The sequence below is a fragment of the Kitasatospora sp. NPDC096077 genome (genome assembly GCF_040303245.1).
Taxonomy (GTDB): domain Bacteria; phylum Actinomycetota; class Actinomycetes; order Streptomycetales; family Streptomycetaceae; genus Kitasatospora.
In genome coordinates this window covers 228,185-285,025 of sequence record NZ_JBEOSV010000005.1, presented here as the reverse complement: position 1 = coordinate 285,025, position 56,841 = coordinate 228,185, and the positions used below count along the sequence as shown (strand labels likewise).

General features: G+C 72.2%; 53 protein-coding genes and 1 tRNA gene (2 of these 54 only partly in view). 15 read left to right on the top strand and 39 right to left on the bottom strand.

All coding sequences use genetic code 11. The annotated features are described in order from the left end of the window. Positions 1-1,080, top strand: the 3' portion of a protein-coding gene (locus ABTZ03_RS08170; RefSeq protein ID WP_350512030.1) for a M4 family metallopeptidase. It extends 552 nt beyond the left edge of the window; the window shows 1,080 of its 1,632 coding nt (coding positions 553-1,632); the start codon falls outside the window, past its left edge; the stop codon is at positions 1,078-1,080. Positions 1,081-1,472: 392 nt separating this feature from the next. On the opposite strand, the gene ABTZ03_RS08165 is transcribed toward ABTZ03_RS08170, so the two are convergent. Next, entirely contained in the window at positions 1,473-1,790 is a 318-nt protein-coding gene (locus ABTZ03_RS08165) for a DUF3817 domain-containing protein (RefSeq protein WP_350512072.1), read from the bottom strand. A gap of 241 nt (positions 1,791-2,031) precedes the next feature. Here ABTZ03_RS08165 and ABTZ03_RS08160 point away from each other — a divergent pair, with 241 nt between their 5' ends. The 5 genes from ABTZ03_RS08160 (at position 2,032) to ABTZ03_RS08140 (ending at position 5,791) form a co-directional block, all read left to right on the top strand. Beyond that, positions 2,032-2,835, top strand: coding sequence for a DUF2127 domain-containing protein (locus ABTZ03_RS08160; RefSeq protein ID WP_350512029.1), 804 nt, complete (start codon positions 2,032-2,034; stop codon positions 2,833-2,835). Positions 2,836-2,915: 80 nt separating this feature from the next. Then, on the top strand, positions 2,916-3,554 hold the full coding sequence (locus ABTZ03_RS08155) for an AIM24 family protein (RefSeq protein WP_350512028.1): 639 nt from the start codon (positions 2,916-2,918) through the stop codon (positions 3,552-3,554). Further along, positions 3,554-4,204, top strand: coding sequence for an AIM24 family protein (locus tag ABTZ03_RS08150; RefSeq protein WP_350512027.1), 651 nt, complete (start codon positions 3,554-3,556; stop codon positions 4,202-4,204). Before ABTZ03_RS08155 ends, ABTZ03_RS08150 begins: the two co-directional genes overlap by 1 nt. 239 nt (positions 4,205-4,443) lie before the next feature. Then, complete coding sequence (locus ABTZ03_RS08145; RefSeq protein ID WP_350512071.1) at positions 4,444-5,235, top strand: AIM24 family protein; 792 nt, start codon at positions 4,444-4,446, stop codon at positions 5,233-5,235. A 40-nt stretch (positions 5,236-5,275) separates the two neighbouring features. Then, a complete protein-coding gene (locus ABTZ03_RS08140) occupies positions 5,276-5,791 on the top strand; it encodes a MarR family winged helix-turn-helix transcriptional regulator (protein ID WP_350512026.1) in 516 nt (171 codons plus the stop codon). A 48-nt stretch (positions 5,792-5,839) separates the two neighbouring features. On the opposite strand, the gene meaB is transcribed toward ABTZ03_RS08140, so the two are convergent. Together meaB and ABTZ03_RS08130 are read right to left on the bottom strand one after the other, a co-directional pair. Further along, positions 5,840-6,796, bottom strand: a complete 957-nt coding sequence (gene meaB / locus ABTZ03_RS08135; protein WP_350512025.1) for a methylmalonyl Co-A mutase-associated GTPase MeaB — start codon at positions 6,794-6,796, stop codon at positions 5,840-5,842. A 104-nt stretch (positions 6,797-6,900) separates the two neighbouring features. Continuing rightward, positions 6,901-8,109: an acetyl-CoA C-acetyltransferase gene (locus ABTZ03_RS08130; RefSeq protein WP_350512024.1), complete on the bottom strand. Its 1,209-nt coding sequence runs from the start codon at positions 8,107-8,109 to the stop codon at positions 6,901-6,903. Between the two features lie 254 nt (positions 8,110-8,363). On the opposite strand from ABTZ03_RS08130, the gene mce reads away from it, so the two are divergent. The 3 genes from mce (at position 8,364) to ABTZ03_RS08115 (ending at position 15,211) form a co-directional block, all read left to right on the top strand. After that, entirely contained in the window at positions 8,364-8,807 is a 444-nt protein-coding gene (mce, locus tag ABTZ03_RS08125; RefSeq protein WP_350512023.1) for a methylmalonyl-CoA epimerase, read from the top strand. A 497-nt stretch (positions 8,808-9,304) separates the two neighbouring features. Beyond that, positions 9,305-14,164 carry a polarized growth protein Scy-related protein gene (locus ABTZ03_RS08120; protein WP_350512022.1) on the top strand — a complete coding sequence of 1,620 codons (4,860 nt, stop codon included), beginning with the start codon at positions 9,305-9,307 and terminating at the stop codon, positions 14,162-14,164. A gap of 117 nt (positions 14,165-14,281) precedes the next feature. Beyond that, a complete protein-coding gene (locus ABTZ03_RS08115; protein ID WP_350512021.1) occupies positions 14,282-15,211 on the top strand; it encodes a coiled-coil domain-containing protein in 930 nt (309 codons plus the stop codon). Between the two features lie 73 nt (positions 15,212-15,284). Here ABTZ03_RS08115 and ABTZ03_RS08110 read toward each other — a convergent pair whose 3' ends face one another. Then, a complete protein-coding gene (locus tag ABTZ03_RS08110; protein WP_350512020.1) occupies positions 15,285-15,596 on the bottom strand; it encodes a hypothetical protein in 312 nt (103 codons plus the stop codon). Next, positions 15,593-16,390 carry an alpha/beta fold hydrolase gene (locus ABTZ03_RS08105; RefSeq protein WP_350512019.1) on the bottom strand — a complete coding sequence of 266 codons (798 nt, stop codon included), beginning with the start codon at positions 16,388-16,390 and terminating at the stop codon, positions 15,593-15,595. The genes ABTZ03_RS08110 and ABTZ03_RS08105 overlap by 4 nt, the downstream gene beginning before the upstream one ends. A gap of 105 nt (positions 16,391-16,495) precedes the next feature. Here ABTZ03_RS08105 and ABTZ03_RS08100 point away from each other — a divergent pair, with 105 nt between their 5' ends. Beyond that, positions 16,496-17,500 (top strand): ABC transporter ATP-binding protein, encoded by a 1,005-nt coding sequence (locus ABTZ03_RS08100; protein WP_350512018.1) that lies wholly within the window; start codon positions 16,496-16,498, stop codon positions 17,498-17,500. A 1-nt stretch (position 17,501) separates the two neighbouring features. Continuing rightward, a complete protein-coding gene (locus ABTZ03_RS08095; RefSeq protein ID WP_350512017.1) occupies positions 17,502-18,269 on the top strand; it encodes an ABC transporter permease in 768 nt (255 codons plus the stop codon). Between the two features lie 13 nt (positions 18,270-18,282). Here ABTZ03_RS08095 and ABTZ03_RS08090 read toward each other — a convergent pair whose 3' ends face one another. Then, positions 18,283-18,606: an Rv1322 family protein gene (locus ABTZ03_RS08090; RefSeq protein WP_350512016.1), complete on the bottom strand. Its 324-nt coding sequence runs from the start codon at positions 18,604-18,606 to the stop codon at positions 18,283-18,285. A 253-nt stretch (positions 18,607-18,859) separates the two neighbouring features. Here ABTZ03_RS08090 and ABTZ03_RS08085 point away from each other — a divergent pair, with 253 nt between their 5' ends. Then, positions 18,860-20,170, top strand: coding sequence for an LLM class flavin-dependent oxidoreductase (locus ABTZ03_RS08085; protein ID WP_350512015.1), 1,311 nt, complete (start codon positions 18,860-18,862; stop codon positions 20,168-20,170). Positions 20,171-20,243: 73 nt separating this feature from the next. On the opposite strand, the gene ABTZ03_RS08080 is transcribed toward ABTZ03_RS08085, so the two are convergent. Continuing rightward, the gene (locus ABTZ03_RS08080) at positions 20,244-20,636 is read right to left on the bottom strand and encodes an SCO5389 family protein (protein ID WP_350512014.1); all 393 of its coding nucleotides are present in this window, start codon (positions 20,634-20,636) and stop codon (positions 20,244-20,246) included. Positions 20,637-21,118: 482 nt separating this feature from the next. On the opposite strand from ABTZ03_RS08080, the gene nucS reads away from it, so the two are divergent. Then, positions 21,119-21,778, top strand: a complete 660-nt coding sequence (gene nucS / locus ABTZ03_RS08075) for an endonuclease NucS (RefSeq protein ID WP_350512013.1) — start codon at positions 21,119-21,121, stop codon at positions 21,776-21,778. Between the two features lie 4 nt (positions 21,779-21,782). Here the strand turns inward: nucS and ABTZ03_RS08070 are convergent, their stop codons facing one another. From ABTZ03_RS08070 to ABTZ03_RS08050, 5 genes are all read right to left on the bottom strand, one after another. Further along, a complete protein-coding gene (locus tag ABTZ03_RS08070; RefSeq protein ID WP_350512012.1) occupies positions 21,783-24,104 on the bottom strand; it encodes an ATP-binding protein in 2,322 nt (773 codons plus the stop codon). A gap of 263 nt (positions 24,105-24,367) precedes the next feature. Continuing rightward, on the bottom strand, positions 24,368-24,685 hold the full coding sequence (locus tag ABTZ03_RS08065) for an STAS domain-containing protein (protein WP_350512011.1): 318 nt from the start codon (positions 24,683-24,685) through the stop codon (positions 24,368-24,370). Between the two features lie 362 nt (positions 24,686-25,047). After that, the gene (locus tag ABTZ03_RS08060; RefSeq protein WP_350512010.1) at positions 25,048-25,917 is read right to left on the bottom strand and encodes a 3-hydroxyacyl-CoA dehydrogenase family protein; all 870 of its coding nucleotides are present in this window, start codon (positions 25,915-25,917) and stop codon (positions 25,048-25,050) included. A gap of 255 nt (positions 25,918-26,172) precedes the next feature. Continuing rightward, on the bottom strand, positions 26,173-26,823 hold the full coding sequence (locus tag ABTZ03_RS08055) for a response regulator (RefSeq protein ID WP_350512009.1): 651 nt from the start codon (positions 26,821-26,823) through the stop codon (positions 26,173-26,175). Next, positions 26,820-28,022 carry a sensor histidine kinase gene (locus ABTZ03_RS08050; RefSeq protein ID WP_350512008.1) on the bottom strand — a complete coding sequence of 401 codons (1,203 nt, stop codon included), beginning with the start codon at positions 28,020-28,022 and terminating at the stop codon, positions 26,820-26,822. Before ABTZ03_RS08050 ends, ABTZ03_RS08055 begins: the two co-directional genes overlap by 4 nt. 132 nt (positions 28,023-28,154) lie before the next feature. Between ABTZ03_RS08050 and ABTZ03_RS08045 the strand changes: the two genes are divergently transcribed. Then, positions 28,155-28,703: a hypothetical protein gene (locus tag ABTZ03_RS08045; RefSeq protein WP_350512007.1), complete on the top strand. Its 549-nt coding sequence runs from the start codon at positions 28,155-28,157 to the stop codon at positions 28,701-28,703. Positions 28,704-28,715: 12 nt separating this feature from the next. Here ABTZ03_RS08045 and ABTZ03_RS08040 read toward each other — a convergent pair whose 3' ends face one another. The 26 genes from ABTZ03_RS08040 to ABTZ03_RS07915 all read right to left on the bottom strand — a co-directional run bounded on the left by ABTZ03_RS08040 (position 28,716) and on the right by ABTZ03_RS07915 (position 56,507). Beyond that, positions 28,716-29,288: a cob(I)yrinic acid a,c-diamide adenosyltransferase gene (locus ABTZ03_RS08040; protein WP_350512006.1), complete on the bottom strand. Its 573-nt coding sequence runs from the start codon at positions 29,286-29,288 to the stop codon at positions 28,716-28,718. Positions 29,289-29,310: 22 nt separating this feature from the next. Further along, positions 29,311-29,811, bottom strand: a complete 501-nt coding sequence (locus ABTZ03_RS08035) for a DUF2550 domain-containing protein (RefSeq protein WP_188302971.1) — start codon at positions 29,809-29,811, stop codon at positions 29,311-29,313. A 147-nt stretch (positions 29,812-29,958) separates the two neighbouring features. After that, positions 29,959-30,342: a F0F1 ATP synthase subunit epsilon gene (locus ABTZ03_RS08030; RefSeq protein ID WP_350512005.1), complete on the bottom strand. Its 384-nt coding sequence runs from the start codon at positions 30,340-30,342 to the stop codon at positions 29,959-29,961. Positions 30,343-30,526: 184 nt separating this feature from the next. Then, positions 30,527-31,972 (bottom strand): F0F1 ATP synthase subunit beta, encoded by a 1,446-nt coding sequence (gene atpD, locus ABTZ03_RS08025; RefSeq protein ID WP_350512004.1) that lies wholly within the window; start codon positions 31,970-31,972, stop codon positions 30,527-30,529. A gap of 2 nt (positions 31,973-31,974) precedes the next feature. Further along, positions 31,975-32,889 carry a F0F1 ATP synthase subunit gamma gene (locus tag ABTZ03_RS08020; protein ID WP_350512003.1) on the bottom strand — a complete coding sequence of 305 codons (915 nt, stop codon included), beginning with the start codon at positions 32,887-32,889 and terminating at the stop codon, positions 31,975-31,977. Positions 32,890-32,921: 32 nt separating this feature from the next. Beyond that, on the bottom strand, positions 32,922-34,496 hold the full coding sequence (gene atpA, locus ABTZ03_RS08015; RefSeq protein WP_350512002.1) for a F0F1 ATP synthase subunit alpha: 1,575 nt from the start codon (positions 34,494-34,496) through the stop codon (positions 32,922-32,924). 157 nt (positions 34,497-34,653) lie between these two features. Continuing rightward, a complete protein-coding gene (locus tag ABTZ03_RS08010) occupies positions 34,654-35,469 on the bottom strand; it encodes a F0F1 ATP synthase subunit delta (RefSeq protein WP_350512001.1) in 816 nt (271 codons plus the stop codon). Continuing rightward, the gene (locus tag ABTZ03_RS08005) at positions 35,466-36,026 is read right to left on the bottom strand and encodes a F0F1 ATP synthase subunit B (RefSeq protein WP_350512000.1); all 561 of its coding nucleotides are present in this window, start codon (positions 36,024-36,026) and stop codon (positions 35,466-35,468) included. The genes ABTZ03_RS08010 and ABTZ03_RS08005 overlap by 4 nt, the downstream gene beginning before the upstream one ends. 38 nt (positions 36,027-36,064) lie before the next feature. Then, the gene (atpE, locus tag ABTZ03_RS08000; protein WP_350511999.1) at positions 36,065-36,298 is read right to left on the bottom strand and encodes an ATP synthase F0 subunit C; all 234 of its coding nucleotides are present in this window, start codon (positions 36,296-36,298) and stop codon (positions 36,065-36,067) included. Positions 36,299-36,382: 84 nt separating this feature from the next. Next, positions 36,383-37,195, bottom strand: a complete 813-nt coding sequence (gene atpB / locus ABTZ03_RS07995) for a F0F1 ATP synthase subunit A (protein ID WP_350511998.1) — start codon at positions 37,193-37,195, stop codon at positions 36,383-36,385. Positions 37,196-37,480: 285 nt separating this feature from the next. Beyond that, positions 37,481-37,924, bottom strand: a complete 444-nt coding sequence (locus tag ABTZ03_RS07990) for a Cg1360 family ATP-synthase-associated protein (protein ID WP_350511997.1) — start codon at positions 37,922-37,924, stop codon at positions 37,481-37,483. Between the two features lie 300 nt (positions 37,925-38,224). Continuing rightward, entirely contained in the window at positions 38,225-39,505 is a 1,281-nt protein-coding gene (locus tag ABTZ03_RS07985; protein ID WP_350511996.1) for an MraY family glycosyltransferase, read from the bottom strand. 198 nt (positions 39,506-39,703) lie between these two features. Continuing rightward, positions 39,704-40,984 (bottom strand): serine hydroxymethyltransferase, encoded by a 1,281-nt coding sequence (glyA, locus tag ABTZ03_RS07980; RefSeq protein WP_350511995.1) that lies wholly within the window; start codon positions 40,982-40,984, stop codon positions 39,704-39,706. A gap of 116 nt (positions 40,985-41,100) precedes the next feature. Further along, positions 41,101-41,742: an arsenate reductase/protein-tyrosine-phosphatase family protein gene (locus tag ABTZ03_RS07975; RefSeq protein WP_350512070.1), complete on the bottom strand. Its 642-nt coding sequence runs from the start codon at positions 41,740-41,742 to the stop codon at positions 41,101-41,103. 32 nt (positions 41,743-41,774) lie between these two features. Beyond that, entirely contained in the window at positions 41,775-42,422 is a 648-nt protein-coding gene (locus ABTZ03_RS07970) for an L-threonylcarbamoyladenylate synthase (protein ID WP_350511994.1), read from the bottom strand. A 46-nt stretch (positions 42,423-42,468) separates the two neighbouring features. Next, on the bottom strand, positions 42,469-43,335 hold the full coding sequence (prmC, locus tag ABTZ03_RS07965; protein ID WP_350511993.1) for a peptide chain release factor N(5)-glutamine methyltransferase: 867 nt from the start codon (positions 43,333-43,335) through the stop codon (positions 42,469-42,471). A 63-nt stretch (positions 43,336-43,398) separates the two neighbouring features. Further along, entirely contained in the window at positions 43,399-44,475 is a 1,077-nt protein-coding gene (gene prfA / locus ABTZ03_RS07960) for a peptide chain release factor 1 (RefSeq protein WP_350511992.1), read from the bottom strand. A gap of 152 nt (positions 44,476-44,627) precedes the next feature. After that, positions 44,628-44,849: a 50S ribosomal protein L31 gene (rpmE, locus tag ABTZ03_RS07955; RefSeq protein WP_316526281.1), complete on the bottom strand. Its 222-nt coding sequence runs from the start codon at positions 44,847-44,849 to the stop codon at positions 44,628-44,630. 173 nt (positions 44,850-45,022) lie between these two features. Beyond that, on the bottom strand, positions 45,023-46,162 hold the full coding sequence (locus tag ABTZ03_RS07950; RefSeq protein WP_350511991.1) for an LCP family protein: 1,140 nt from the start codon (positions 46,160-46,162) through the stop codon (positions 45,023-45,025). 139 nt (positions 46,163-46,301) lie between these two features. Beyond that, the gene (gene rho, locus ABTZ03_RS07945; protein ID WP_350511990.1) at positions 46,302-48,413 is read right to left on the bottom strand and encodes a transcription termination factor Rho; all 2,112 of its coding nucleotides are present in this window, start codon (positions 48,411-48,413) and stop codon (positions 46,302-46,304) included. 581 nt (positions 48,414-48,994) lie between these two features. Continuing rightward, the gene (thrB, locus tag ABTZ03_RS07940; protein ID WP_350511989.1) at positions 48,995-49,933 is read right to left on the bottom strand and encodes a homoserine kinase; all 939 of its coding nucleotides are present in this window, start codon (positions 49,931-49,933) and stop codon (positions 48,995-48,997) included. A gap of 387 nt (positions 49,934-50,320) precedes the next feature. Continuing rightward, entirely contained in the window at positions 50,321-51,418 is a 1,098-nt protein-coding gene (thrC, locus tag ABTZ03_RS07935) for a threonine synthase (protein ID WP_350511988.1), read from the bottom strand. 10 nt (positions 51,419-51,428) lie between these two features. After that, positions 51,429-52,721: a homoserine dehydrogenase gene (locus ABTZ03_RS07930; RefSeq protein WP_350511987.1), complete on the bottom strand. Its 1,293-nt coding sequence runs from the start codon at positions 52,719-52,721 to the stop codon at positions 51,429-51,431. A gap of 138 nt (positions 52,722-52,859) precedes the next feature. Then, positions 52,860-54,251 carry a diaminopimelate decarboxylase gene (gene lysA, locus ABTZ03_RS07925; RefSeq protein ID WP_350511986.1) on the bottom strand — a complete coding sequence of 464 codons (1,392 nt, stop codon included), beginning with the start codon at positions 54,249-54,251 and terminating at the stop codon, positions 52,860-52,862. Between the two features lie 90 nt (positions 54,252-54,341). Further along, positions 54,342-56,003, bottom strand: coding sequence for an arginine--tRNA ligase (argS, locus tag ABTZ03_RS07920; protein ID WP_350511985.1), 1,662 nt, complete (start codon positions 56,001-56,003; stop codon positions 54,342-54,344). 84 nt (positions 56,004-56,087) lie between these two features. Next, complete coding sequence (locus tag ABTZ03_RS07915; RefSeq protein ID WP_350512069.1) at positions 56,088-56,507, bottom strand: response regulator; 420 nt, start codon at positions 56,505-56,507, stop codon at positions 56,088-56,090. Positions 56,508-56,688: 181 nt separating this feature from the next. Here ABTZ03_RS07915 and ABTZ03_RS07910 point away from each other — a divergent pair. Then, positions 56,689-56,760, top strand: a tRNA-Arg gene (locus ABTZ03_RS07910). Positions 56,761-56,839: 79 nt separating this feature from the next. Here the strand turns inward: ABTZ03_RS07910 and ABTZ03_RS07905 are convergent. Next, positions 56,840-56,841 carry a 2-nt sliver of a tyrosine-type recombinase/integrase gene (locus tag ABTZ03_RS07905; RefSeq protein WP_350511984.1) on the bottom strand. The gene runs 1,204 nt beyond the window's last position, so a 2-nt sliver of its 1,206-nt coding sequence is all that appears in the window; its start codon lies beyond the right edge, outside the window; the stop codon is cut by the window's right edge — 2 of its three bases fall inside, at positions 56,840-56,841.

Sequence of the window (56,841 nt, the reverse complement as noted above, 5' to 3'; positions counted from 1 at the left end):
GAGGGCCTGCGCGCCGACGGCACCCCGAGCAGCCAGCTGCTGGTCACCGACGCGGCCACCGGCCAGGTGCTCTCCACCCACGAGCAGGTGCAGACCGCCTCCGGCAGCGGCAAGGGCGTCTTCGTCGGCACCGTCCCGCTGACCACCACCCAGAGCGGCAGCTCGTACCAGCTCAAGGACGCCGGCCGCGGCGGCCAGGCGACCTTCACCCTGAAGAACAAGACCTCCGGCAGCGGCACCCTGGTCGCCAACACCACCAACAGCTTCGGCAACGGCCTGGTCTCCAACCAGGAGTCCGCCGCCGTGGACGCCCAGTACGGCGCCGCCGCCACCTGGGACTTCTACAAGAACACCTTCGGCCGCAACGGCATCCGCAACGACGGCGTCGGCGCGGTCAGCCGGGTCCACTACGGCACCAACTACGTCAACGCGTTCTGGAGCGACACCTGCTTCTGCATGACGTACGGCGACGGCGCGAGCAACACCCACCCGCTCACCGCGCTGGACGTGGCCGGCCACGAGATGACCCACGGCGTCACCTCCGCCACCGCGGGCCTCAACTACTCCGGTGAGTCCGGCGGCCTCAACGAGGCCACCTCGGACATCTTCGGCACCATGGTCGAGTGGTACGCCAACCTGGCCGCCGACAAGCCGGACTACCTGATCGGCGAGCAGATCAACATCAACGGCGACGGCAAGCCGCTGCGCTACATGGACCAGCCCTCCAAGGACGGCCGCTCGGCCGACTACTGGTCCTCCTCGGTCGGCGGCCTGGACGTCCACTACTCGTCCGGCGTGGCCAACCACTTCTTCTACCTGCTCGCCGAGGGCAGCGGCGCCAAGACGATCAACGGCGTCAGCTACAACAGCCCGACGTACAACGGCTCCAGCCTCGCCGGCATCGGCCGGGACAAGGCCGCGGCGATCTGGTACCGCGCGCTGACCACCTACTTCACCTCCACCACCAACTACGCGGCGGCCCGCACCGGCAGCCTGAAGGCCGCGGCGGACCTGTACGGCGCGAGCAGCGCCGAGTACAACGCCGTCGCCGCAACCTGGACCGCCGTCAACGTCAAGTGACGTACGGCGGTAGGTGAGCTGGACGCCCGGGGCCTCGTTGGAGGGCAGGCCCCGGGCGTCCGTCCATGCCCGCCGTCGGTCCGCCCCGTCGGCCGTCCACGCCCGCCGTCCGTCCGCCCCCGCCGTCCGCCCCCGCCGTCCGTCCCCGCCGTCCGTCCACGCCGTCCGCCCCCATCGGCCGTCCCCGCCCGTCGGCAGCGACTCCCGGCCATTCACCGCGGCCGCACTGTCCTTTCCCGGCCCGGATTGTCATGCTTATGACGAGGCCTTGCCGGTCGCCCCGGACCACCCCCGGTAAGAAACGGCGACAGGCTGCCGCGGCCCTTTGGGAGAGGAGGCCGTGGCAGCCTGTCGAGCGCCCCGACGGGCGGGGTCGGGCCGGCGGGACGGGATCAGGCGGTCGCGGGCTGCAGCTCCCCGCGCTCCTCGCGCCCGAGCATCCGCTCCGCGACGAAGCCGCCGAACGGCAGCACCGAGAGCACGAACAGCAGGACGCCGCGCTTGGCGTCCCACTTCTGCGCCTGCCAGGCCTGGATCCAGAAGACCACGTAGAGGATGAACAGGATCCCGTGGACCATGCCCATCACCGGCACCGCGTCGAAGGAGGTGGTCCGCTTCAGCACCGAGCAGATCAGCAGCAGGATGAAGGAGATCCCCTCGGGGGCCGAGATCAGGCGCAGGCGGTGGACGGCGCTGCTGTTCACGTCGATTACCTCAATACGGGGGTCGGAGGCGCGGGCACGCTTGTGAAGCGACTCACAAGCCTTCGGGCCATTATCACCGAGCACATCTCCGGATCATCGGCCGGGGGTGGCCACCGTGCCGGATGTCACAGCCCCGCGCCAGAAGGCGGCCGGACGGGGCGGCGCGTCGCCCGCACCCCCTATCCTGCTGCCCGCGCGCCCTGCGAACCGGGCGTCGCCGGCATCGCACACGGGGGGTAGCCACCACATGTTCAAGCGCGACTGGGACCGCAGGACCTGCGCCAAGCGCGGCCACGTCACCTACCGGCCGACCGAGCCCGAACTGGCCGGCCGGCTGCACGCCGCCACCGCCGTCGGCGACGCCTGGCGCTGCCTGCGCTGCGGCGACTTCGCGCTCGGCGCCCCGCACGGCTCCGGCCCGGCGGCGGACGCCCCGCTGGTGCCGCGCGGCAAGGCGCTGCGGGACCTCTTCATCCTGCGCTTCCTGGCCGTCGAGCGGGTGCTGCGCGGAGTGATCATCATCCTGATGGCCTGGGGCGTCTGGAAGTTCTCCAACAGCCAGGAAGCCGTCCAGCGGATCTTCGAGCAGGACCTCACGGTCTTCAAGCCGGTCACCGACCACTTCCACTGGGACCTCGACCACGCGCCGGTCGTCGAGACCATCCGCAAGACCTTCGGCTACCAGAAGAAGACCCTGCTGATCGTCGCCGGCGCGATGATCGCCTACGCGCTGATCGAGATCGTCGAGGCGGTCGGCCTCTGGTTGGGCAAGCGCTGGGCCGAGTACCTGACCGTGGTCGCCACCGCCGCCTTCCTCCCACTGGAGGGCTACGAACTGCACGAGCACGTCAGCGCGGTGAAGATCTGCACGCTGGCCCTGAACATCGCCGCGGTGCTCTGGATCATGCTCTCCAAGCGGCTGTTCGGCCTGCGCGGCGGCGCGGCCGCCTTCGAGGCGGAGCGCCACTCGGCCTCGCTGCTGGAGGTCGAGGAGGCGGCCGGCACCGTCCCCCACCCCGACCGGACCCACGGGGCGCACGCACGCTCCTGACCCGAACCATTGTCCCGGGCCCGTCACGGTTCGTCCCCGCCCTCTCGCCCGGCCGCCCCCGCGGCGGCTAGATTGCGGCCGTGGCACAGTTCAGACTCCAGGGATCGCGGGTGCTCGCCGTCGAGTTGGGCGGGGACGCCGTCAAGGCCCGGCACGGCTCGATGGTCGCCTACACCGGCCAGATGACCTTCAAGAAGCTGACCGGCGGCGGGGACGGACTGCGGGGCATGGTCGCCCGCAGACTGACCGGCGAGCGGATGACCGTCATGGAGGTGAAGGGGCAGGGCACCTGCTACTTCGCCGACAAGGCCACCGAGATCAACCTGGTCCGCCTCGACGGGGAGACCCTCTACGTCGAGGCGGACAACCTGCTGTGCACCGAGGCCGGACTGCACACCGGCACCAGCTTCACCGGGCTGAACGGCGTCTCCTCGGGCAACGGCTTCTTCACCACCAAGGTGGAGGGCCACGGTTGGGCCGCCGTGACCTCCCACGGCCCGGCCGTGATCCTGCGGGTCGGCAAGGACATGCCGCTGCGGGTCGACCCGGGCGCGTACATCGCGCACACCGGCGATCTGCACCGCAGCGTCCGGTCGGGCGCGGGCTGGACCACGGTGATCGGCGAGGGCGGCGGCGAGGCCGTCCAGGTCGAGTTCACCGGCGAGGGTCTGGTGTACGTCCAGCCCTCCGAGAAGAGCACCGTCGGGGGTGACGTCTGATGGCCTTCACCCGGATCAACGGGAAGCTGGTCGAGGCCCGGGTGGAACCCGGGCAGCGGCTGTTCAGCCAGCGCGGGGCGATGATCGGGTACACCGGCGAGGTCCGGTTCACCCCGAGCATCACCGGCGGGCAGGGCGGGGTGATGTCGATGATCGGCCGACGGGTCGCGAACGAGGACACCCCGCTGATGACCGTCGAGGGCCAGGGCCGGGTGATGTTCGGCCACGGCGGCCACCACGTCCACGTGATCGACCTGACTGGCGACACCCTGTTCGTCGAGGCGGACCGGCTGCTCGCCTTCGAGGGCACGCTGCGGCAGTCCACCGTGTTCCTCGGCTCGCAGGGCGGGGTGATGGGCATGGTCCGCGGCCAGGTCAGCGGGCAGGGCCTGTTCACCACCCGGCTGGAGGGGCACGGCTCGGTCGCGGTGCTGGCCCACGGCGGCGTCTTCGAGCTGCCGATCGTCCCCGGACAGCCGGTGCACGTCGACCCGCAGGCGTACGTGGCGCACCGCGGCGAGGTGCGCAACAAGCTCTCCACCGCGATCGGTTGGCGCGAGATGATCGGCCGCGGCTCGGGCGAGGCGTTCCAGCTGGAGCTGTCCGGACAGGGCACGGCGTACGTCCAGGCGAGCGAGGAGAAGCTCTGATGTCCCACCCGCCGCAGCCGCCGTACGGGGGGCACTCGCCGCACGACCAGCCGACCCAGCCGGGCTTCACGGTGCCGCCGGTGCCGCCGCACCGCGGCCGCTCCTCGGACTACCCGCCGCCCCCGCCCCCGCCGCCGCCCGGGTACGCCCCGCAGTCCGGGTACGCCCCGCAGTCCGAGTACCCCACGCCGCCTCAACAGCCGTACGCCCAGGAGCAGTTCGGAGGCACCCAGGCCCCGCTGCCGACGACCCACGGCAGCGCCGGCCCGGTGGTGCACGACGCGTACACCCTGCCGGCCGGCGACAACGTCAACCCGTACGCCTTCTCCGTCGAGCTGAACGGCTCCTACTTCCTGCAGAAGGGCAAGATGGTCGCCTACTACGGCGACATCACCTTCCGCGGCGTCGGCGCGGGCATGGTCGACCGGGTGCTCGGCCAGCACTTCAACTCGCCGCTGCACGCGGCGGACTGGGTGGTCGCCCAGGGCCGCGGCAAGCTGCTGCTGGCCGACCGCGCCTTCGACCTCAACTCCTACGACCTGGACGACGGCAACCTGACCGTCCGCTCCGGCAACCTGCTCGCCTTCGACCCGACGCTGCGGCTCAAGCAGTCGATCATCCCGGGCTTCCTGACCCTGCTCGGCACCGGCCGCTTCGTCGCCGCCTCGAACGGGCCGGTGCACTTCGTGGAGCCGCCGGTCCGGGTGGACCCGCAGGCGCTGGTCGGCTGGGCGGACTGCCCGGCGCCGTGCCACCACTACGACCACGACTACCTGCACGGGGTGGTCGGCGGCCTGCGGCGGCTGACCGGCATCGGCGGGGCGTCCGGCGAGGAGCACCAGTTCGAGTTCATCGGCGCCGGGCAGGTGCTGGTGCAGTCCAGCGAGCTGCTGATGGCCGAGCGCTCGGTCGGCCGGATGGACGCCGAGGCGGGCGTACCGGCCGGCGGGGTGCCGTCCCAGCCCGACCACGACCCGGGCCGGCCCGGCGTCGGTAACCTGGGCGAACTCGGCCGGCGTTTCGGCCTGTAAACTTGTACAAGATTGAACTAAATCAGCTATGCTGGGTGCCATGGATACGCACACGATCGACGCGGCGGACACCCCTGACCCGCAGCCCGAGGAGGAGACTCCCTGGCTGACCGCCAGGGAGCAGCGGATGTGGCGCGCCCATCTGGAGGTCGCCAAGCTGCTGGAGTACCAGCTCAGCCGTGAACTCCAGCCGCACAGCCTGGCGATCAACGACTACGAGATCCTGGTCGTGCTCTCCGAGGCCCCGGACCACCGGATGCGGATGACCGACCTCGCGACGGCCACCCTGCAGTCGAAGAGCCGGCTCTCCCACCAGATCACCCGGATGGAGAACGCCGGCCTGGTGCTCCGCCAGGAGTGCCCCAACGACCGCCGCGGCCTCTACGCCCACCTCACCGAGCAGGGCTGGGAGACCATGCAGCGGGTCGCCCCCGACCACGTCCGCAGCGTCCGGGCCCACTTCATCGACCGGTTCACCCCGGAGCAGCTCGACGCCATCTACGAGGCCCTCGCCCCGGTCGCCGACCACCTCCGCGGCCTCCGCGGCCGCTCCTAGGCACTGCCCGGGCCGCCCGTTCCCCTGCGGAACGGGCGGCAGGCCGGCTCAGCCCGTGGTCAGGCCGGCCACCAGCTGGTCGGCCGCCCCGTACGGGTCCAGTTCGCCGGAGACGACCCGATCGGCGAGGCCGGCCAGGTGGCGGTCCCCGGAGAGGTCGCCGATCCGGGCGCGCAGTTCGGCCAGCGCGATCGCCTCGATCTCCTGGGCGGCCCGGCGGCGGCGGCGCGCCACCAGCTCGCCGTGCTCCTCCAGCCAGGCGCGGTGCTTCTCCAGCGCCTCGACCACCTCGTCCACGCCCTCGCCGCGCGCCGCGACGGTCTTGACGATCGGCGGGCGCCAGTCCCCCGCCTCGCGGGCCTCGCCGAGGCCGAGCATGTGGTTGAGCTCCCGGGCGGTGGCGTCGGCGCCGTCCCGGTCGGCCTTGTTGACCACGAAGACGTCGCCGATCTCCAGGATGCCCGCCTTGGCGGCCTGGATGCCGTCGCCCATCCCGGGGGCCAGCAGCACCACCGCGGTGTCGGCCTGGGCGGCGACCTCGACCTCGGACTGCCCCACCCCGACCGTCTCGACCAGGATGACCTCGCAGCCGGCCGCGTCCAGCACCCGCAGCGCCTGCGGGGCCGCCCAGGACAGCCCGCCCAGGTGTCCGCGGGTGGCCATCGAGCGGATGAACACCTCGGGGTCGGTCGCGTGGTCCTGCATCCGGACCCGGTCACCGAGCAGCGCCCCGCCGGAGAACGGCGAGGAGGGGTCGACGGCGAGCACCCCGACCCGCTTGCCGAGCCGCCGGTAGGCCGAGACCAGCGCCGAGGTGGAGGTCGACTTGCCGACCCCGGGCGAGCCGGTCAGGCCCACCGTGTACGCCTGGCCGGTGTACGGCGCGAGCGCGGCCATCGCCTCCCGGAGCTGCGGGGCGGCGTTCTCGACCAGCGTGATCAGCCGGGCGACCGCCCGCGGCCGGCCCTCCCGGGCCTGCTCGACCAACGCGGCGACATCGATCATCGGGATCTCCTTGCACGGATGTCGGCGGACGGCGGATGCCGAAGGGGCTGCGGACCACTGGTGGCGGTCCGCAGCCCCGAGGGGTTCAGAGAGCAGAGAGCAGATCAGGCCTTGGGGCTCTGCTCACCAGGAACACGGACGATCAGCGCGTCGCCCTGGCCACCGCCGCCGCACAGCGCGGCCGCGCCGACGCCGCCGCCGCGGCGCTGCAGCTCCAGCGCCAGGGTCAGCACCACGCGGGCGCCGGACATCCCGATCGGGTGGCCGAGCGCGATCGCGCCACCGTTGACGTTGACGATGTCGGAGGAGACGCCGAGGTCCTTCATCGACTGGTACGCGACGGCCGCGAAGGCCTCGTTGATCTCGATCAGGTCGAGGTCGGAGACCTCCAGGCCCTCCTTGCCCAGCGCGTGCTTGATCGCGTTGGACGGCTGCGACTGCAGCGAGTTGTCCGGGCCGGCCACGTTGCCGTGGGCGCCGATCTCGGCGATCCAGGTCAGGCCCAGCTCCTCGGCCTTGGCCTTGCTCATCACGACCACCGCGGCGGCGCCGTCGGAGATCTGCGAGGAGGTGCCGGCCGTGATGGTGCCGTCCTTGGTGAAGGCCGGGCGCAGCCGGCCCAGGCCCTCGACGGTGGTGTCGGCGCGGATGCCCTCGTCCTGGCCGAACAGCACCGGCTCGCCCTTGCGCTGCGGGATGGCGACCGGGACGATCTCGGCCTCGAAGACGCCGTCGGCCTGCGCCTTGGCGGCCCGCTGGTGCGAGGCGGCGGCGATCTCGTCCTGCACCTCGCGCGGGATGCCCAGCCGGGTGTTGTGCTTCTCGGTGGACTCGCCCATCGGGATGTTCTCGTAGGCGTCGGTCAGGCCGTCGTACGCCATCGCGTCCAGCACCTCGACCGCGCCGTACTTGTAGCCCTCGCGGGACTTCGGCAGCAGGTGCGGGGCGTTGGTCATCGACTCCTGGCCGCCGGCCACCACGATGTCGAACTCGCCGGCCCGGATCAGCTGGTCGGCGAGCGCGATGGCGTCCAGGCCGGAGAGGCAGACCTTGTTGATGGTCAGCGCCGGGACGTTCATCGGGATGCCGGCCTTGACGGCCGCCTGGCGGGCCGGGATCTGGCCGGCGCCGGCCTGCAGCACCTGGCCCATGATCACGTACTGGACCTGCTCACCCGTGATCCCGGCCCGCTCCAGCGCGCCCTTGATCGCGAAGCCGCCGAGGTCGGCACCGGAGAAGCCCTTGAGCGAGCCGAGCAGGCGACCCATCGGGGTCCGTGCACCGGCAACGATCACAGAGGTGGTGTTGGTCATGGGACGGGCCCCTTCGCACGTCGTGGCCAGGTGAGGTTGCGCTCAGGGTACTGACCCGCTTTCCGCCCGTCACCGGAGCGACGGTGTGATCGAGCGCACTGGCACCGTCCAGTCAACACCGTGTCAACGCGGTCCGGGTGAACGTCCGGGTGAAAGCCGGTGTGTGAGCAGGCTCGCACGTCCGGCACTGGCGCCGGCTCCGAGCGATGCGCTGCACTGGGTGCCACTTTCCGTCCACCGCCCTGGAGGCCGCCGTGCTGACCCGCATCGACCACATCGGCATCGCCTGCCGAGACCTCGACAAGACCGTCGAGTTCTACCGCGCCACCTACGGCTTCGAGGTGTTCCACAGCGAGGTCAACGAGGAGCAGGGCGTCCGCGAGGCCATGCTCCGGATCAACGGGACGGACGACGGCGGCGCATCGTACCTCCAGCTGCTGGAGCCCACCCGGCCGGACTCCACCGTCGCCAAGTGGCTGGAGAAGAACGGCGAGGGCGTGCACCACATCGCCTTCGGCACCGCCGACGTGGACGGCGACTCCGAGGCCATCCGCGACAAGGGCGTCCGGGTCCTGTACGACCAGCCGCGGATCGGCTCGATGGGCTCGCGGATCACCTTCCTGCACCCCAAGGACTGCGGCGGCGTGCTGACCGAGCTGGTCACCTCCGCGCAGCCGGGCGGCCACGAGGAGCACTGAAACCGCCCCCGGTTCCGCCCGTCCCCGGGCGGCACACCGCGATCCGGCCCTAGCGACCCGTCAGTAACGTGGTCCGGCAGCCGGAAAACCACCACGCGGCCATTCCCCCGCGGTGCGCTCCCACTACAATGCCCAGGTGCGCGAAGACTCCGGGGGACGGAGGCGACGGGCACGGCCGATGACTGGCCTGTCCGCCCTCCGGTGGTCGGCCCGTCGCAGGGGAGTCCAGTACGCGGGCACGGCTGAACAGTCGCAAGACGGATCTGTCACCATTCTCCACAGGCAAGAGTTCGCCCAGGAGTCCACCCGGACGGGGGAACGCGGCACCGCCGCGCTCCCGCAGCCAGGACTCCGACGACCGCGGCGGACGCCCCCGGCTTTGGCAGGGGTCGTCCGGTGGCCGCGGATGCAAGGACCAGTCGGACCGGTGCCCCGGACACGGGAGCCCGGGACAGGCCGGGTCGAAGACGCGACCAGGAGATGGATGGGACCGCGGAGTGCGGGGCAACGACCGCTACGAGGTTGACGATCACCTCTCCCAGTTCGAGGCCGAGATGGGTCGGACTCGGAAGGAGCGGGACAAGGCAGTCGAGCATGCCGAGGACCTCGCCTACCAGGTGGAGGTGCTCCGGGCCAAGCTGCACGAGTCCCGGCGCATGCTCGCCCAGCCACGCGCCTTCGACGCCGTCTCCGGCCAGGCCGAGCAGATGCTCCGCACCGCGGAGATGCAGGCCCAGCAGATGCGCGCCGACGCCGAGCGCCAGCTGCGCGACTCCCAGGCCGCGACCCAGCGGATCATGGCCGAGGCCGCCGAGCGCACCGCCCGGCTGGAGGCCGAGCTCGCCGCCCGCCGCCGCCAGCTGGAGGACGAGCTCACCGAGCTGCGCCGCTCCGCCGAGCAGCACGTCAACGGCTGGGCCGAGCAGACCCGCAGCGGCTCCGAGCAGGAGGCCCAGCGCCTCCTCCAGGACGCCCGCGCCGAGTCCGAGCGGATGGTCGCCGCGGCCCGCGCCGAGGCCACCGCCCTGGCCGACCAGGCCCGCGCCCAGACCGCCGCCGACGTGGACGCCGCCCGCGGCGAGGCCCACGCCGCCGCCGAGGCCGCCCTGCAGAAGGCCCAGAACGACGCCGAACGACTGCTGCGCGCCGCCTCCGAGCACGCCCAGCAGGCCGGCGCCCAGGCCGCCGCCGACGTGGACGCGGCCCGCGGCCAGGCCCAGCAGGAGCTGGCCGCCGCCCATGCCGCCGCCGAACAGCAGCTGGCCGCCGCGCAGGCCGAGATCGGCCGGCTCACGGAGCAGGCCGCCGCCGAGCAGGCCCGCGCCGAGCAGCAGCTCGGCGCCGCGAAGGCCGAGATAGAGCGGCTGCGCGACGCGGCGATCGCCGAGGCCGAGCGCACCCGCCGGGAGGCCACCGAGCTGCGGGTCCAGGCCGAGCAGGCCGCCGAGCGGCTCCAGGCCGACGCCGAGGCCGCCGCCGAGCGCCGGGTCGCCGACGGCGACGCCGCCACTGAGCAGCGCTCGCAGACCGCCCGGGCCGAGATCGCCCGACTGGTCGCCAACGCCACCAAGGAGTCCGAGGCCATCCGCGCGGAGGCCGAGGCGATCCGGACCGAGGCCGCCACCCGGCAGGCCGAGGCGGACGCCGCCAAGGCCGCCGCCGCCGAGGAGAGCGAGCGGCTGCGGGCCACCGCCGAGTCGGTCGCCGCCCAGCTGAAGGCCGAGGCCGAGGCCGCGATCGCCGAACTGCGCGCCCAGGCCGACCGGGACGTCGCCGAGCTGCGCGCCCAGTCCGAGGCCGACGCCCAGCGGCTGCGCGGCGAGGCCGAGGAGGAGGGCCGGGCGGCCGGCGCCAAGGACGCCACCGTCCACCTCGCCAAGGCCGCCAAGACCGCCGAGGAGGTGCTCGGCCGGGCCAACCGGGACGCCGAGGCCGCCCGCGGCGAGGCCTCCGCCGAGGCCGAGCGGATCCGCACCGAGGCGCACGCCGAGGCCCAGCGGCTGCGCGAGCAGGCCCAGGCCGCCGTCGAGCAGGCCCAGAACGCCGCGCTGGACGACGCCGCCGCGATCCGCGAGCGGATCGAGCAGATGCAGGACGAGGCGGCCCGGCTGCGCGCCGAGGCCGAGGAGCTGCGCGCCCAGGCCGCCGCCGAGGCCGACCGGGCCCGCAGCGAGGCCCGCCGCCAGGCCGTGCTGCAGATCGAGGAGTCGGCGAAGAACGCCGAGGAGCTGCTGACCAGGGCCAAGGCCGACGCGGACGACCTGCGCGCGGGTGCCGCCGGGGAGATCGAGCGGCTGCGCGAGCAGGCCCAGGAACAGGCCGCCGAGACCCAGGGCCGGGCCGAGCAGACCCTGGCCCGGGCCCGCGCCGAGGCCGGGAAGATCACCGCCACCGCCGAGCAGCAGGGCCAGGACGCGCTGGCCGCCGCCAAGGCCGCGGCCGCCGAGAACCGCACCGCGGCCGAGCGCGAGACCGCCGAACTCCGGCGCGACGCAACCGAGTTCGACCAGCGGGTGCGCGCCGAGGCGAGCACCGCCGCGGAGGCCCTGACCGCCGACGCCCAGGCCGGGGCGAAGGCCGTCCGGGACGCCGCGGTCGGCGACGCCGAGCGGGTGCGCGCCGAGGCCGACGCCGAGGCCGCCCGGACCAGGGGCGAGGCCGAGGCCGCCGCCGAGGCGCTGCGCGAGGAGAGCCGGCGCGAACGCGAGGAGGCCTCCGACGGGCTGCTGCGCGAGCGCGAGGAGACCGCCGAGCAGCTGGCCGCCGCCCGGACCGCCCGTGAGCAGGCCGAACAGGCCGCCGCCGAGCTGACCGAGCGCACCGACGCCGAGACCACCGCGCTGCGCACCGACGCCGAGGCCTACGCCGAGCGCGTCCGCACCGAGGCCGAGCAGACCGCCGTCGCACTCACCGAGCGCACCGAGGCCGAGACGGCCGCCCTGCGCACCGACGCCGAGCAGGCCGCGGACGAGCTGACCCGGCGCACCGCCGCCGAGACGGCCGCCGTCCGCGAGGCCGCCGAGGCCTACGCCGACCGGGTCCGCACCGAGGCCGAGCAGACCGCGGTGGACCTCGCCGAGCGCACCGCCGCCGAGACCACCGAGCTGCGCGACAGCACCGACCGGTACGCCGCCGAACTGCGCGAGCTCGCCGAGCGCGAGACGGGCGAGCTGCGCGCCGGGGCCGAGCAGGACGCCGCCGAGCTGCGCGCCCTGGTCCAGCAGGAGACCGCCCAGCAGCGCGAGGCCGCCGAGGCCCACGCCGACCGGGTCCGCACCGAGGCCGAGCAGTACTCCGGCGACCTGCGCGCCGAGACGGAGCAGTACGCCGTCGACCTGCGCGCCGAGACCGAACAGGCCACCGCCGACCTGCGCGCCGAGACCGAGCAGTACGCCGTCGAGCGCCGGGCCGAGGCCGACGAGCTGCTGGAGCAGGCCACCGAGGCCGCCGGCCAGCGCCGGGCCGAGGCCGCCCAGGACGCCAAGGTCACCCGGGAGAAGGCCGCCGCCGAACTGGCGCTGGCCAACGAGCAGGCCGAGACCGTCCGGGCCGAGGCCGGCCGGGAGCTGTCCGAGGCCCGCGCCACCGCCGACGGGATCCGCGCCGAGGCCGCCGCCGAGCTGGAGCAGGCGCGCGCCGACGGCGAGGACGCGGTCGCCGCCGCCCGGGCCGAGGGCGCCGAACTGGTCGCCGCCGCCGAGGAGGAGGCCGCCGAGGTCCGCCAGTCGGTGGCCGGCCTGCACGAGGCCGCCGCCGAGCAGATCGCCGCACTGCGGGCCACCGCCGAGCAGGAGGCCGCGGACACCCGCGACCTGGCCGAGCGGGACGCCGCCGAGACCCGTGCCCTCGCCGACCGGGAGACCACCGAGCAGCGCGAGCTGGCCGACCGGGAGACCGCCGAGCAGCGCGCCCGGGTCGACGCCGAGACCACGGCCCTGCGCGAGCGGACCGAGCTGGAGCTCACCGCCGAGCGCGAGGCCGCGGAGGCCGAGCTCGGCCGGCAGCGCGCCGAGGCCCAGGCCTACGACGAGCACCTGCGCGCCGAGGCCGAGGCCGAGCTGCGCGCCGCCCAGGGGGCCGCCGAGCAGCTGCGCGCCGACACCGAGGCGCACGCCGCCCGTACGGTCGCCGACGCCGAGGCCCAGGGCCTGCGCACCATCGCGGACGCCGAGGAGCTGGCCGCCGGGCTGCGCGCCGAGGCCGAGGAGTACGCGCTCGCCACCCGCACCCTGGCCGACGACTACGACAGCGCCAGCCGCTCCCGCGCGGACGCCTACGACGCCGAGACCCGGGAGGCCGCCGAGCAGTTCGACAAGGCCACCCGGGACCAGGCCAAGTCCGTCCTGGAAAAGGCCTTCGCGGACGCCGAGTCGCTCGGCGAGGACGCCCAGACCACCGCGCTGGCCACCACCGCCGCCGCCGAGGAGCAGGCGGACGCGATGGTCGCGGCCGCCCGCAAGGAGGCCGACCGGCTGGTCGCGGCGGGCGAGGCGGCCGGTCAGGCCGAGGTCGAGAAGGGCCGCTCCGACGCCGACGCGCTGCTCGCCGAGGCCCGCCGGGACGCCACCGCGATCCGCGAGCGGGCCGAGGAGCTGCGCGAGCGCACCGACGCCGAGGTGGAGGCGCTGCACGAGCGGGCCCGCAAGGAGAACGCGGCGGCCATGAAGTCGGCCGGCGAGCGGGTGGACGCGCTGGTGACGGCCGCCCAGGAGCAGCTGACCGAGGCCGAGGAGCAGGCGGTGGCCGCCGTCGCCGAGGCCGAGGACCGCGCCGCGGCGCTGGTCGCGGCGGCCGAGGAGCGGGCCGGCGAGCTCACCTCGGAGGCCTCCGCGGAGGCCAGCAAGGTCCGGCTGTCGGCCGTCCGCAAGGCCGAGGGCCTGCTCAAGGAGGCGGAGACCAAGCTCGCCAACTCCACCGAGCGGGCCGAGGCGCTGATCGAGAAGTCCGAGGCCAAGCTGCGGTCGGCCGAGTCGGAGGCCGAGGAGCGGCTCGACGGCGCGGCGGCCGAGGCGGAGAAGCGGCTGCGCGACGCCGACCACACCGCGGACGAGCAGATCGAACTGGCGAAGGCGGAGGCCGAGCGGCTGATCGCCGAGGCGAAGGCGGAGGCCGAGCGGGTCACCGGCGAGGGCCGCCGGGAGCTGGACGAGCTGGTGCGCCGCCGCAAGGACATCAACACCGAGATCTCCAGGGTCCAGGACGTGCTCTCGGCGCTGGAGGCGTTCGAGGCACCGTCACCGGTCGCCCAGGCCAACGGGGGAAGCAGCACGAAGAAGGACGGGGGTGCCAAGGCCGGTGCCGGAGTTGGCTCCCCCCGGTCGGGTGGCAATCGTTCCAAGAACGCACCACCCGATTGAGCGGACATTGACGGTCATTGTCCGTGAGAGAACGGCATTTCGCCGTCGACACTCCGGTACCGTGTCAGGATTCCCTCAACCACCTCAGCGGTTTGACGACAGGAAGCCCAGAGTCCCATGAGCGACAGTCACTCCCCTCACGGCTTCGACCTGGTGCGCCGTGGGTACGAGCGCGCCCAGGTCGACGAGCGGATCACCAAGCTGGTGGCCGACCGTGACAGTGCATTGACCCGGATCAGTGCGCTGGAGAAGCGCATCGAGGAGCTCCACCTGGAGACCCAGACCGCCCAGGCGGCGGTCGCCGAGCAGGAGCCCTCCTACGCCGGTCTCGGCGCCCGGGTCGAGAAGATCCTGCGGCTCGCCGAGGAGGAGGCGAAGGACCTGCGCGACGAGGCGCACCGCGCCTCCGAGCAGCACCGCGAGCTGGCCGAGGCCGCCGCCCAGCAGGTCCGCACCGAGGCCGAGAACTACGCCAAGGACCGCAAGGCCAAGGCGGAGGACGAGGGTCTGCGGATCGTCGACAAGGCGAAGAGCGACTCCGCCCAGCTGCGCGCCGAGGCCAACAAGGACGCCCAGAACAAGCGCGAGGAGGCGGACGCCCTCTTCGAGGAGACCCGCACCAAGGCCGCCCAGGCCGCGCTGGAGTTCGAGACCAACCTGGCCAAGCGCCGCGAGCAGTCCGAGCGCGACCTGGCCGCCCGCCAGGCCAAGGCCGAGAAGCGCCTCGCCGAGATCGAGCACCGGGCCGAGCAGCTGCGCCTGGAGGCCGAGAAGCTGCGCACCGACGCCGAGCGCCGGGCCCGCCAGACCGTCGAGACGGCCCAGCGCCAGTCCGAGGACATCGTGGCGGACGCCAACGCCAAGGCGGACCGCATCCGCAGCGAGTCCGAGCGCGAGCTGGCGGCGCTGACCAACCGTCGCGACAGCATCAACGCCCAGCTGACCAACGTCCGCGAGATGCTGGCGACGCTGACCGGCGCGGCCGTGGCCGCCGCCTCGCTGCCGACCGACGACACCATGGGCGTGCCCGCCCAGCAGTCGCGCTGACCCGGCCGTCCGGCCCGGCACCGAGCAGGTCCTCACCCTTCGGGGTGAGGACCTGCCGCGTTTGCGGGTGTCACTACCTCGGGTACGCCCCGTCGGGCCGCTGGTGCCCGCTGCTGAGCTGGTTGCCCTCGTCGTCGGAGACGGTGCCGAACCAGGAGGTGCACCAGACCGAGACCGAGTCCGGCCAGTACTGCACCTCGAAGGGGTGCCCGGACCCGTAGTCGCCGTACGAGGTGACGATGAAGGTCTCCCCCGGGCGCATCCAGTAGTCCTCGCCGAGCGGTTCCAGGGTCAGCTCCACCAGCCCCTCGCCGCGATTGGTCACCGGCATCCGGCCGGTGACCTCCAGGGCGGAGTAGTCCCAGCCCGCCGCGTCCGGGCTCATCCGGCGGCCACCCGGGCGAGCAGCCGGCGGACGGCGGTGTCGAACGCCCCCGGGGACTCCAGGGCGCTCAGGTGGCCCACTCCGGGGACGACGGTCAGTTCGGCGTCCGGGTGGGCCGCCAGCATCCGTTCGGCCTCCTCCGGCGGCACCAGGGCGTCCTGGGCGCCCGCGAGGAGTGCGACCGGCACCCGGATCCCGGCCAGCACCTCCAGGGAGTCCGGACGGGCCGCCATGGCCCGCTGGGTCCAGGCGACGGCGGCCGGCGGCGCGGCGGCGACCATCGTCTGCACCCGGTCCACCAGGTGCTGCGAGTCGGGCCCGAGCTGCTTGGCCGCCACCCGCTCGTCCAGCAGCAGCCCGACGCTGTCCCGGGCGGTGACGGCGGCGGCGATCCGCTCCCGGTCGGCCCGGACGGCGTCGGTGTCGGCGGTGGCGCGGGTGTTGGCCAGCAGCAGACCGGCCAGCCGGTCCGGGTGGCGGCGGGCGAAGGCGAGCGCGACGTAGCCGCCCATGGAGAGCCCGCCGAGCACCGCCCGGTCGATCCCGGCCGCGTCCAGCAGCAGCGCCAGGTCGTCGGCGACCAGGTCCAGCGAGGGCTCGTCGTGGCCCAGCTCGGTGCCGCCGAACCCCCGCTGGTCGGGGGCGAGCACCCGGACCTCGTCCCCGGTGAGTCCGGGCAGCGCGTCCAGCTGGGCGGACCACATCGAGGAGTTCAGGGGGAAGGCGTGCAGCAGCACGAGGGGTGTTCCGGTGCCGCTCTCGCGGACGGAAACCGCAGAAGGGAGCTCGCTCATGCGCCCACCGTATTCCGGTGGGACCGATGGGCCCACTCACCGGACCCACTCGACGGGCCACGACATCCGCTTTGTCCTAGCCTGACAGAGAGTAAGGGAGCGCGAATGATCGAGTTGCACGACCTGACGAAACGTTACGGCAAGACGCTCGCGGTGGACCGGCTCAGCTTCTCGGTCCCCCAGGGGGTGGTCACCGGCTTCCTCGGCCCCAACGGCGCGGGCAAGTCCACCACCATGCGCATGATCCTCGACCTGGACCGCCCGACCAGCGGCCGGGTCACCATCGACGGCAGGCGCTACGGGCAGCTCAGCGAGCCGCTCAAGTACATCGGCGCCCTGCTGGAGGCCAAGGCCGTCCACCCCGGCCGCACCGCCCGCGACCACCTGCTCTGGCTCGCCCAGAGCAACCGGATCCCGGCGAGACGGGTGGACGAGGTGCTCGCCCTGGTCGGCCTCACCCCGGTCGCCCGCAAGCGGGCCCGCGGCTTCTCGCTCGGCATGGGCCAGCGCCTGGGCATCGCCTCCGCACTGCTCGGCGACCCGGAGATCGTCATGTTCGACGAACCGGTCAACGGCCTGGACCCGGAGGGCATCCTCTGGATCCGCAACCTGATGAAGCGGCTGGCCGGCGAGGGCCGGACGGTCTTCGTCTCCTCCCACCTGATGAGCGAGATGGCCGTCACCGCCGACCACCTGGTGGTCATCGGCCGCGGCCGGCTGCTCGCCGACCTGCCGATGCCGGAGTTCATCCGGCGCAACTCCCGCTCCGCCGTACGGCTGCGCACCCCGCAGCCCGAGCGCCTGCTCGACGTCCTGACCGGCGCCGGACTGCGGCACGAGCCGGGCCCGGACGGCTCCTACGAGGTGGTCGACGGCGACATCGCCCGGCTCGGCGAGTTGATCGCCTCGCACGGCGTGGTGCTGCACGAGCTCAGCCCGCAGCAGGCCTCGCTGGAGGAGGCGTTCATGCAGATGACCGCGGACTCGGTGGAGTACCACGCGGGCGACGGCCCGGGCCGGGACGCGGCCGGCGCGCCCGGCGAGTGGGGCGCGGGCTGGAAGGCGGACGGCACCCGGCCGGCCGCGGCGGTGCGGCAGGAGGAGAACTGAGATGGCGTCCTTCCCGGCGGTCCTGCGCTCCGAGTGGACGAAGATCCGCAGCGTCCGCTCCACCCTCTGGACGCTCGCGCTGGCCTTCGTGGTCACGGTGGGGATCGGCGCGCTGCTGTCCCTGCTCACCAACAACAACTTCACCGAGTTCCGGCGGCACGACCAGAGCCCCTTCGACGCCACCGGCACGGCCTTCTCCGGCATCATGCTCGGCGAGCTGGCCATCATCGTCTTCGGCGTGCTGGCGATCGGCAACGAGTACAGCAGCGGGATGATCCGGGTCACCCTGGCCGCCGTCCCCCAGCGCGGCACCCTGCTGGCCGGGAAGGCGCTGGTGCTCGGCGTGCTGGCGCTCGCGGTCGCGCTGGTGACCGCCTTCGCGACCTTCTTCACCGGCCAGGCGCTGCTCGGCTCGCACTCCACCACGCTGAGCGAGCCGCACGTGCTGCGGGCGGTGCTCGGCGCCGCGCTGTACCTGACGATGCTCTGCCTGTTCTCGGCCGGCGTCACCGCCATGCTGCACAACCAGACGCTCGCGCTCGGCGTGCTGGTGCCGTTCTTCTTCCTGCTCTCGCCGATCCTCTCGGCGGTGCCGAAGGTCAAGACCCTGGCCCACTACTTCCCCGACTACGCGGGCTCGCGGATGCTGCTGGTGTACGAGCAGAACGGCCAGCCGTACGGGCCGTGGACGGGCTTCGCGATCTGCCTGGCCTGGACCCTGGCGGCCCTGATCGGCGGCGCGCTGGTGCTCAAGAACCGCGACGCGTGAGGGAGTCGAGGACTCAGTAGCGCGGAGCGCCGCGGCCTCGCAGCACATTGGAGGCCCGGCGCTCGCGCGCTCCCCAGCACGCGCGGTGCCAGTGCCGCCGGTCGTCCACCCCGGCGCCGTGCTGCGGCCAGGCCACCACGTGGCCCACCCCGGGCGGGATCTCCTGGTCGCAGCCCGGGCAGCGGTAGGACCGCCCCGAGGTGCCGGCGACCGTCTGGACCACCCAGTCGTCGCCCTGGTAGTTCTCGGTGCGGCGCAGCGATCCGCCGAGCGGGGCGGCGGTCGGCTCGCCGCGCTCGCTCGGTTCGGCGCTCTTGATCCGGTTGCGGCGGGGCACGGCGGACTGCCTCTCTTCCGGGGGCTCGAGTTCGTCGTTCCAGCCTAGAGCCTGTCCCCCGGGCGGAGGCGGGTCCCCGGCCCTCCGGAGGCCTCTATCACGGCCCCGGACCACTGTCCGGCGTTTTTGCCGAGATCCACCCGATCATCGGGGAAATTCGGGGTTCGGCGTGCCATTGGCACATGACATCGGATACCCACGAGGGGACAGGCGGGGCCCGCAGACCCTGCGTGCACCCGAGGAGGCCCCCAGGATGACCAAGACCAGCCCCCGCGCCGAGACCCGCCGGCCCGTCGGCGTACGGCCGCCCGCGCCCGGCCCGGCGCTGACCTCCGTACCGCCGCTGACCGCCGTCGCGGGCGAACCGCTGACCGCCGTGCAGCGCTCCGGCGCACTGCCGCCGGACACCGCACCGGTACGGGTCGGCGCGTTCCTGTTGTCCGCCCAGTTCCCCGGGCAGAGCCACGGCGAGGCGCTGGAGCGCACCGTCCGGACCGCCGTCGAGGCCGAACGCGCGGGCCTGGACAGCGTCTGGCTGGCCGAGCACCACTTCGTCCCGTACGGGGTCTGCCCCGACGCCGCGACCCTCGCCGCGCTGCTGCTCGGCCGCACCCGGCGGATCGGCATCGGCACCGCGGTCAGCGTGCTCTCCAACCGCCACCCGGTGGCGCTCGGCGAACAGGCCGCACTGCTGCACCTCACCTCCGGCGGGCGCTTCACGCTCGGGGTGGGCCGCGGCGGGCCGTGGATCGACCTGGAGGTGTTCGGCAGCGGCGTGGACGCCTTCGAGACCGGCTTCCCGGAACGGCTGGACCTGCTGCTGCGCTGGCTGCGCGGCTCCCGGGTCGGCGCGGACGGGCCGCAGTTCACCTTCCCCGAGGTGGCGGTGGTGCCGCAGGCCGCCGAGCCGCTGCGCCGCCCGGGCCTGGGCAGTTGGCTCGGCCTGGGCGAGCCGACCGGCCCGGTCCGCTTCCCGCGCCAGCGGCAGGACACCGACGCCCTCGGCGAGGAACTCACCACCGCCGGACGGCCGGTGGCCGGCCCGCCGGTGGTGGTCGCCTGCACCTCCCCGGGCGGGGTGAAGCTGGCCGCCGAACGCGGCCTGCCGATGCTGCTCGGCATGCACTCCGGCGACGAGGACAAGCTGCGGATGCTGGAGCTCTACCGGACCGCCTGGCTGGCCGCCGGGCGCAGCGAGGAGCAGCTGCGGCGGGTGACCCGCCAGCACGTCGCGGCCGGGGTGGCCCAGGTCGACGACCGCACCTCCACCGCCCGGGCCACCCTGCTGAGCGCGATGCCCGGCTGGTTCGAGTACGGGCTCGGCGCCCACCGCACCGTGGACGGCCGCGAGCGCAAGATGCGCGACCCGCACCAGTACACCGAACTCCTCTGCGACCTGCACCCGGTGGGCACCCCGAGGCAGTGCGCCGACCGACTGCTGGCCACCGCCGAGCGCACCGGCATCCGACGGTTCGCCCTGCTCGCGGAGGGCAGCGGCGACCGCGAGGCGACCCTGCACAACATCGCCCGGCTCGGCTCCGAGGTACTGCCGCAACTGAGTTGAGCCGCCGGGCCGGGCCCCGGGCCGCCGCCCCTCCCCCCGCACCGGGGGACGGCGGCGGCCGGTCGGGGCCGGATCAGCAGTCCCGCAGTTCCTCGGACTGGTTGAGCAGCTGCTCCCGGACGGAGGTGAAGCGGTCGTACCGCGCCTCGTTGGCGTCCGACGGCAGGAACACCGCCACCCGGTGACAGTTCTGGAACGCCAGCCGGATCCCGAAGTGGCGCTGCAGGGCTCCCCGGATGGCATCGCTGGCCAGGGCGCGCAGCAGCTGGCCGCGGGCCTGCTCGCTGGGCGGCGGCACGTGGTTGTCGGCGAAGTCGGTACCGTCGACCTTGGCCTGGGCGACCAGCGAGCTGATCAGGTCCCAGGCGTAGGGCAGCGAGACGCGGACGCAGTCGACGAATTCCCGCTCGTCGACCTCGCCCCGCTCGGCCTTCTCCAGCAGGGCCGGTGAGACGTCGAGCGACATGGATTCTCCTCTCGCGGTCCACCCGCGCAGCGCCCGGGTGGTCATGCGTAGTCCAAGCTCACAGTGAGGGTGCGCGAAAAATCGCAGGTGACGTCCGGAACACCGTGGGACGGGGTTTCCGGCGTCGAATGCGCGGGCGGCGACGCCACGGGACGTGACGTCCTGAACACCGACCGCGTCAGAACAGCGTGGCAGTCAGCGGCGGGGCAGGCCGGTCGTTCCTACGGATTGCTCCGGAAATACGCCGTGGTGCACCAGATTGGCCTGATCCCGTCGGATCGTTCATCTGAAGTCTCCATCCCCGTTGACAGCGACCCTGCATCCGTGCCGTCACACACCGTAGCGACCCGAGGGGGCGTACGCCAGAGCGCGACGGGCGGAACCCGGATCGCCGAACCTCCATGTTCGCGGGGTTCGCGTCTTCTTCACCCGGTCGTCGCGGAATCGCATCAACTGGCCCCGGTGGGCTAGCGTGGTCGACCGTGCGTCTCGTAATTGCCCGCTGCTCAGTCGACTATGCCGGTCGGCTCTCCGCCCATCTGCCCTCCGCCACCAGGTTGATCCTGGTCAAGGCCGACGGCAGCGTCAGCATCCACGCCGACGACCGCGCCTACAAGCCGCTCAACTGGATGTCCCCGCCGTGCAACCTCAAGGAAGCCGACGGGGTCTGGACGGTGGAGAACAAGGCCGGCGAGAAGCTCATCATCACGCTGGAGGAGGTGCTGCACGACTCCTCCCACGAACTCGGGGTGGACCCCGGCCTGATCAAGGACGGCGTCGAGGCGCACCTCCAGGAGCTGCTCGCGGACCGGATGGAGGTGCTCGGTGCCGGCTGGTCGCTGATCCGCCGTGAGTACATGACCGCGATCGGCCCGGTCGACATCCTCTGCCGCGACGCCGACGGCGCCACCGTGGCCGTGGAGATCAAGCGCCGCGGCGAGATCGACGGCGTCGAGCAGCTCACCCGCTACCTCGAACTCCTCAACCGGGACCCGCTGCTGGCCCCGGTCAAGGGCGTCTTCGCCGCGCAGGAGATCAAGCCCCAGGCCCGCGTGCTGGCCACCGACCGGGGCATCGGCTGCGTGGTGCTGGACTACGACGAGCTGCGCGGCATCGACGACGACAAGCTCAAGCTGTTCTGACCGGTCAGGGCGGGGACGGCGACGAGCCGGGCGTGGTGCTCGAACTGGCCGACCCGGTCGCCGTCGGGCTCGGCTTGGCCGTCGTGGGAGACGGGCTCGCCGACGGCGAGGTCCCGCCACCCGGCTGAGTCCCGCCCCCGCCGGTACCGCCCCCGCCCGACCCGCCGGGCTTCGGCCCCGACGGCTGGCTCGGCGGCTGCGACTGGCCCGGCTCGGGCTGCTGCGGCTGCGGCTCCTGCGGGGCGCCCGTCCCGGTGGCCCCCGGTGAGGCGCTCGACCGCCGGGACGGCGAGGCGCTGGGCGAGCGCGACGCGCTGCCGCTCGCCGAGGGCTCCGGGCTGCCGCTCGTCCCGGTGGGGGCGCTCGGCGCGGCGCCGCCCGGCGCGTCCGTCCCGGCCGTCCCCGGCGAGCCGTCCGCGGAGGGCAGCGGCATCGGCGCGTTCCCGGTGTCGCCGACCTCGTCCAGCCGCCCGTGCGGGTCGTTGCCCTTGTGCTCGTCCGGCCCGGCCATGGTCATCGCCACGGCCGTGCCGAGCACCCCGAAGGTGAGCAGGGCCGCGGAGGCCACCACCACCCGGCGCCGCCGCCCGTTGCGGGCCTTCAGCCCGGCCGGCACCCGGGCCGCGATCTTGCGGATCACCGGCCCGCGGCCGGGCGCCGAGGCGGCGGGCGCGGCGGGCGGCAGCTGTCGGCCGTCGGCGCGCAGCAGGTCGATCATCCGGCGCGCGGCGGCGACCCCGCGCTGCTCCCCGGCGGTGGCCCGCAGGGTGAGCGCGCTCTCCAGTTCGGCGATCGCCCGGGACGGCTGCCGCAGGCAGATCGCGTGCACGCCCGCCTCGTGGTGGAACCAGGCCTGGTCGACCACCGAGCCCGTGCGCCGGGCCGCCTCCAGGCCGAGCTGCAGCGCCCGCTCCCAGGCTCCCCAGCGCAGGGCCAGCGCCAGCGCGGGCGCCGCCGCCCGGGCCAGCCGGACCACCGCCTCGTGCCGGCCGGCGGTCCGGTCCGCGAGCAGCACGCCGATCAGCACCTCGGCCTCGGCGGCGACCTGCGCCAGCGACACCGAGCTGTGCCCGACCCACCAGGCGAAGTGCTGGGCGGCGCCGTCGACGCAGCCGCGGGCCGGCCAGTGCGGGGCGAGCAGTTCCAACGCCCCGGCGGTGAGCCGGTGGTGTCCGCCGACGGACACCGCGAGTCCGGCGTCGGCGAGTTCGGCCAGCGCGCTCTCGCCCTGGCCGACGTCGATCAGCGCGGGCAGGTGCGGCGCGGTGGGGCACTCGCCGCCGAGCGCGACGGCCAGGCGCAGCACGGCCTGGGCGGACTCGCCGAGCCCCTCGGCCAGCCGGACGGCGGGCGAGGCGGTCTCGGCCACCGAGGGCAGCGGTACGGTGCGCCGCAGCGCGTTCTCCCGGATCGCCGGGTCGGGGTCGTGGACGGGCTCCTCGACGGCCCCGAAGACGTCCAGCCGGTCCTCCTCGGCGGCGACCAGCGCGTCCACCGAGACGTCCCGCTGGCGCAGCAGCGCGGCGGCCTGGACGAAGCGCAGCGGCAGGCCCTCGGACTCGAACCAGAGGTCGACCGCCCAGGCCTTCTCCGCGACGTCCAGCGGCCGGCCGGCCAGCCGACCGGTGAGGGCCAGGCAGGCGGCCCGGGAGAGCCCGGGGACGAGGTGGTCCCGCAGCCGGGAGCCGGCGGGCAGCTGCGGGGCGGCGGGGGCGACCGAGATCAGGAAGGCGCAGCCGGGGGCGGTGGCGAGCAGTTCCTCCAGCTCGGGGCCGACCGGCTCGGCCCCGTCGATCACGACGACCGCGCGGACGTCGGCGAGGTGGGCGGTCAGCTGGCCGGGGTCGGGCCGGTAGCCGGGGGCGTGGTGGGTGGCGGCGAAGAGGTCCTGGAGCAGGTCCGCGGCGGTGCGGCGGTGTCCACAGAGCTGGACGACACCGCCGGGGGTGAGGTCGGCGGCGGCCTCGGCGACGGCCGACAGCAGGGTGCTGCGGCCCGAGCCGGCCTGGCCGACCAGGCGTATCGAGCGGCCCTCGGCGAGCAGGCCGAGCAGTTCGGCGATGTCGGCCTCGCGGTCGAGCAGCGGCAGGTCGGTGGGACCGGCGCCGAGGGCCAGCGGGCCGACCGCCCGGCCGACGCCGCCGACCGGGCCGCGGGCGGGCTCGCTGCGTTCGATCCGGCGAGGGTGGGGCCGCCACTCCTCGGGACACGGTCGGGCCTCGGAGCCGTCCGGGGCGCCGACGCCGACCAGCAGGGCGCCGGAGACCAGTTCGCCGCCACGGGTGCGGACGGCCTCCTGCCGGAACTCCCCGGATGGCTGTGCCACGTTCTGCTCCGCATCGTGTTCGGCCGCCGGCGCCCTGCGCCGGCCGGCACACGTCTCGGTCGCGGCCACGGGCGGGCTGAGGGCAGCCGGCCCCGGGCGGCCGTCATCTGACGGGCAGACTCTTGCACATCCGGGCCCGGCCGTGCAGTGCGGTCCGGGTGCGGGGAGGGTGAAGGCGCGCCGGGCGTGCGGCGCCGGACCCGCGCCGGTCCGTGCACCGTCTCCGGGCGCGCGCGCCCTCCGGGCACGCCCCGGAGGATGCGTCAGACGGCGGGCACCTCGGCGATCCCGCCGTCGACGGCGAGGATCCGGTGCAGCTTGGTGGCCACCAGCAGCCGCTGGAGCTGCGCGGGAACGGAGCGCAGCACGAGCCGGCGGCCGATCCGGCCGGCCCGCCGGTGGGTGCCCATGATCACCCCGAGGCCGGTGGCGTCCCAGAACTCCAGCCGGCCGAGGTCCAGCACGAGGTCACCGAGGCCGCCGTCCACGGCCTGGTGCAGCAGGGCCCGCGCATCGGCGGCGGTGCGCACGTCGAGGCGGCCTTCGATGGCCAGCGCCCTGTGGTCGCCGGTGATGCGCATGCTCTCCTCCTTCGCCTGGCTGTCCTGGCTGGTCCGGTTCTGTCCGGGGGTGGGTCCGGCCCGGACCGTGCCGGGAACGGGGGAAGGGATGCCGTCCGGGCGGGCCTGAGCCCCTCGCCTCGGAATGCCGGGTTCCCTCATCTGACGGTGGAGCAGCTCCGCAGGTTGCTGTTTTCCGACCTGTTCTGAAGCAACTTCACTCGTCCGAGGGAATATACGCAGGTCCGCTCCACACCTACGCTCGATTACCGCCCAAATCACCCGTCTGCGGCACCCGGCGTGAGGAAACTCACCCACCCCGGCACGGTGGGCCGTACGACGCTCCGGTCGCACGGCCCACCAGGTCGTTCAGCCCCGCGGACTCACTTGCCCTCGTACGGGTAGAAGCCGCGACCGCTCTTGCGGCCGAGGTCGCCGGCGGTGACCATCCGGGCCATGATCTCCGGGGCGGCGAACTTCTCGTCCTGGGTCTCGGTGTAGATGTTGCGGGCGGCGTGCAGCAGGATGTCCACGCCGGTCAGGTCGGCGGTCTGCAGCGGGCCCATCGCGTGGCCGAAGCCGAGGCGGCAGGCGGTGTCGATGTCCTCGGCGGTGGCCACGCCCGACTCGTACAGCTTGGCGGCCTCGACGACCAGCGCGGTGATCAGGCGGGTGGTGATGAAGCCGGCCACGTCGCGGTTGACCACCACGACCTCCTTGCCGACGCCCTCGGCGTAGGCCCGGGCGGCCGCCATCGTCTCGTCACCGGTCTTGTAGCCGCGGACCAGCTCGACCAGCTTCATCATCGGGACCGGCGAGAAGAAGTGGACGCCGACCACCGACTCGGGCCGCCGGGTGACGGCGGCGATCCGGGTGATCGGGATGGCGGAGGTGTTGGAGGCCAGCACGGCACCGTCCTTGGCGAGCTTGTCCAGCTCGCGGAAGACGCCCTCCTTGACCTCCAGGTTCTCGAACACCGCCTCGACCACGATGTCGGCCTCGGCGACGGCGCCCAGGTCGGTGGTGGTGGTGATCCGGCCCAGCGCGGCCTCGGCGTCCTCGGCGCTCAGCCGGCCCTTGGAGACGAACTTGTCGTACGAGGCGCGGATGCCCGCGAGGCCGCGCTGCAGCGCCTCCTCGGTCACGTCCCGCAGCACCACCGGGTGGCCGGCCTGGGCCGACACCTGGGCGATGCCGGCGCCCATCAGGCCGGCCCCGATCACGGCGATCTGCTTGCTGGACGCATTGGTCATGCTGGGTCTCCCGATGCCGTCGCCGCCCCGCGGGCGGGCCCTGAAGGCGGCTCAGGACAGGGATCACCAGCCGGAGAGCCGCACTGCTCAATTCCCCGCCTCGCTGGAGCTCGGCGGTCGCTTTCGCGAAGCGCGCAGTCCAATTCGCTCACTCGCTCCGCTCGCTCACGGCGGACTCTAGTGCCCGAATCCGCTGCGCAATAGCAATCGGAAGTGTGATCTGCAACCGACCTGGTCAGGTGACCAGGATGCTGGTCAGACGGTCAGACCGAGGTCCTGGGCCAGGATCGCCGCCTGCACCCGGTTGCGCAGCCGCAGCTTGGCCAGGATCCGGCTGACGTGGGTCTTCGTGGTCGCCTCCGCCATCTCCAGCCGGGCCGCGATCTCCCCGTTGGACATCCCGGCCCCGATGCAGGCCAGCACCTCCCGCTCGCGCCCGGTCAACTCCGCGACCGCGGCCCGGGCCTCCGGTCCGACCGGCCGGCCGGGGCGGGCGAAGGTCCCGATCAGCCGTCGGGTCACCGAGGGCGCCAGCATGCCGTCCCCGCGCGCCACCGTACGGATGCCCTCGACCAGGGTGTCCGCCTCCAGGTCCTTGAGCAGGAACCCGGCCGCGCCGGCCCGCAGCGCCCCGTAGACGTACTCGTCCAGGTCGAAGGTGGTCAGCACCAGCACCTGGGCGGCCTCGGCGTCGACCACCTGCCGGGTCGCCGAGACGCCGTCCAGCCGGGGCATCTGCACGTCCATCAGCACCACGTCCGGCCGCAGCTCCAGCGCCAGCCGGACCGCCTCCTCCCCGTCCGCGGCCTGCCCGACCACCTCGAACCCGGGCTCGGCCCGCAGGATCATCACCAGTGCGGCCCGTACCGCCGCCTGGTCCTCGGCCACCAGCACCCGGATCGTCATTCCCGTCCCTCGCTCTCCCGGCCACGCGGCAGCACCGCGCGCACGCTCCAGTACCCGTCCCTCGGCCCGGCCTCGAAGCTGCCGCCGAGCAGCCCGGCCCGCTCCGCCATCCCGACCAGCCCGGCCCGGGCGCCGGGCAGTCCCCGGCCCGGCTCGCCCCGGTACGGGCTGTCGACGGCGATCCGCAGCTCCTCGGGTCCGAACTCCAGCCGCAGCGCGACCAGTCCGGGCCCGGCGTGCTTGAGCGCGTTGGTCAGCGACTCCTGCACGATCCGGTACGCGGCCAGCCCGACCGGCACCGGGACGACGCCGCGTTCGCCGTGCTCGGTCAGCTCGAAGTCCAGTCCGACGTCCTGACCGGCCGCCCGGGCCTTGGCCAGCAGCGCGTCCACCGCGGCCAGGTCGGGCGCCGCGTAGGACTCGTCGGCCTCACCCCCGCCGCTGTCCCGAAGCAGTCCGATCATGCGACGCATTTCGGCCAATCCCTGGACGCTGTTCTCCCGGATCACCGCCAGCACCTCGACCAGCGGATCGTCCGCCGGCAACTCCCGCCGCCGGGCCACCGATTGGGCACCGGTCGCGTGGATCGCGATCGCCGACAGGTGGTTGGCCACCACGTCGTGCAACTCCCGCGCCATCCGCGCCCGTTCGGCGCCGACCGCCTCGCGCCGGTCCATCTCCGAGAGCAGCGCGGTCTGTTCGGCCCGCAGTCGCTCGGTCTCCGCCTCCTGCCGGTGCTTGCGCACCACGTCGCCGGTCCACACCGGCGCCAGGAACAGCAGCGAGCTGATCACCACGATCAGCAGCCCGGCCGGGGTGCCGCCGTAGTACAGCGCGAAGCCGGAGAGCACCAGCACGGTCGCGCCGTTGGTGAAGTGCAGCACCTTCGACATCCGCGGGGTGCCGTAGATCACCGCCGCGTACAGCAGGTCGGTGTACATGATCAGCGTCGCCAGCAGGCTCCCGCTGACCAGGCACAACGCGCAGGTCAGCCCGCCCACCGTCACCGTGAGCACCGGCCGGGTGCGCCGGAGCAGCTCCAGCCCTGCCATCACCACCAGGGTCAGCAGCACCAGCCAGAGCGGATTGTGCTCGGGCCGGTCGTACACCTTGAAGACGATCAGCACCGCGCCGCCGAACAGCCCGCTCAGGGCGATCAGCCGGTCCAGCCGGTGCGGGGGGAGGGACGGGAGGGGCACACCCCCATCTCACCATCCCGCGCGCGCCGCCCGGCTCAGGTCCACGGAGGACCCCGCTACATCGAAAGGTGCAGGCCGGGACGGCACTCCGCGACGACGACACCGGCGCGCCCGCGGACGAGGCTGGACACCGTGATCGTCTCCCTCATCGCCGCGGCCGAGGTCTCCTGGTGGATCGTGCTCGGCCTCGCCCTCTGCGCCCGCTATCTGCTGCGGTGGCGCCGGACCAGCACCGTGCTGCTGCTCGGCCTGCCGGTGGTGGACCTCGTCCTGTACGCGCTCACCGTCGTCAACCTGCGCGGCGGCGCCGAGGCGGGCTGGATGCACGCGCTGGCCGCGAGCTACGCCGGCTTCTCGGTCGGCTACGGCCCCTCGCTGGTGGCCTGGGCCGACCGGCACTTCCAGCACCGCTTCGCCGGCGGTCCCAAGCCGCCGCCCTCCCCCAAGTACGGCCCGGAGCGGACCGCGTACGAGTGGCAGATCGCCAAGCGGACGGTCGTCTCGGCTGTGATCACCCTGGGGCTGATCAGCCTGCTCGTCCCGCTCTCCGCGGGCTCCGCCCACTTCGGCACCTTCGCCCAGTGGTACTGGAAGCTGGGCCTCGCCGCCGTGGTCAACGTGATCGTGGCCGGCTGCTACTCGATCTGGCCCAAGCAGCCGCCAGCCGCCGACCGGTCGTAGGACCGACCGCCGCTAGCGGTTCTCCCCCGGCACCCAGAGCACGTCACCGCGCTCCTTGTTGGCCACCCGGGCCAGGATGAACAGCAGGTCGGACAGCCGGTTGAGGTACTTCGCGGTCAGCGGGTTGACGGTGTCCCCGTGCTCGGCGATCGCCGCCCAGGTCGAACGCTCGGCCCGCCGCACCACCGTGCAGGCCAGGTGCAGGTGGGCCGCGCCGGGGGTGCCGCCGGGCAGGATGAAGCTGCGCAGCTTCTCCACCTGCTCCAGGTAGTGGTCGCAGTCCCCCTCCAGCCGGTCGATGTAGGACTGCAGCACCCGCAGCGGCGGGTACTTCGGGTCCTCGACCACGGGCGTGGACAGGTCGGCGCCGACGTCGAACAGGTCGTTCTGGACCCGGACCAGCACCGCCGCCACGTCCTCGGCCAGCCCGCCGACCGCGAGCGCGACCCCGATCGCGGCGTTCGCCTCGTTGGCGTCGGCGTACGCCATCAGCCGGGGGTCGGTCTTGGTGGTCCGGCTCATGTCGCCGAGCGCGGTGGTGCCGTCGTCACCGGTGCGGGTGTAGATGCGCGTCAGATTGACCATGCCGCCACCCTAGCCGCCGACGTTAGGCGACGTTAACCCTCTGCCCGGGCGGGGCCGCCTCCAGCCAGGCCAGGAAGCCGGTGAGCGCGTCCTCGCTCATCGCCAGCTCCAACGGCGCCCCGTTGTGCAGGCAGCGCAGCACCACCGAGCCGGAGAGCAGCGCCAGCTCCTCCTGGCCCTCCGGGTAGCGCCGGCCGAGCACCTCGATCTCCCGGCGCGGCAGCACCCGGCGCGGGCGGGGGGCGTACGAGAAGACCCGGAACCACTCGATCGAGTCACCGCTGTACCTGCCGATACCGAAAACCCACCCCTTGCCGTCGGTCGGTGGGACCGGGGCGGAGGTGGGTTTGCCGTTCTCGTCGAGGTCGGGCTGCGTCGAGGCGTCCGCGGGCATTTTGAGCCGGTAACTGCAGTCGAACGTGCCGCCGACCCGCTGGATCAGGCGGCGGCGTACGGCGAAGGCCATCAGGCCGATCACTCCCAGCGCCACGACCGCCGCACACACCACAAGCGCGAGGACCATGCTCACCTACCTCCTCGCTACCCGCGTTCCCCGTTTACGGTCGTACCGGACGACCGCGCTGACCTACCAACTACGACGACAGTCCCGGGGTCACGCTCGCGCGTCCCCGGGACCGTCGGTCGACCCCGCCAAGGGGGTCAGGCACACTCAGGCGTGGGCCTTGAGGCCGCGCGCCGCGAACAGCCGGACCTCGGCGCGGCGCTCGGCGTGCGCGTCGGTGTCGGACTTGGCCTGCTCCAGCGCGCGCTCGGCACGCGCGACATCGATCTCGTCCGCCAGCTCGGCGATCTCCGCGAGCAGAGACAGCTTGTTGTCGGCGAAGGAGATGAAGCCGCCGTGCACCGCGGCGATGACGGTGCCGCCGTCCACCGTGCGGATGGTGACCGGACCGGTCTCCAGCACGCTCAGCACCGGGGTGTGGCCCGGCATGATGCCGGTGTCACCGGAGGCCGTACGGGCGACGACGATGGTGGCCGCACCGGACCACACCTTGCGGTCGGCTGCGACCAGCTCGACGTGCAGCTCAGCCAACGTGGGCTCCTAGGCTCATGCAACCCCCGATTACTCGGGAGTTTCGGTAAGAATAACGGCCCCGCGCCCCCGGCATGAAACCGGCGGCACGGATTTGACCGGAATCACAGCCGATGTGCCGCGAGGGGTGGTCCCCAGGCTCGGGGGCCACCCCTCACGGTCACTCAGCTGCTACCGGCCGCGACTACTTCTTCGCCAGCTCGGCGGCGTTCTTCTCGAGGTCCTCGATGCCACCGCACATGAAGAAGGCCTGCTCCGGGACGGAGTCGTACTTGCCGTCGGCGATCGAGTTGAAGGCCTCGATGGTCTCCGACAGCGGCACGGTCGAGCCCTCGACACCGGTGAACTGCTTCGCCACGTAGGTGTTCTGCGAGAGGAAGCGCTCGATGCGACGCGCGCGGTGCACCGTGATCTTGTCCTCTTCGGACAGCTCGTCCATACCGAGGATGGCGATGATGTCCTGGAGGTCCTTGTACTTCTGCAGGATCCCCTTGATACGGATGGCCGTGTCGTAGTGGGTCTGCGCGATGTACCGCGGGTCGAGGATGCGGGACGTGGAGTCCAGCGGGTCGACGGCCGGGTAGATGCCCTTCTCCGAGATCGGGCGCGACAGAACGGTGGTCGCGTCCAGGTGGGCGAAGGTGGTGGCCGGGGCCGGGTCGGTCAGGTCGTCCGCGGGGACGTAGATCGCCTGCATCGAGGTGATCGAGTGACCGCGGGTCGAGGTGATGCGCTCCTGGAGGAGGCCCATCTCGTCGGCCAGGTTCGGCTGGTAGCCCACCGCGGAGGGCATGCGGCCGAGCAGGGTCGACACCTCGGAACCGGCCTGGGTGAACCGGAAGATGTTGTCGATGAAGAGGAGCACGTCCTGCTTCTCGACGTCACGGAAGTACTCCGCCATGGTCAGCGCGGAGAGCGCGACGCGCAGACGGGTGCCCGGCGGCTCGTCCATCTGGCCGAAGACCAGTGCGGTCTTGTCCAGAACGCCCGAGTCGACCATCTCGTCGATGAGGTCGTTGCCCTCACGGGTGCGCTCGCCGACGCCGGCGAACACCGACACACCACCGAAGTTCTCGGCGACGCGGTAGATCATCTCCTGGATCAGAACGGTCTTGCCGACACCGGCACCACCGAACAGACCGATCTTGCCACCCGTGACGTACGGGGTGAGCAGGTCGATGACCTTGATGCCGGTCTCGAACATCTCGGTCTTGGACTCGAGGTCCTTGAACTCGGGGGCCTTGCGGTGGATCGGCCAGCGGACCTCGACCTGCTGGTCGAACTCCGCCTTGTCCACGTTCAGCACGTCGCCGAGGGCGTTGAAGACCTTGCCCTTGGTGATCTGGCCGACCGGGACGGAGATCGCGGCACCGGTATCGGTGACCTGCGAACCACGGACCAGGCCGTCGGTCGGCTGCATCGAGATGCCGCGGACCAGGCCGTCGCCGAGGTGCTGGGCGACCTCGAGGGTGAGGGTCTTGCGGCCCGTGCCGTCGGGGTTGTCCACCTCGACGTGCAGGGCGTTGTACATGTCCGGAATGGCGTCGACGGGGAACTCCACGTCGACGACCGGGCCGATGACCCGCGCGACGCGGCCCGTCGCCGTGGTCGGCTCAACAGTGGTGGTCATACTCATTCGCTCCCGCGGCTAGCGTCGGCGAGGGCGTTGGCGCCGCCGACGATCTCGCTGATTTCCTGGGTGATCTCGGCCTGGCGGGCCGAGTTGGCAAGCCGCGTGAGCGACTTGATGAGCTCGCCGGCGTTGTCCGTCGCGCTCTTCATCGCGCGGCGGCGGGCGGCGTGCTCGGAAGCGGCCGACTGCAGCAGCGCGTTGTAGATCCGGCTCTCGACGTACCGCGGCAGCAGCGCGTCGAGGACGCCCTCCGCCGACGGCTCGAAGTCGTACAGCGGGAAGATCTCCGACTTGGCCGGCGTCTGGTCGCTGAGCTGGACCTCGTCCAGCTTCAGCGGCAGCAGCCGGTTGGCGACCGCGTCCTGCGTCAGCATGGACACGAACTCGGTCGAGACCACGTGGAGTTCGTCCACGCCGCCGGTCTCGGCCGTGAAGGCCTCGATCAGCTCGGCCGCCACCGTCTTCGCGTCGCCGTAGGTCGGCTTGTCCGAGAAGCCCGTCCACGAGTTCCCCACCGCCAGGTTGCGGAAGGTGTAGTACGACAGACCCTTCCGACCGACGATGTAGGTCACGACGTCCTTGCCCTCGCCGCGCAGGCGCTCGGAGAGCGTCAGCGAGGCCTTGATGGCGTTGGACGAGTAACCGCCGGCCAGGCCGCGGTCCGCCGTGATCAGCAGGACCGCCACCCGGGTGGCGTTCGGGTTCTCGGTGGTGAGCGGGTGCTTGGCGTTGGACCGGGTGGCCACCGCCGTCACCGCCCGGGTGAGCTCATCGGCGTACGGAGCGGAGGCCGCCACCGCGCGCTGCGCCTTGCCGATGCGCGCCGCGGAGATCATCTCCATCGCCTTGGTGATCTTCTTCGTCGCGGTGACAGAGCGGATCCGGCGCTTGTAGACCCGAAGCTGTGCTCCCATGGGTCGTTACGTCCTTTCCCTCGCTACCGGACTCAGGCCTGCTCGGAGAGCAGCTTGCCGTCGGCGGTCTGGTACCCCTGCTTGAAGGCCTCGATCGCGCCGGTCAGGGCGTCCACGGTGCCGTCGGCCAGCAGACCGGTCTCGACGATGCCGGCCAGCAGGTCCTTGTGCTGCAGGCGGACGTGGTCGAGGAACTCGCGCTCGAAGCGGCGGATCTCCGCGACCGGGACGTCGTCCAGCTTGCCGGTGGTGCCGGCCCAGATGGAGACGACCTGCTCCTCGACCGGGAACGGCTGGTACTGGCCCTGCTTCAGCAGCTCGACCATGCGCGCACCGCGCTCCAGCTGGGCCTTGGAGGCCGCGTCCAGGTCGGAACCGAAGCCGGCGAAGGCCTCCAGCTCACGGTACTGGGCGAGGTCCAGGCGCAGACGGCCGGCGACCGAGCGCATGGCCTTGATCTGGGCGGAGCCACCGACGCGGGAGACCGAGATGCCGACGTTCACGGCCGGGCGGATGCCGGCGTTGAACAGGTCGGACTCCAGGAAGCACTGGCCGTCGGTGATGGAGATGACGTTGGTCGGGATGTACGCCGAGACGTCGTTGGCCTTGGTCTCGATGATCGGCAGACCGGTCATCGAGCCGCCACCCAGGGCGTCGTTCAGCTTGGCGCAGCGCTCCAGCAGGCGGGAGTGCAGGTAGAAGACGTCGCCCGGGTAGGCCTCGCGCCCCGGCGGGCGGCGCAGCAGCAGGGAGACGGAACGGTAGGCCTCGGCCTGCTTCGACAGGTCGTCGAAGATGATCAGGACGTGCTTGCCGTCGTACATCCACTCCTGGCCGATGGCCGAACCGGTGTACGGGGCCAGGTACTTGAAGCCGGCCGGGTCGGAGGCGGGAGCAGCCACGATGGTGGTGTACTCCAGCGCGCCGGCCTCCTCCAGGGCGCCGCGGACGGACGCGATGGTGGAGCCCTTCTGGCCCACGGCGACGTAGATGCAGCGGACCTGCTTCTCCGGGTCGCCCGAGCGCCAGTTGTCACGCTGGTTGATGATCGTGTCGACGGCCACCGCGGTCTTGCCGGTCTGGCGGTCGCCGATGATCAGCTGACGCTGGCCGCGGCCGATCGGGGTCATCGCGTCGATGGCCTTGATGCCGGTCTGCAGCGGCTGCTTGACCGACTTGCGGGCCATGACGCCGGGGGCCTGCAGCTCCAGGGCGCGACGGCCGCTGGCGGCGACCTCGCCGAGGCCGTCGATCGGGTTGCCCAGCGGGTCCACGACGCGGCCGAGGTAGCCGTCGCCGACCGGGACCGAGAGGACCTCGCCGGTGCGGCGCACGGTCTGGCCCTCTTCGATACCGCCGAACTCACCGAGGACGACGACACCGATCTCGCGGGTGTCGAGGTTCAGCGCGAGGCCGAGCGTGCCGTCCTCGAACTTCAGCAGCTCGTTCGCCATGACCGAGGGCAGGCCCTCGACATGCGCGATGCCGTCCGCCGCGTCAGTGACCGTGCCGACCTCTTCCACAGAAGCGGCGTCCGGCTGGTACGACTGGACAAAGTCGGCCAGCGCGTCCCGGATCTCCTCCGGACGGATCGTAAGCTCCGCCATCAGGCTTCCCTGCTCTCCTAGTTTGCGATCCTCGGCCCGCCATTGAGGGCCGCAAGTACTCGACTCTCGGCCGGGTCGTATGAACCGGCCGTACGTTTTGCCGACTCCTTGGGGAGCCGGTTCCCCGACCGAGGGTCGGATGTGCTGCTTGGGTTGCTCAGCCTTCGAGCGACTGGCGAGCGCCTTCGAGGCGGCTCGACACGGTGCCGTCGATGATCTCGTCGCCGATCTGCACCCGGACACCGCCGACGACCTCGGGGTCGACGTCGATGTTCAGGTGGACCTGGCGGCCGTACATCCGCCCCAGAGCGCCGGACAGGCGCTCCTTCTGGGCGTCCGACAGCGGCACCGCGCTGGTGACCAGGGCCACCATGCGGTCGCGGCGCGCGGCGGCGAGCTTCGAGTAGGACTCGAGGCCCTGCTCCAGGCTACGACCACGCGGCGCGTTGACGAGGGCGGTGACCAGCCGGACGGTGCCGGCGTTGGCGCGGCCGCCGAGGAGCTTGTTGATCAGCGCGGCCTTGGCGACGGCGCCGGCCTTCGGCTCGGTCAGCGCGGCGCGCAGCTCGTGCGAGCCGCTCACCACCCGGCCGAAGCGGAACAGCTCGTCCTCGACGTCATCCAGGGCACCCACCCGGTCGGCGGCGATGACCTCGGCGTACGCGGCGAGCTCCTCGGTCGCGTCCACCAGGTCGCGCGCGCCCGACCAGCGGGAGCGGACCAGGCCGGAGACCAGGTCCACCGCTTCGCCGGAGACCTGACCGGTCAGCAGCGAGGTGACCAGCTGGGCCTTGTCCTGGCCCGACCGGGACGGGTCGGTCAGAACGCGGCGCAGCGACACCTCACGGTCCAGTACTGCCGTGACGGCGGTGAGCTCCTCGGCCAGCTTGGCCGCGTCCACCGAGGTGGAGTCGGTCAGGCTGTCCAGGTTCTTCCGGCCGGCGGCGAGCGCCTCGCGGCTGGCGCCGATCACTTGGCCGCACCCTGAGCAACGGCGGCCTTGGCCTCCAGCTCGTTCAGGAAGCGGTCGATCACGCCACTCTGCCGGGCGTTGTCCTCAAGGGACTCGCCCACGATGCGGGACGCCAGCTGGGTGGCCAGCGAGCCCACGTCCTGACGCAGGGCGGCAGTGGCCTGCTTCTTGTCGGCCTCGATCTGGGCGTGGCCGGCGGCGACGATGGCCTCGCGCTGACGCTGGCCCTCCTCGCGCATCTCGGTGAGCTGGGCGGCGCCCTGCTCGCGAGCCTGCTCGACGATGCGGGCAGCCTCGTGACGCGCCTCGGCGAGCTCGGCGCGGTACTGCTCAAGCAGGGCCTGGGCCTCGGCCTGAGCGGCCTCGGCGCGCTCCATGCCGCCCTCGATGGCGTCCCGACGCTCCGACAGCACCTTCTCGATGCTGGGGAGGAGCTTCTTGCCGAGCAGACCGAAGACGATGAAGAAGCAGAGCAGGCCGATGATGATCTCGGGCCACGCGGGCAGCAGGGGGTTCATCTTCTCCCCCTCCTCCGCGAGGTTAGCCACGAAACTCATATCTGGACCTTCCTCGAAAGGGTCTAGCGGCGGGGGAATTACTTGCCGGCGCCGAAGACGAACGGCATGACGATGCCGATGAGGGCGAGCGCCTCGGTCAGCGCGAAGCCGATGAACATGTTGGAACGGATCAGACCGGCAGCCTCGGGCTGACGGGCCATGGCCTGGACACCGTTACCGAAGATGAGACCAACACCGATGCCGGGGCCGATCGCGGCGAGGCCGTAACCGATCGAGGCGACGGAACCGTAGACCTCAGCGAGCTGCTGCATTTCAGCTTGTCCTTTGCGGGGTGGTGGACCGGTGGTGGTTGGCCACCGGGCGTTCGGGAGGGGTGGCAGCCGGGGCTGCGTGGCTCAGTGCGCTTCTTCCAGGGCACCGGCGATGTAGCTGCTGGCCAGCATCACGAAGATGTAGGCCTGCAGGAACTGGACCAGCAGCTCGAAGGCGGTCAGGCCCACGGCGACCACGAAGGAGGCCGAGCCGTACAGCGCGCCCAGGGTCGGGCTGAGCAGGTACCAGGAGGCGATGGAGAACATCACGATCAGCAGGTGGCCGGCGAACATGTTCGCGAAGGCTCGGACCGCGAGCGTGAAGGGGCGCACGAAGATGTTGGAGAAGAACTCGATCGGCACCAGGATGAACATGACCCAGCCGGGGATGCCCGACGGCCAGCAGAGGTTCTTCAGACCGCCGACGAAGCCGTGCTTCTTGAAGGTCAGCGTCATGTAGGTGATCCACACGACCGCGGCCAGGCCCGCGGGGAAGGCGATCGACGCCGTCACCGGGAACTGCGCGAACGGGATGATCGACATGATGTTCATCAACCAGACGAAGAAGAACATCGAGACCAGCATCGGGACGTACTTCTCGCCCTTCTTGCCGATCGTCTCCATCACGATGGAGCGCTTGACGAAGTCGTAGCCGATCTCGCCGACCAGCTGCAGCTTGCCGGGGACCAGGCGCGGCTTGGCGAAGGCGGCCCAGAAGAACACGACGACCAGCAGCGCGACGATGATCGACAGCAGCATCGGCTTGTTGAAGTCGACGCCGCCGACCGAGAAGATCGGCTTGAACTGGAACTCGTTCAGACCCGGGGCCGGGAAGCCGCAGCCAGCGTCCCCGAAGTGGCAACTGCCTGAGGCGAGGGACGTGAGTTCAGCACTCACCACGGACTCCTTCGTCGTGACGCATGGTTACGGCAACCTCGGTGTGTCGGCGTGGCCTGCGACCACGGAGCGGCACTGGAACTTGATGGATTTCTCGCCGACCCCGCGCGACGGCGCTCTGCGCGACTGCGGGATCATCGAAGACTGCGCGGGTCCGGGGGGCGATCCGTCCACTCTCAGGACAGACCTGGCCGCTTCCCGTACTCCGTTGTTGCGACGGACGATAGCAGCCCGTCAGTGCGGCATAAACACCGCCCCCCTCGTTGGGGGGACAGCCAGGCCTCGTCACTGTTGACGACCCTTGTCGGAGGGCTTGTCGCCCTTGCTTTCCGAGGCGTCGGGGTCGACGTAGAAGGTCTTGGCCTTGAGCGCACCGCGCACCTGGAAGCCGGTGAAGACCAGCACGCAGCCGATCAGAGTGAAGGCGAAGGCCTGCCGGTGGAACAGCTCGGTGTTCTTGAACACCGCCAGCACCACGCCGACCAGCAGGATCTGAGTGGTGTACACCAGCAGCGCCGCGGCCATCATGATCTGCGGGTTCGACCTGGTCAGCCGGTCGAGCGCGAGATGGCCGAAGCTGAAGAAGGCCACCACGAGCAGCGTGCCGAAGAAGGCGCCGAGCAGGCCCTTCCCACCGGCGACGGCGAAGGAGATCGCCATGGCGATGATCCCGGCGACCGCAGTGGGAATCGCGGCGCCTCGGAGGACCCGGGCGTCGGTGGACGGCATGTCGGCAGCTCCGGCGGCATGTCGATGTGGCGGGGGACGGGCACTGATGGTGGCGGGGTGACACCGGACCGAGTGGCCGCCGCCGGGCCGCTCGCGAGCGAGTCGGGCCCGTCGAAGGAGACCGACCAGGGACGGAAGTCCTCCACCTGTCAGGTCTTTCGGCGTGTTCTCGGTACTCGTGAACGGTATCACAAACTATTTGATGAGAGCTTTACCATGAATGTGTGGCTCCTGTCACACCGACGGCGCAACGATTCCGCCGTACGGGTGAGCCCATTTGACGGATCGTCAACTCCGTTGTCAACGGCGACCGCTGGCCTTGTCGTGACCGGAGGCCGCCGAGGAACCCCGGCTGGCTTCACCCAGAAGTTGCTTGTCCTTCGCCGACAGTTCGGCCATCGGGGCCGCGACGGACCGCCGCCGGTACCGCGGCGGGACGAAGGACTGCACCGCCCGGGGGGCGCGCGGCCGGAACCGCGGGGTGAGCAGCACCACCAGGCCGACCAGGCAGAGCCCGGCGAGGGTCAGCACCACCGCGCGGCCGGTGTTGGTCACCGAGAAGGCGACCGTCCCGAAGGCGATCAGCGCGGCCCAGAAGTACATGATCAGTACGGCCCGGCTGTGCGAGTGCCCGACCTGGAGCAGCCGGTGGTGCAGGTGGCGCTTGTCGGCGGCGAACGGGGACTGGCCGGCCCAGGTGCGGCGCACCACGGCGAGCAGCAGGTCCGCCAGCGGCAGCGCGATGACCGTCAGGGGCAGCAGCAGCGGGATGTAGATCGGCACCAGGGTGTGCACGGTGGCGGTCTGCGAACCGGTCTCACTGTTGATCAGGTCGGGGTCGACCCGGCCGGTGATCGAGATCGCGGCGACGGCCAGCATCAGGCCCAGCATCATCGAGCCGGAGTCGCCCATGAAGATCCGGGCGGGGTGCATGTTGTGCGCCAGGAAGCCCATGCACATGCCGATCAGCAGCACGCTGAACAGCACCGCGGGGGCCGCGTCGGTGATCGCGTAGCCGTACCAGAGCCGGTAGCTGTACAGGAAGAACGCCATCGCGGCGATGCAGACCATGCCGCCCGCCAGACCGTCCAGGCCGTCGATGAAGTTCACCGCGTTGACCATGACGACGACCAGGGTGACCGAGATGACCATGCCCTGGGTCGGGCTCACCGCGACCGGTCCGACGCCGGGCACCGGGAGGGTGATCACCGTGACGCCCTGCCAGACCATCACACCGGCGGCGATCATCTGGCCGCCGAGCTTCACCAGGGCGTCCACGCCCCACTTGTCGTCCAACACCCCGAGCAGGAACATGATCCCGGCGCCGGACAGCAGCGCGCGGATGTCACTGCCGCCGTTGAACACCTTGCTCAGGTTGTCCAGCTGCGAGGCGACCAGGATGCCCGCGCACAGTCCGCCGAACATCGCGATGCCGCCGAGCCGCGGAGTGGGCTCGCGGTGCACGTCACGGGCGCGGACCGGGGGCATCGCGCCGGCCGCGATGGCGAACTTCCGCACCGGGCCGGTCAGCAGATAGGTGACGGCGGCGGTGCAGAACAGCACCAGCAGATACTCACGCACCACCGGCCTCCTGCATCACTGTCGAACGGGGAGGTACCGAAGGTACTCCCCTGCCTTCCCGGGGTTCGAGGTGCGTCGCCACGGCACACACCTTATTGAGTCGGACGCCCGGGACGTGCATCGCGGTTCGCCCTCCCGGGTAGGAGATCCCGATGTCCGTGGACGGAGCGGGTCGACGGACCCGCGCACGGCCCCCGCTCAGGCCCGTTCCGGGAAGGCCGCCGCCAGCTCCCGGACCCGCTCCCCGACCGACCCGGGCGCCTCCCCGGCGAGCAGTCGGGCGATCAGTGCGGCGATCCCGGTCAGCTCCGCCTCGCCCATCCCCTGGCTGGTCACGGTACCCGTGCCCAGCCGGATGCCGGAGGCCTCGGCGGCCGGCGCCGGGTCGAACGGCAGCGCGCACTTGCCGAGCAGCAACCCGGCCGCAGCGCAGCGCCGTTCGGCCTCCGCGCCGGTCACCCCGAGCGGACGGACGTCGGCGGTCACCAGGTGGGTGTCGGTACCGCCCGTCAGAGGGCGCACACCGGCCTCTGCGAGCCCCCTGGCGAGCGCCTGCGCCCCGGACACCGTCCGCTGCGCGTACGCCCGGTAGGCGGGCGTCCGGGCCTCCGCCAGCGCCACCGCCTTGCCGGCCACCTCGTTCATCGCCGCACCGCCCTGGCTGAACGGGAACACCGCCCGGTCGATCCGCTCGGCCAGCTCCGCGGTGGACAGCAGCAGGCCCCCGCGCGGGCCGCGCAGCAGCTTGTGGGTGGCCGCGACCGTGACGTCCGCGTACGGCACCGGGGAGGGCACCACCCCGGCCGCGACCAGGCCGGCGGTCTGCGCGACCGAGGCGATCAGATAGGCGTCCACCTCGTCCGCGATCTCCCGGAAGGCCGCCCAGTCCGGGTGCCGGGGGTGCGAGATCGAACCCGCCACGATCGCCTTGGGGCGGTGCAGCCGGGCCAGGTCGCGCACCTGGTCGAGGTCGATCAGGCCGTCCGACTCGCGCACCCCGTAACCGGTGAAGTCGAACCAGCGGCCGGAGAAGTTGGCCCGCGAGCCGCAGCTGAGGTGGCCGCCGTGCTCCAGCGACATCGCCAGCACCCCGTCACCGGGCCGCAACAGCGCCGCGTACGCCGCGAGCATCGCCGAAGTCGCCGATCGGGGCTGGACGTTGGCGTGCGGGGCGGCGAACAGCTCGCGGGCCCGGTCGATCGCCAGCAGCTCCGCGGCGTCCGCCAGCGCGCAGCCGGTGTGGTGCCGACGCCCCGGGTAGCCCTCGGCGTACTTGTCGATCAGCGGGCCGGTCAGCGCCGCCAGGACGGCCGGGGTGGTCAGGTTCTCCCCCGCCAGCAGCTGGATCGTCTCGGCCCGCCGCTCGGCCTCGGCGGCCAGCAGGTCGGCGATCTGTGGATCCGCCCGGTGCAGCGCCTCGGACGCCCACGGGCGTCCCCTCGTCGCGGTCGAGCCGGCGGCGGCATCGGTGACGGTCATGGCAGGGCTCCCGGCGCTGCGGTGGGGCACCCCCGTCCGACGGCTGGGGGGTGTTCACCCAGCGTAGGACCGTCCCGGCCACCCGGCCCGTCGGAACGGGGCCGTTCGGCCCTCGGTCAGCGCGGCGCCGGGACGCCGGTGAGCGCGGTGACCACCGGGTCGACCGCGTGGAATATCTCCTCGCCGCAGTTGCGGAACATGCCGATCGGCGCCCCGTACGGGTCGTTCACCTCGTCGGACTCCGGGGTCGCGGCCAGCAACCAGCCGCGCAGCGCGGCGGCGGCCCGCACCAGCGCGCGGGCCCGCTCGGTGACGTCCGAGCCACGGCGCGGGTCCGGCAGGGTGCCCGGATCGATCGTCCGCACCAGCCGGGTGAACTCCTTGATCGTGAAGGTGCGCAGGCCCGCCTCGTGGCCCATCGAGATCACCTGGGCGCGGTGGTCCAGGGTCGCCGTGAGCACCAGGTCGGCCTCGACCACGTGCTCGTCCAGTAGCTCCCGGCCGGTGAAGCCGCCGCTGTCCGCGCCGTACTCGTCCAGCACGGTCGCGGCGTGGTCCTCCATCGGCGCGCCCACGTGGCCCCAGGTGCCGGCACTCTCGACCAGGATCCGCCCGGCCACCCGGGGGCTGAGCCGGGTGTCCAGCTCACGCCGGGTGAGCCGCTCGGCGATCGGCGAGCGGCAGATGTTCCCGGTGCAGACGAACAGGATCCGGAAGTGGTCCAGCGGCCTGGGACCCACGGCCAGGTACGGCGCTATGCCGGGCCCGTCATGGAGCGAGGCGATGGGTGTCAACTTCCGGCCTCCAGGTCGGGGACGACCTCCCTCAGCTGCTCGATGCTGATCGCGCCGGCCCGCAGCAGGACCGGCACCTTGCCGGTGACGTCGACGATCGACGAGGCGGTGGCGTGGTCGGCGTTGCCGCCGTCCAGGTAGACCGAGATGGCGTCGCCCAGCTGGGCCTGCGCCTCGTCGCAGGTCGCCGGGGACGGACCGCCGGTCTTGTTGGCGCTGGAGACGGCGAGCGGGCCGGTGGCGTTCAGCAGCTCGATGGCGACCGGGTGCAGCGGCATCCGGACCGCGACGGTGCCGCGGGTCTCGCCGAGGTCCCAGCGCAGCGAGGGCTGGTGCTTGGCGACCAGGGTGAGCCCGCCGGGCCAGAACGCGTCGACCAGCTCCCAGGCCTGCTCGGAGAAGTCGGTGACCAGGCCGTGCAGGGTGGTCGGCGAGCCGACCAGGACCGGCGAGGGCATGTTGCGGCCCCGGCCCTTGGCCGCCAGCAGCTCGGCGACGGCCTCCGGGGAGAAGGCGTCCGCGCCGACCCCGTAGAGGGTGTCGGTGGGCAGCACGACGAGTTCGCCGCGGCGGATGGCCGAGGCGGCCTCGCGCAGGCCCGTGGCGCGGTCCCCGGCGTCGGCACAGTCGTAGCGGCGGCTCATCGGTACGGTCCCCTTCCGGAATGACTCATGACGTTCACGGCTGTCTTCACAGCACGGCTTTACGAGCCGTCGTGAAGCGCGGCCGGTTGTTCAGGTCGCGGTGGTCGGCGGTGTCCGTCCAGCCGCGTTCCTCGTTGAAGATCCACGGCACCTGGCCGCCCTGCTGGTCGGCGTGCTCGATCACCACCGCGCCCCCCGGGCGCAGCAGCCGGGCGGCCACCCGCTCGATGCCGCGGATGGTGTCCAGGCCGTCCTCGCCGGAGAACAGGGACATCTGCGGGTCGTGGTCGCGGGCCTCCGGCGCGACGTACTCCCACTCGGTGAGCGGGATGTACGGCGGGTTGGAGATCACCAGGTCGAAGCGGCCGTCCCAGGAGCGGTCGTCCTCGAAGGCCTTGGTGGCGTCCCCGGCGTGCAGGGTGACCCTGGCGCGGTCCGGGCTGGCCTCGATGTTGCGCCGGGTGTACTCCAGCGCCCCTTCGTCGAGCTCGAAGGCGTGCACGGTGGAGCGCGGCAGTTCCTGGGCCAGGGCGAGCGCGATGGCGCCGGAGCCGGAGCACAGGTCGACCACCAGCGGCTCGGCGACGTCCATGTCGCGCACCGCGTCTATCGCCCACTCGACGACCGTCTCGGTCTCCGGCCGGGGCACGAACACCCCGGGGCCGACCTCCAGTTCGAGGTAGCGGAAGAACGCGCGCCCGGTGATGTGCTGCAGCGGCTCGCGCGCCTCGCGGCGGGAGACCGCCTCCCAGTAGCGGGCGTCGAAGTCGGCGTCCTTCACCGTGTGCAGCTGGCTGCGCTTGACGTTGTGGACGTAGGCGGCGAGTTCCTCCGCGTCGAAGCGCGGCGACGGCACGCCGGCCGCGGCCAACCGCTGGGTGGCCTGGGCCACCTCGGCGAGCAGCAGGTTCATCCGTACGACCTCATGTTTCTGCGCTCCGGCTTCGGGCTTGCGTCGGGCTGGGGCGCGCCGGTCTCAGTTCTCTTGGGCCGCGGCGAGCTTGGCCGCCGCGTCCTTGTCGACGCAGGACTGGATCACCGCGTTCAGGTCGCCGTCCAGGACCTGGTCCAGGTTGTACGACTTGAATCCCGTGCGGTGGTCCGAGATGCGGTTCTCGGGGTAGTTGTACGTCCGGATCCGCTCGGAACGGTCCACCGTGCGGACCTGGCTGCGACGCGCGTCCGAGGCCTCCCGCTCGGCCTCCTCCTGCGCGGCGGCCAGCAGCCGCGAACGCAGGATGCGCATCGCCTGCTCCTTGTTCTGCAGCTGGCTCTTCTCGTTCTGGCAGGACGCCACGATACCGGTCGGCAGGTGGGTGATCCGGACCGCCGAGTCGGTGGTGTTGACCGACTGGCCGCCGGGGCCGGAGGAGCGGTAGACGTCGATCCGCAGGTCGTTGGCGAGGATCTCGACCTCGACCTCCTCCGCCTCGGGGGTGACCAGCACGCCCGCCGCGGAGGTGTGGATGCGGCCCTGCGACTCGGTGGCGGGGACGCGCTGCACGCGGTGCACGCCGCCCTCGTACTTCAGCCGGGCCCAGACGCCCTGGCCGGGCTCGGCGTTGCCCTTGGTCTTCACGGCCACCGAGACGTCCTTGTAGCCGCCGAGGTCGGACTCGTTGGAGTCGATGAGCTCGGTCTTCCAGCCGACCCGCTCGGCGTAGCGCAGGTACATCCGGAGCAGGTCGCCGGCGAACAGCGCGGACTCCTCGCCGCCCTCGCCCGCCTTGATCTCCAGGATGACGTCCTTGTCGTCGCTCGGGTCGCGCGGGACGAGCAGCAGCCGCAGTTCCTCGGTCAGTTCGTCGCGGCGCGCCTCGGAGTCCTTCACCTCGGAGAGGAACTCCGGGTCCTCGGCGGCGAGTTCGCGCGCGGCCTCGATGTCCTCGCCGGCCTGCCGCCACTGCCGGTAGACCCGGGTGATCGGGGTCAGCTCGGCGTAGCGCTTGGCCAGCTTGCGGGCGTTGTTCTGGTCCGCGTGGACGGACGGGTCGGCCAGCCTCGTTTCGAGGTCGGCGTGCTCGACGAGGAGCTCTTCGACTGCCTCGAACATGGGGTGGCCTTCTTCCCGGGGGCTCAGAACGTGCAGGGGGGGGTTCGGAACGGGCTGGAACTGCGGAACGCGCGCTGGGACGCGAACGGCGCCGGTCCCCGGCGCCCCCGACAACGAGTACGGGGGCACCGGGAGCCGGCGCCGAGGGAGCGCTAGGCCTTCGCGCTGTGCTGCTTGCCGAAGCGCTTCTCGAAGCGGGCAACGCGGCCACCCGTGTCGAGGATCTTCTGCTTGCCCGTGTAGAACGGGTGGCACTGCGAGCAGACCTCGGCGCGGATCTCGCCACTGGTCTCGGTCGAGCGGGTGGTGAACTCGGCGCCGCAGGTGCAGGTCACCTTCGTGACCACGTACTCCGGGTGAACGTTGGGCTTCAAGGGGTTCTCCTAGTTTTCGGGAGGGCACCGGGTCGGCGACTGGGAATGCCGCACGTGAACCGGGACCGACGGACCAGTCTGCCAGGACCGGCCGCATCTTCCCAAACCGGGGCCCGTCACGGCTTATTCCGGGGGCCGTCCCGGGCGGTCGCCGGGGCCGGTGACGGGCGCCGTCAGCGCTGCCCGGGGGCCGTTCCGGCGGGCTTCGGGGCGGCCGTCCTGGGAACGGCCTTGGGCACGGCCGTCGGGGAGGCCGTGGGGGTCGCCTGGGCGGGGTTCTCCGGCTGGGCCGAGACGATCGCCTGCGGGACCGCCTGGTCGGCCCTGAGCGCCGCCCAGACGTTCCCGGCCTGCGGCTGCTGCTCGACCACCCGGTTGGGGTCGCTGGGGGCGGTCACCACCGGCAGGGTGACCATGGTCAGCTGGTCCGGCCCGATCCCCTTGAGCTCCTGCACCAGCCCCACCAGGGAGTTCACCGAGCCGAGCGCGGAGTCGGTGGTGACGCTCTTGGTCATGGTGTCGCCGATCGACCACAGCTTGACCGGGTTGGAGAACAGTCCCATCCCGCCGGCCTGCTGGAGCAGCGACTTGACCATCTGCTTCTGCAGCTCGATCCGGCCGAGGTCGCTGCCGTCGCCGACGCCGTGCCGGGTGCGGACGAAGGCCAGCGCCTGCTGCCCGTCCAGGTGGTGCTGGCCGGCCGGGAGGTCGAGCCCGCTGTCCTTGTCGTGGATGGCCACCGTGGTGGTCACGGTGGCCCCGCCTATCGCGTCCACGACCCGGGCGAAGCCGGCGAAGTCGACCTGGAGGTAGTGGTCCATCCGCAGCCCGGTGAGCTGCTCGGTGGTCTTGACCGCGCAGGCGGCGCCGCCGGTCTCGAAGGCGCTGTTGTACATCGCGCGCTTGACCGCCGGGGCGGCCTTGCCGCTGTTGTCGGTGCACTGCGGCCGGTCGACCAGGGTGTCGCGCGGGATCGAGACGATGGTGGCCCGCGAGTGGTCCTGGCTGATGTGCACCACCATCGCGGTGTCGGAGCGGGCGGTGTCGCCGGTGTCCCCGCCGGCCAGGTCGCCGTTCTCGCCGACCCGCGAGTCGGAGCCCAGCACCAGGATGTTGAAGGAGCCGTCGGTGGCCGCCGGGGGCCGGGCGTCGCCGAGGCGGGAGTCGATGTCGACGCTCTTGATGTTGCCGTTGAGCTTCAGGTACGCGTAGGCGCCCGCACCGCCGCCGACGACGACGAGCGCGGCGACCGCGCAGGCGGACCACCGCAGGACCTTGCGGCGGCGACTCGGGACCCTCTTGTGCTCGGCCATACGCACCAGCGTAAAACGGACAAGAAGATCGAATGATCCCAAGCTGTCCCAACTCTGGAACAAAGCCGCCCCGGACACGACGAACCCCGGACCGCTCGCGCGATCCGGGGTTCGGTGCCTCGGTGCCGTCCGGCTACCGTCAGTCGCCGGAACCGGGGGTGGTCTTGGCGATCTGCATCAGGAACTCGGCGTTGCTCTTGGTCTGCTTCATCTTGTCCAGCAGCAGCTCGATCGCCTGCTGCGAGTCGAGCGCGTGCAGCACCCGGCGCAGCTTCCAGACGATCGCCAGCTCCTCGCTGCCGAGCAGGATCTCCTCCTTGCGGGTGCTGGAGGCGTCCACGTCGACGGCCGGGAAGATGCGCTTGTCCGAGAGCTTCCGGTCGAGCTTGAGCTCCATGTTGCCGGTGCCCTTGAACTCCTCGAAGATCACCTCGTCCATCCGCGAGCCGGTCTCGACCAGCGCGGTGGCCAGGATGGTCAGCGAGCCGCCGTTCTCGATGTTGCGCGCGGCACCGAAGAACTTCTTCGGCGGGTAGAGCGCGGTCGAGTCGACACCACCGGACAGGATGCGGCCGGAGGCCGGCGCCGCCAGGTTGTAGGCGCGGCCCAGGCGGGTGATCGAGTCCAGCAGGATGACCACGTCGTGGCCCAGCTCGACCAGGCGCTTGGCGCGCTCGATGGCCAGCTCGGCGACGGTGGTGTGGTCCTCGGCCGGGCGGTCGAAGGTCGAGGAGATGACCTCGCCCTTCACCGACCGCTGCATGTCGGTGACCTCTTCCGGACGCTCGTCGACCAGGACGACCATCAGGTGGCACTCGGGGTTGTTGTGGGTGATCGCGTTGGCGACCGCCTGCAGGACCATGGTCTTACCGGTCTTCGGCGGGGCCACGATCAGACCGCGCTGGCCCTTGCCGATCGGCGACACCAGGTCGATGATCCGGGTGGTCAGCACGCCCGGGTCGGTCTCCAGGCGGAGCCGCTCCTGCGGGTACAGCGGGGTGAGCTTGTTGAACTCGGGGCGGCCGCGGCCGGTCTCCGGGTCCATGCCGTTGACGGAGTCCAGCCGCACCATGGCGTTGAACTTCTCGCGGCGCTCGCCCTCGCGCGGCTGGCGCACCGCACCGGTGATGGCGTCACCCTTGCGCAGGCCGTTCTTGCGGACCTGGGCGAGCGAGACGTAGACGTCGTTCTGGCCCGGCAGGTAGCCGGAGGTCCGGACGAACGCGTAGTTGTCGAGGATGTCGAGGATGCCCGCGACCGGGATCAGGACGTCGTCCTCGCCGACCTGCGGCTCGACCACGCCGGCCTCGAAGCCGTCGCGGCCACGACGGCCCCGACGGTCCCGGTAACGGCCGCGACGACCCCGACGGCCGTCGCCGAACTCGTCGTCGTCGTAGCCGCCCTGCTGGACCTGGGGCTGCTGGGCCTGCTGGCCCTGGCCGCCCTGGCCACCCTCGCGGCGCTGCTGGCCCTGGCCCTCGCCCTGCTGCTGGCCCTGCTGACCGCCCTGGCGGTCGGTGCGCTCGCGGCGGTTGCGGCGGTCACGACGGGACTCGCGGCCGTCGCCGTCCTGGCCGGCCTGGGCCTCGGCGCCGTCCTGACGCTCGGTGCGCTCGCCGCCCTCGCGGCGGTCACGGCGCTCGCGGCGGTCGCGACGGGTCTCGCGACCCTCCTCGCGGCCCTCGAAGCCGCGGGTCTCGGCCGGACGGTCGGCCTGCTTGGGCTCGGCCACCGTGACGGCGGCGGCCTCGGCGGCCGCCTCGGCGGCGGCCGGGGCCGTGGGGGCGCCGGCGGCCGAGGTGGCCCGGCGACGGGTGCGCTCGGTGCGGGCGGGCGCGGCGGCGGTCTCGGCCGCGGCCTGCACCGGGATCTCGATCTGGGCCTGCGGCTCGGCGACCGGGGTCGCGGCGGCGGCAGCGGCGGCGGCCTTGGTGCGACGGGCCGGCTTCTCGGCCGGGGCCTCGGCGTCCGCCTTGGCGGCGGTGCGCTTGGCGGCCGGGGCGCCACCGGCGGCGAGCAGCGGGTCCCCGCCGCTCTTCTCCTTGATGGTCTCGATCAGCTGGCTCTTGCGCATGCGTCCGGTACCGGTGATGCCCAGGTCACCGGCGAGCTTCTGGAGCTCGGCCAGGACCATTCCGTCCAGGCCCGCGGCGGCACTGCGGCGGCGGCGGGCCGGAGCGGCGGGGGCGGCGGCTGCGTCCGACGCCTCGGCGTCCGGGCGCGCGCCCATCAGATCGGTGGAGTCGCTCACTAAGGGTCCTTCCCTGGAGCGGACGTCGGCCTGTCTGGCTCGGCGACCGGTTGTGCTGTCCTGACCAACGCTCGACTGCGTCGGTCCGAGGCGGTGATCCCTCGAATGGCGGGAGCCCGTCGAGGGAGAGCTGCGAGGTGCGGTGCTTGACGCACGGTGGTGCTGAGGTGGCGCGTGGGCCGGTCGTGTGTCGACCTCCCCAGAGGGCGTTGCGCCCCCACGCTGCCTGCGAATCCCGGGCCCCCGTCGCGTGACGGTGGCCCGCGCTCCGCCCGTCCTGTGCCTCTAGGTGGGAGGCCGCGGGTGGGAGTCAGGTGCCGTCACGGCTTCGGGATGCGGCCGCATGTCGCGCAGGCAGGCTGCGTACGCGCTGCGGTGGGCTCCCGGAGAATCGTCGCCCCGGACATCGCGGCGGTTCCACGGCAGTGGAACGCTGGGATCGGGACGCGGCGCACCGAGCCCCGGAGGGCACATGGTGCAGCAATGAGATTAACACTACCGACCCCCTCAGACATTCCCCGACCTCGGGCTTGCCAATCGTGTCCGGACGGCCCGGCTCGCGCCGGGCCCGAACGGGCAGCTCAGACGTCCAGCGGGAGCACGGTGGCCCCGGTCCGGTCGACGCCGAGCCGGTGCGCGGCGAACGCCGGGTCGCCGCCGTGGCCGTGGTACCCGGCGAAGGAGAGCACCTTGTCGACGCCCGCCTCGTCGGTGAGCGCCAGCACGGTCGGGCCGGCCCCGGAGATGACCGCCGGGACGCCCTCCGCGCGCAGCGCGCCGACCAGCGCGGCGCTGTCCGGCATGGCGGTGGCGCGGTAGTCCTGGTGCAGTCGGTCCTCGGTGGCGGCGAGGAGCAGTTCGGGACGCCGGGTCAACGCCTCGACCAGCAGCGCGGAACGGCCCGCGTTGACGGCGGCGTCGGCCAGCGGGACGGTCTTCGGCAGCAGGCCGCGGGCGGTCTCGGTGAGCACCTCGCTGGCCGGGACGAACACCACCGGGACGACCTGCTCGGAGGGCTCCAGGGCGACCGCCTTGGCCGACTCCTCGTCGGTCCAGGCGATGGTGAAGTTGCCGCGCAGGCAGGCCGCGACGTTGTCCGGGTGGCCCTCCAGCTCGGAGGCGAGGGCCAGCAGCGCGTCGTCGTCCAGCGCGGACGGACCGCCGATGGTGACCGCGCGGGCGGCCACGATGCCGGCGCAGATGGCGGCCGAGGAGGAACCCAGGCCGCGGCCGTGCGGTATCCGGTTGGCGCAGACCACTTCGAGGCCGCGCGGCTGGCCGCCGAGCCGGTCGAAGGCGGCCCGCATCGAGCGGACCAGCAGGTGGCGCTCGTCCCGGGGCAGCGTCTCGGCGCCCTCGCCGGCGATGTCGACCGCGAGGCCGGAGTCGGCGACCCGGACGACCACGTCGTCGTACAGACCCAGCGCGAGCCCGAAGGCGTCGAAGCCGGGGCCGAGGTTGGCGCTGGTCGCGGGAACCCTGACCCGGACGGCGGCGGCACGGAACGCAGGACCGGCCATGCGGTGGACTCTCCTGGGGAAATCGGGCGGCGCGGTGCGCGTCGTCGGTGCGAGGGTGGGGAAGGACCGCGGACCCCTCGGGCCTGGCGGTCACTGTCGTCGGCGCGGCCCGTACCAGGACGGGCCCGGGGCATGTGCCACACGGCCGAACCCAGAGTATCGAAGAGAGGTTCCCCAGTGGTACACCCCGTGGGCCTTCGATCTGGTGTGTTGCCGGTTCTGGCCGGAATGCGCACCCCGCTCCGTCAGGAAGCGGGGTGGAATCGGATCGGAATGCGAAGCGGAATTGACACAAAAGTGTCACCGGAGAACTCCGACGGGCCGACCCTCGAAAGGGTCGGCCCGTCGACGCGTCAGGCCCCTTGCCCGGCCGGGCGGTCCGATCGCTCAGTCGAGCAGACCGAGCCGACGGGCCGCCGCCTCCGGGTCGATCGGGACGACCTGCGGCTGCGGCGCGCCGGCCACCGCCCAGTCCGGGTCCTTGAGGCCGTTGCCGGTCACCGTGCAGACGATCCGCTGGCCCGGGTCGACCAGGCCGGCCTCCGCCTTGGCCAGCAGGCCGGCCACCGAGGCGGCCGAGGCGGGCTCCACGAAGACGCCCTCCTGCGCGGCCAACAGCCGGTAGGCGGACAGGATCTGACGGTCCGTCACCTTGTCGATGAGGCCGCCGGACTCGTCCCGCGCGGCGAGCGCGAAGTCCCAGGAGGCCGGGTTGCCGATCCGGATCGCGGTGGCGATGGTCTGCGGCTTGAGGACGGGCGCGCCGTCCACGATCGGGGCCGAACCGGACGCCTGGAAGCCCCACATCCGCGGGGTGCGCGAGGACATCCCGTCGGTGGCGTACTCCCGGTAGCCCTTCCAGTAGGCGGTGATGTTGCCCGCGTTGCCGACCGGCAGGACGTGGATGTCCGGGGCGTCGCCGAGCATGTCGACGATCTCGAAGGCCGCCGTCTTCTGGCCCTCGATCCGCACCGGGTTCACCGAGTTGACCAGCGCCACCGGGTACTTCTCGGAGAGCTCACGGGCCAGCGTCAGGCAGTCGTCGAAGTTCCCGTCCACCTGAAGGATCTTGGCGCCGTGCACCAGCGCCTGGCCCATCTTGCCCAGGGCGATCTTGCCCTGCGGGACGAGCACCGCGGAGACCATCCCGGCCCGCACCGCGTACGCGGCGGCCGAGGCCGAGGTGTTGCCGGTGGACGCGCAGATGACGGCCTGGGCGCCCTCCTCCTTGGCCTTGGAGATGGCCATCGTCATCCCGCGGTCCTTGAAGGAACCGGTCGGGTTGGCGCCCTCGACCTTGAGGTAGACCTCGCAGCCCGTGCGCTCGGACAGCACCTGGGCGGGCACCAGCGGCGTGCCGCCCTCCAACAGGGTGACCACCGGGGTGGCCGCGGTGACCGGCAGGCGGTCCCGGTACTCCTCGATCAGGCCGCGCCACTGGTGGGTGTGCGCGCCTCGGACGACGTTCTCGGCAACGGCGTTCATGGCTGGTTCCCTATTCCCCTTCGACCCGCATGATGCTGGCCACGTCCCGCACGCTGTCCAGCGCGCGGAGCTTGTCGACCGTCGCCGACAGCGCGGCGTCGGTGGCACGGTGGGTGACCACGACGAGCGAGGCGTCGCCGTCGCGGCCCTGCTGGCGCACGGTGTCGATGGAGACGCCGTGCTCGGCGAAGACGGACGCGACCTGGGCGAGCACACCCGCCCGGTCGTCCACGTCCAGGCTGACGTGGTAGCGGGTGACCACCTGGTCCATCGGCTTGGCCGGCAGCCGGGTGTACACGGAGTCACCGGGGCCGGTGGCGCCGGCGAGCTTGTTGCGGCAGACCGCGACCAGGTCGCCGAGCACCGCGGAGGCGGTCGGCGAGCCGCCCGCGCCCGGGCCGTAGAACATCAGCCGGCCGGCCGCCTCGGCCTCGACGAACACCGCGTTGTACGCCTCGCGGACGGAGGCCAGCGGGTGCGAGAGCGGGATCATCGCCGGGTGCACCCGGGCGGTGACGGACCCGCCGTCGGCGGCGCGCTCGCAGATCGCGAGCAGCTTGACCACGGCGCCCATCTCCTTCGCCGAGGCGATGTCGGCGGCGGTCACCTCGGTGATGCCCTCGCGGTAGACGTCGGCCGCGGTGACCTTGGTGTGGAAGGCGATGCCGGCCAGGATCGCGGCCTTGGCGGCGGCGTCGAAGCCCTCCACGTCGGCCGTCGGGTCGGCCTCGGCGTAGCCGAGCGCGGTGGCCTCCTCCAGCGCCTCCGAGTAACCGGCGCCGGTGGTGTCCATCTTGTCGAGGATGAAGTTGGTGGTGCCGTTGACGATGCCCAGCACCCGGTTGACCTTGTCCCCCGCGAGGGACTCGCGCAGCGGGCGCAGCAGCGGGATCGCGCCCGCCACCGCGGCCTCGTAGTACAGGTCGACGCCGGCCGCGGCGGCCGCCGCGTGCAGCTCGGTGCCGTCCTGGGCGAGCAGCGCCTTGTTGGCGCTGACCACCGAGGCACCCTGCTTGAAGGCCGACAGGATCAGCGATTTGGAGGGCTCGATCCCGCCCACCACCTCGACCACCACGTCGATGTCGCCCCGGCCCACCAAGGCCTCGGCGTCGGTGGTGATCAGGTGCTCGGGCACCCCCGGACGCACCCGGCCGGCCCGGCGGACCGCGATCCCGGCGAGCTCGACCGGGGCACCGATGCGAGCGGCGAGGTCGTCGGCCGTCGTCGTCATGATGCGCGCCACCTCGGAGCCCACCACACCACAACCCAGCAACGCCACCTTCAGCGGGCGCGTACGCATCATCCGACTCCGCTCTGCATTCTTCGTGCTTCGGTATTTCCGGCGGATTTTCGGGGGCCGCCGGATACTTCGGTCCGTACCAGTCTCGGGGACTTTCCGCACGGATCTACGGTCGTTCCATGATCTGAGACGAGGATTTCGTCATCCGATATCCAGGCGCAGGAGATCCTCCTCCGTCTCGCGCCGGACGATCACCCGGGCCGCGCCGTCCTTGACGGCGAGCACGGGGGGCTTGAGGGCGTGGTTGTAGTTGCTCGCCATCGAGCGGCAGTAGGCGCCGGTGGCGGGCACCGCGATCAGGTCGCCCGCGGCCAGGTCGGCCGGCAGGAAGGCGTCCCGGACCACGATGTCGCCGGACTCGCAGTGCTTGCCGACCACCCGCACCAGCATCGGCTCCGCGTCGCTGGTGCGCGACACCAGGGCCACCGAGTACTCGGCGTCGTACAGCGCGGTGCGGATGTTGTCGGACATCCCGCCGTCCACGCTGACGTAGGTGCGCAGGCCCTCCAGCGGCTTGACGGTGCCGACCTCGTACAGCGTGAACGCGGTCGGACCGACGATCGCCCGGCCCGGCTCCACGCTCAGCCGGGGGGCGTTCAGCTGCGCGGCGGCGCACTCGCGGCGCACGATGTCGGCCAGCGCGGCGGCGATCTCGGCCGGCTCGCGCGGGTCGTCCTCGCTGGTGTACGCGATGCCCAGGCCGCCGCCGAGGTCGATCTCGGGCAGCTCGACGCCGTGCTCGTCGCGGATCTCCGCCAGCAGGCCGACCACCCGGCGGGCGGCGACCTCGAAGCCCGCCATGTCGAAGATCTGCGAGCCGATGTGCGAGTGGATGCCGCGCAGCTCCAGGGCGGCGTGGCCGAGCACCCGGCGCACCGCCTCGGCGGCCGAGCCGCCGTTGAGGGACAGCCCGAACTTCTGGTCCTCGTGCGCCGTGGCGATGAACTCGTGGGTGTGCGCCTCGACGCCGACGGTGATCCGGATCAGCACCTGCTGGCGCACGCCCTGCCGGGCGGCGATCGCGGCCAAGCGCTCGATCTCCTCGTAGGAGTCGACCACGATGCGCCCGACGCCGGACTTCACCGCGTGTTCGAGTTCGTCCACCGACTTGTTGTTGCCGTGCAGCGCGATCCGCGCCGGCGGCATCCCGGCGGCCAGCGCCACCGCCAGCTCGCCGACGCTGCACACGTCGAGGTTGAGGTCCTCCTCGTGCAGCCAGCGCACGATCGCCTTGGAGAGGAAGGCCTTTCCGGCGTAGTAGACGTCCGCCTCGGTGCCGAAGGCGTCCCGCCAGGCGCGGGCCCGGCTGCGGAAGTCCTCCTCGTCCAACACGTAGGCCGGGGTGCCGAACTCGGCCGCCAGCCGCTTGACGTCGATCCCGCCGACGGTGGCCACGCCCTCGGCGTTGCGGGAGACGGTGCGCGACCAGACCTTGGGGTCGAGCGCGTTCAGGTCGGCCGGCGGGGCCTGGTAGTGGCCCTCGGGCAGGACGTCGCCGTGGCGGGGGCCTGCGGGGTGTGCGGAACGACTCATGGTCCTGGGTTCCTTCGAGACCTATGGCGAGGGGCGGCGACGGTCTCCGTTGACCGTCAGCCGCCCCCGCTGTGCGCTTGGGGGTGGTGCTTACATCCGCTCGGGCGCCGTCACGCCCAGGAGCGTGAGGCCGTTGGCGAGCACGGTGCGCGTCGCCTCGACCAGCCAGAGACGGGCCCGGTGGGTGTCCGTGAGCTCCTCGTCGCCCTTGGGCAGGAACATGCAGTTCTCGTACAGGCGGTGGTACTTGCCCGCGAGCTTCTCCAGGTAGACGGCGACCCGGTGCGGCTCGCGCAGCTCGCCGGCCGCGGCCAGCACGCGCGGGAACTCGCCGAGGTGGCCGAGCAGGTCGGACTCCCACTCGGTGGAGAGCAGCTCGGGTTTGAACTGCTCGACCGTGCCCTTGTCCACGCCCAGCTCGGCGGCCTTGCGGGCGACACCGCACATCCGGGTGTGGGCGTACTGGACGTAGAAGACCGGGTTCTCGTTGGTCTGGCTGGTCAGGACGTTGATGTCCAGCGTGATCGTCGAGTCCGTGGAGGAACGCGCCAGGGTGTAGCGAGCGGCGTCGACGCCGATCCACTCGACCACGTCGTCGATCGTGATGATGTTGCCGGCCCGCTTGGACATGCGGACCTCTTCGCCGTCGCGAAGCATCTTCACGAACTGGCCGATCTTCACCTCGATGTTGCGGTTCATGTCGTCGCCCGCGCAGGCCGCGATGGCCTTGAGGCGGTTGACGTAGCCGTGGTGGTCCGCGCCCAGCATGTAGAGCGCGACCTCGGCGCCGCGGTCCCGCTTGGACAGGTAGTACGCGGCGTCGGCGGCGAAGTAGGTCTTGTCGCCGTCGGCCTTGATCAGGACGCGGTCCTTGTCGTCGCCGAAGTCGGTGGTGCGCAGGAAGACCGCGCCGTCCTGCTCGAAGACGTGGCCCTGCTCGCGCAGCCGCTCGATCGCCTTCTCGACGGCGCCCGAGTCGTGCAGCGTCTTCTCCGAGAACCACACGTCGAAGTGGGTGCCGAACTCGTCCATCGAGCGCTTGATCTCGGCCACCATGAGCTTGAGGCCCTCGGTGCGGAAGACCTCCAGCTGCTCGGCCTCGGGCAGGTCGAGCACGCCGGGGACGGCGTCGGTGAGCGCCTTGGCGATGTCGACGATGTACTCGCCGACGTACCCGCCCTCGGGCACCTCGCGACCGTTCGCGGCGGCCTGCAGGGAGGCGGCGAACTTGCCGATCTGCACGCCGGCGTCGTTGAGGTAGTACTCGGTGGTGACATCGGCGCCGGAGGCCCGCAGCACGCGCGCCAGCGAGTCGCCGACGGCCGCCCAGCGGACGCCGCCGATGTGGATCGGGCCGGTCGGGTTGGCGGAGACGAACTCCAGGTTGATCTTCAGGCCCTTGAGGGCCTCGTTGCGGCCGTAGGCCTCGCCCGCCTCGACGACGGTGCGGGCGAGCGCACCGGCGGTGGCGGTGTCCAGGGTGATGTTCAGGAAGCCCGGACCGGCGATGTCGACCTTGGCGACGCCGGTGATGCCTCGCAGGCGCTCGGCCAGGACCTCGGCAATGGCTCGCGGCGGCTTGCCGGCCGCCTTGGCGAGCTGGAGGGCCACGTTCGTCGCGTAGTCGCCGTGGTCCCGGTTCTTGGGCCGCTCGACCGTCACGTGCTCGGGCACGGCGACGGCCAGCTCGCCCGCCTCGACGGCGGAGCTCACTGCGGCCTGGATTGCCTGGGAAAGGTCTGCGGGGGTCACGACGCCAAGCGTAGGCGAGACGGGGTGCCCGCCCGCCACCCGGTTTGCCGGTTGAGACGCCCGGGGACGGCGCTGCCGGGGGTGTCAGCCGCGATCCGTGCGCTCTGTTCGCTCAGAGCGGAACCCGCCGGGCGGTCCCCCGCCGCACATCAGCCGTCGGACCAGGGCCACCAGGTCGGCCGGATCGAAGGGCTTGCCGAGGTAGCCGTCCACCCCGACCGCCTCCCCCAGATCGAGGTCCGCCGGCGTGCAGGCGCTCACGATCGCGATCGGCAGCCCGCTGGTGTCCGGGGTCGCGCGCAGCCGGGCCGCCGTCCGCAGGCCGTCCAGTCGCGGCATCATCACGTCCAGCGTCACCACGTCGGGCTTCACCCGGCGGATGATCTCCAGGCACTCGGCGCCGTCGGCGGCGGTCACCACCTCGAAGCCTTCGAGCTCCAGGTTGACCCTGATCAGCTGGCGGATCACCTCGCTGTCGTCCACCACGAGGACCCGCCCGGACACTCCCGACACCTCACCGAGGGTATCGGCGGCCCCGCCGCCCCGTCCGGCCTTTGGGCACTTCCGCCCACCGGGCGGCCCGGGACGGCCCCGACGATCTTTCCGGAAACCCGTGCACGGGCCGCCCTCGAAGCCTGGTAGTGTTCATCCCGTCGGAACGCGCAAGTGACCGACAGGCCAATCGGCCCCCGTAGCTCAGGGGATAGAGCACCGCCCTCCGGAGGCGGGTGCGTAGGTTCGAATCCTACCGGGGGCACTTCGCAACAAGTGCCGAAAAGGCCCAGGTCAGCGGGAAGTTACCGCCAACCTGGGCCTTCGTCATGTTCCGGGCCGTTTC

Coding starts and splice junctions, on each gene's coding strand:
- ABTZ03_RS08160 (WP_350512029.1), top strand. CDS start 2,032: ATGTTCAAGCGCGACTGGGACCGCAGGACCTGCGCCAAGCGCGGCCAC.
- ABTZ03_RS08150 (WP_350512027.1), top strand. CDS start 3,554: ATGGCCTTCACCCGGATCAACGGGAAGCTGGTCGAGGCCCGGGTGGAA.
- ABTZ03_RS08140 (WP_350512026.1), top strand. CDS start 5,276: ATGGATACGCACACGATCGACGCGGCGGACACCCCTGACCCGCAGCCC.
- meaB (WP_350512025.1), bottom strand. CDS start 6,796: ATGATCGATGTCGCCGCGTTGGTCGAGCAGGCCCGGGAGGGCCGGCCG.
- ABTZ03_RS08130 (WP_350512024.1), bottom strand. CDS start 8,109: ATGACCAACACCACCTCTGTGATCGTTGCCGGTGCACGGACCCCGATG.
- ABTZ03_RS08115 (WP_350512021.1), top strand. CDS start 14,282: ATGAGCGACAGTCACTCCCCTCACGGCTTCGACCTGGTGCGCCGTGGG.
- ABTZ03_RS08110 (WP_350512020.1), bottom strand. CDS start 15,596: ATGAGCCCGGACGCGGCGGGCTGGGACTACTCCGCCCTGGAGGTCACC.
- ABTZ03_RS08105 (WP_350512019.1), bottom strand. CDS start 16,390: ATGAGCGAGCTCCCTTCTGCGGTTTCCGTCCGCGAGAGCGGCACCGGA.
- ABTZ03_RS08100 (WP_350512018.1), top strand. CDS start 16,496: ATGATCGAGTTGCACGACCTGACGAAACGTTACGGCAAGACGCTCGCG.
- ABTZ03_RS08095 (WP_350512017.1), top strand. CDS start 17,502: ATGGCGTCCTTCCCGGCGGTCCTGCGCTCCGAGTGGACGAAGATCCGC.
- ABTZ03_RS08085 (WP_350512015.1), top strand. CDS start 18,860: ATGACCAAGACCAGCCCCCGCGCCGAGACCCGCCGGCCCGTCGGCGTA.
- ABTZ03_RS08080 (WP_350512014.1), bottom strand. CDS start 20,636: ATGTCGCTCGACGTCTCACCGGCCCTGCTGGAGAAGGCCGAGCGGGGC.
- ABTZ03_RS08065 (WP_350512011.1), bottom strand. CDS start 24,685: ATGCGCATCACCGGCGACCACAGGGCGCTGGCCATCGAAGGCCGCCTC.
- ABTZ03_RS08060 (WP_350512010.1), bottom strand. CDS start 25,917: ATGACCAATGCGTCCAGCAAGCAGATCGCCGTGATCGGGGCCGGCCTG.
- ABTZ03_RS08055 (WP_350512009.1), bottom strand. CDS start 26,823: ATGACGATCCGGGTGCTGGTGGCCGAGGACCAGGCGGCGGTACGGGCC.
- ABTZ03_RS08040 (WP_350512006.1), bottom strand. CDS start 29,288: ATGGTCAATCTGACGCGCATCTACACCCGCACCGGTGACGACGGCACC.
- ABTZ03_RS08035 (WP_188302971.1), bottom strand. CDS start 29,811: ATGGTCCTCGCGCTTGTGGTGTGTGCGGCGGTCGTGGCGCTGGGAGTG.
- atpD (WP_350512004.1), bottom strand. CDS start 31,972: ATGACCACCACTGTTGAGCCGACCACGGCGACGGGCCGCGTCGCGCGG.
- ABTZ03_RS08020 (WP_350512003.1), bottom strand. CDS start 32,889: ATGGGAGCACAGCTTCGGGTCTACAAGCGCCGGATCCGCTCTGTCACC.
- atpA (WP_350512002.1), bottom strand. CDS start 34,496: ATGGCGGAGCTTACGATCCGTCCGGAGGAGATCCGGGACGCGCTGGCC.
- ABTZ03_RS08005 (WP_350512000.1), bottom strand. CDS start 36,026: ATGAGTTTCGTGGCTAACCTCGCGGAGGAGGGGGAGAAGATGAACCCC.
- atpE (WP_350511999.1), bottom strand. CDS start 36,298: ATGCAGCAGCTCGCTGAGGTCTACGGTTCCGTCGCCTCGATCGGTTAC.
- ABTZ03_RS07990 (WP_350511997.1), bottom strand. CDS start 37,924: ATGCCGTCCACCGACGCCCGGGTCCTCCGAGGCGCCGCGATTCCCACT.
- glyA (WP_350511995.1), bottom strand. CDS start 40,984: ATGACCGTCACCGATGCCGCCGCCGGCTCGACCGCGACGAGGGGACGC.
- ABTZ03_RS07970 (WP_350511994.1), bottom strand. CDS start 42,422: ATGAGCCGCCGCTACGACTGTGCCGACGCCGGGGACCGCGCCACGGGC.
- prmC (WP_350511993.1), bottom strand. CDS start 43,335: ATGAACCTGCTGCTCGCCGAGGTGGCCCAGGCCACCCAGCGGTTGGCC.
- prfA (WP_350511992.1), bottom strand. CDS start 44,475: ATGTTCGAGGCAGTCGAAGAGCTCCTCGTCGAGCACGCCGACCTCGAA.
- ABTZ03_RS07950 (WP_350511991.1), bottom strand. CDS start 46,162: ATGGCCGAGCACAAGAGGGTCCCGAGTCGCCGCCGCAAGGTCCTGCGG.
- thrB (WP_350511989.1), bottom strand. CDS start 49,933: ATGGCCGGTCCTGCGTTCCGTGCCGCCGCCGTCCGGGTCAGGGTTCCC.
- thrC (WP_350511988.1), bottom strand. CDS start 51,418: ATGAACGCCGTTGCCGAGAACGTCGTCCGAGGCGCGCACACCCACCAG.
- ABTZ03_RS07930 (WP_350511987.1), bottom strand. CDS start 52,721: ATGATGCGTACGCGCCCGCTGAAGGTGGCGTTGCTGGGTTGTGGTGTG.
- lysA (WP_350511986.1), bottom strand. CDS start 54,251: ATGAGTCGTTCCGCACACCCCGCAGGCCCCCGCCACGGCGACGTCCTG.